Here is a 57,479-nt window from a genome sequence, read left to right on the forward strand (position 1 = left end):
TTTTTTTCCAGGCTCCCAAACCCCGCTCACAACCAACTAAACCCCGGAAAAACACTTCAATGAACAAACCCGATCCCTCAGAAACGGGATGCAAAAGTAAGACTCATCCGTTCAATTTGCAAACAATTGCAAGAAATATTTTCAGTGAACTTCGTTAAATCCTATAAATCAGGGACAAAATCATGTGATAAGGAAATTCTCATTTGAGACGTCCTTAAGCAACTAACCCCGGGGTTGCATTTGATGAGGTGCAGCCCGCAATAATGCTGCGAAAGCGACGTATTGAGCGCGGAAAGCGAATAAAGCGAGCCGGCTTTAAGATTTTATCTTATTTTTACGAACGTTTATTCAGACCGCATGGAACTCATTTACTATATCGACCTGTTAGGCACCATGGTGTTTGCAATTTCAGGTGCCATGGCAGCCATGCGGCATAATATTGACATTTTCGGGGCGGCGTTCACCGGTTTTGTCACGGCTATCGGAGGTGGAAGCCTGCGCGACATTTTTTTAAACCTGCGGCCAGTATGGGTAGACGACGGCAATTACCTGCTCGCTATATTGGCCGGCGTACTCATTGCTGTCCTGTTCAAAAGCGTACTTGGTCGATTAGCCCGGACACTTTTTTTGTTTGACGCGCTTGGAATCGGCTTTTTCACGGTAGTGGGTGTTCAGAAATCGTTGGCCTTCGACAGCAGTGGTATCGCCGCGGTCGTACTGGGCATGTTTTCTGCGGTAATGGGCGGTGTAATCCGTGACACCCTGTTGAATGAAACACCCCTGATCTTCCGTAAAGAAATCTACGCTACTGCGTGCCTTTCAGGCGCCATCCTGTTTGTTACGCTCAATAGCATGGGGATAAACTATAATCTCAATGCCTTTTTAAGTACGAGCGTTGTATCTATCATACGGATCATTGCGGTCAGGTACAAACTTGCACTGCCCATCGTAGGCGGATAACGTCGCATTCAGCGCCTTTTCTTGAGCGCCGGGAACTTCATCTTATAATCCACATCCACCTGCCCGCGTGAAATCGCATCCAGCTTACTTTTTATCATGGCTTTGCGCAGCGGACTTAGCTTCTCGGTAAACAATTTACCTTCAATATGATCATATTCATGTTGAATAATCCTCGCTGCCAAACCGGTAAAGGTCTTTTCGTGATCAACCCAATTTTCATCGACGTACCGGATCCGGATATCCGGATACCTGCCCACATCCTCTCGGATCTCAGGAATACTCAGACACCCCTCATTGAACAACCACTTTTCGCCACTTTCATCCAGCATCTCCGCATTGATAAAGACGCGCTTGAAATCCTTCAAGCTGGGTTCGTCATCTGCAAACGGGCTTGCATCTATTACAAACAGCCGGATGGAGCGGCCGATTTGTGGAGCAGCCAAACCGACGCCATGTGCGGCATACATCGTTTCGTACATATTGGCTATCAAATCCTGCAAATCCGGATAATCCTTATCGATTTCGATCCCTTTCCTTTTCAAAACCGGGTCGCCGTAGGCGATAATGGGTAACTTCATGGCACAAAGGTAGGGATTTTGCGGAAAAAGCCTATCTTTGGCTATGCCGGAAAAGTTAGCGGACAAAACGATTTTTTCCTTAGCGGAAGTTGCCAGAAGCATCCAGAAAACCGTCGCTGAACGCTATAAGAGCGCCTACTGGATAAAGGCAGAGATGAACAAGCTGAACTACTATTCCCACTCTGGGCACTGCTATCCCGAGCTGGTGGAAAAAAAAGACGGCAAGGTTATCGCAGAGATGCGTTCAGTGCTTTGGAGCGGCGACTATCAGCGTATCAACCAACGGTTTACAGCACTGATCAAGGAGCCGCTGAAAAACGGGATTACCATCCTTTTCCAAGCGACGATCTCCTATGATGCGTTGTATGGCCTTAGCCTGCGCATTCTGGATATAGACCCTGCATACTCACTCGGCGAACTGGAGCGCGAGAAACTGGAGAGCATCAGCCGGCTCAAACAGGAAGGGCTTTTTTACCGCAATAAGCAGCTTCCTTTTCCGCTTATCCCCAAGCGGCTAGCTATCATTTCGGTTGATACAAGTAAGGGCTATTCCGATTTCCTTAAAATTATCAACGGAAATCCCTGGGGTTACCGGTTTGAGCAGATGCTGTATCCGGCCTTGCTACAAGGCGACCGATCTGTCCGGTCCATTATCGAACAGCTTGCACGCATCGCGGAGCGTCGTGAAGCTTATGACGTGGTCGCGATCATCCGCGGCGGCGGCGGGGATGTCGGGTTGTCCAGCTACAACAACTATTTACTAGCCTCGGCCATTGCCCAATTTCCTATACCAGTACTTACCGGTATCGGCCATTCTACGAATGAAACGGTGAGCGAAATGGTAGCGCACCACAACGCAATTACACCCAGCGAGTTAGCCGACTTTCTCATCCAACGCTTCCATGCCGTTGCCGTTCCGCTAGCGCAGGCACAGCAAATGTTGCTACAAAAAACCACGCAGTTTGTCTCATTGCAGAAAGGGATGTTGGGCGACCGCGCCCAATACTTCCGTTTGCACAGCATCCACCTGCTAAATCAGCAACAAAAGGTACTTGAACTAACAACGATGCGGCTTAATATGGTAAGTAATACGCGTCTGCGGCAAGACCGGCAAGCCCTGCACCACCCTCACCAAGCGCTGAAAACAGCCAGTCTCACCTCGCTTAAACAAGCCCTTTCCGATGTGGCCGCAACCGAAAAATCCGTGAGGCTGCTGGACCCGCAGCAGGTACTCAACCGTGGCTATAGCATTACGCGGATCAATGGACGTGCGTTGAAGCAGGCGGATGGCACAACTGCCGGGGACGTAATTGAAACCTTTCTAGCATCGGGCCGCATCAAAAGCACCGTAACGGAAATAGATTCACACCACGATGAATAAAAATTACACATATACCGAAGCGTTTCAAGAGCTACAAACCATTGTGTCTGAAATCGAGCAAGGAGAAGTCTCCGTCGACGAACTTTCTGAAAAGGTAAAGCGGGCCGCATTACTTATCAACGTATGCAAAGCAAAGCTCTCCGCCACGGAAGAAGAAGTAAACCATATATTAGCGACCATGACAGATGAAGCCGAAATTTCAGCGGCGTCAGACGAAGACGAATAATAATCAATATGGCCGTAGTTCTTTATGGGGACGTCCGCTTAGAAAGACCTGTTTTATTGCATAGTGGTGGTCAAAAACAACCAGGTTAGCGGTAGTACCCGCGTGCACCCGTCCAAGGGCTTGAGCGCCGATAAGCGAAGCAGGATACAAAGACGCCATGCGCAACGCCTCCGCTAAGGGAATACCAGCATGGCGAACACAATTGGCGACTGCCTGCATCATGGTGAGCGCCGATCCGGACAGCGTACCATCCGGCAGTGTATATCGGTCGCCTTGGAATACGTGCGTATAGGTCCCTACCTGAACCGCGGTCACTGCGTCGGTAATCAAAAACATCCGCTCGCCCAATAACTTCTTGCTTATCGATAAAACCTGATAATCCACGTGGATACCATCTGCAATAATGCTTGCACAGGCTTGATCCGTTTGAAAAGCAGCTCCCGGCAAACCCGGATTGCGGTGATGGAAAGGGGACATCGCATTGAAAAGATGGGTCACCGCCCTGATACCGTTGCTAAACCCGGCCATCGCTTCGTCATAGGAGGCATTGCTATGTCCTGCCGATAGCAGCACGCCCGCATCCAGCAGCAAAGTGAGGGTCTCGGCGTCAAATCGTTCGGGGGCAATAGTCATCATCTTCAGGCACCCTTTCGCTGCGGCCAGCAGCGAGGCAATTTCCACTTTGTCCGGGTTACGAATGTATTCGGCCGGATGCGCCCCCCGCTTAGACGGATTGAGGTAGGGTCCCTCCAGGTGGAGGCCGAGCAACGCTTCATGTTGATAGAACGTCAGCACTTCCAACGCCTTGTCAACTACTTCCATGCTATTCGTGGCCATGGTAATCATAAAGCCCGTAGTCCCGGACTCAACCAGGGCGCTGGCGATTTCATCCATCGCACCTGCCGTAGGATCTGCAGAAAAAAGCTGGCCTCCTCCCCCGTATACCTGAAGATCAATGAAGCCCGGAGCCACATAACACCCTGCTGCATCGAAAACGTCGGCGTCGCCCGGGACCTCCGCCGGTCGGACGAGGTCTACAATCCGCCCATCCTTTATCAAAACCGTTTTGTCGTTGACCATGCTGTCACCGGTAAAAACGGTCCCGTTGGCAATTGCAATAAATGATTCCTTCAAAATAGTTTTATATTTACACCTGATTTTTGCTTCGATACCACAAATAAAGCGATTTTATCTAAGTTTGTCTATCTTTACCCAGTTAAATAACCGTTTATGCCATGTTAAAAGAAGAACGGCAAGCCTTTATCATCCATCAAATAAACTTGCACAACAAGGTCTTATCTTCCGACCTGAGTGTACAGCTCAATGTCTCTGAAGACACCATCAGGCGTGATCTCAACGAGTTAGCCGAAAATGGCAAAGTACTGAAAGTGTATGGTGGCGCGCTTTCCAAGTCATTCCAGTATCCATTTCAGGAAAACAATGTATATGCGCGGGACTCCAAGAAACAAATCGCAGGCAAGGCATTCAACCTGATCCAGAACGGGATGACGGTGCTCGCCGGGGGAGGCACAACCATGCTCGAACTGGCACGCATAGTGCCGGAGAGCCTCCAGTGCACATTTTTTACGATCAGCCCGTTGGTTGCTTTGGAGCTCGCTGAACGTACAAATGCCGATGTTATCCTTATCGGCGGCAAACTGTCGAGAAACACCAACATCAGCATCGGCTCGCAAGTGATCAACCAACTATCCGAAATAAGGGTAGATCTATGCCTGTTGGGCACCAACAGCCTTTCCGTAGAAGACGGCGTTACCGACTCTGACTGGGAGGTGGTACAGATCAAAAAAGCCATGATACGGTGTTCGAGCAAGACGGCTATTTTAAGTATTGCGGAGAAACTGAACTCAGTGCAAAAAATGAAAGTGTGTAGTTTGAACGCCATTTCATACCTTGTCACAGATCTGGACCCGAAGCATGCGCTCCTCGCAGGATTCAGTAAGGTCGTCGAGGTTGTATAGCAGCCGTTGTGCCGATGAATATTCCGTCACTACCCGGTTTCGACCCCGAAGCTTTCAATAGGTATTTAAAAAACGCTGGATGGCTGATGGTTGCCCGGGTGGGCACCATCTTCCTCAGGATGGTCGTCACCGCTATTGCAATTCCCAACTACCTGGGCAGCACCCAATACGGGGTGATGAACTACCCTTTTGTGTTTGTGTCCTTCTTTGCCGCGGCCTGTGCCTTAGGTATGGACAGCTTTGTCACCCGCCAGTTGTTGCAGCAACCGGACAAGCGAGACACGATATTGGGCACTGCGTTCAGGCTCCGGTTGGCGGCAGGCATTTTCGTACTCCCCGTTATTTACGCTGCTTACCTACTGATCGCCCGCTTCAGCGCCGAGCCGCTTACTGCTCCCTTCCATTATATTGTGATCGTATCGCTTACCTGCCTCTTTCAGTCGGTCAATATAATCGACTGTTTTTTTCAGGCCAGGGCCCAGGGCAGGTACATCATGTATGTGCAGGTCGGGGCGAATCTCCTTTCGGCCTTATTGAAGCTTGCGCTTATCGTATGGGAAGCAAGCATAGGCTGGTTTATATGGGCACTGTTATTGGATGCCGTTTTTCTTGCCATCGGCTACGTTTACCTGTACCAACGCAAGGGCAACCGTTTAACTGACTGGAAATTCGAGACTGCTTCCGCTAAGCATCTGCTCCGTTATTCCTGGCCACTGGCATTTTCTTCCGTAGCCATCATTCTCTATATGAAAATCGATCAGCTCATGCTCGACGCATACCTGGGTGAAGCAGCCTTGGGTGTCTATTCGACGGTCGTGCAACTTAGCGAGGGCTGGTATTTTGTGCCCATGGCCATCGTGACCGCACTCTTCCCTGCCATCATGAATGCCCGGCGGGATGATCCTGCCCGCTATCAACGGCGGTTGCAGCACCTATACGAACTTATGACGGTCATCAGCGTCGCTATTGCCGTATTGATGACGGTGGCATCGCCGTTCATTTACCGGTATCTCCTTTATAGACCCGAATATGCTGCAGGCGCACAAGTACTTTCCGTACACGTATGGGCAGGTGTGTTCATGTTTCTGTATGTGGCGAGCGGCCAATATCTTTTGGCCGAGGGGTATACTTCCCTTTCACTGGCGCGCGCACTCACCGGGGCAGCGGTCAATATCCTTCTCAACGTTTGGTGGATCCCTGAATATGGCATGATTGGTGCGGCATATGCCACACTGGTAACATATGCCAGCACCGCGCTATTTGTTATCTTTGTGCCCAAAACGCGGGCTCAGGGATGGATGATATTGAAAGCGCTCTTTTTTATCCCGACAATTCGGCGTTTAACAAGACGATAAGTTTGCAAATAACCACATGCCAAAGATAATTTTTGACACATCAATCGGCACGACCAATCTCGGCGACCACATCATCATGGATTCGGTATACCGGATAGCGGACGAGCTCTTCATTGATGACTTTGTTATCAACGTACCGACCCACTTTTCGATACACCCCAAAGACCTCCCCAAACTCCGTAAATACGACATGGGCATCGTTGGTGGAACCAACCTACTGAAGAACGACACGCTGAGAAGCAGCCAATGGAAGGTAGGTGTCAAAGATCTGATGGTGCTGCATCATAAAGCGGTCCTTTTAGGAGTCGGATGGTGGCAATACCAAGAGAAACCCGTCTCCGTCTATTCAAGAATGATGTATAAGGGGCTATTGTCGCAAAAATATCTCCACGCCGTTCGGGACAACTATACCCTGCAGAAACTCAACGAGATGGGTATCAGAAATGTGATCAATACCGGATGCCCCACGGTATGGGAGTTGGATGAACCCCATTGTTCACAAATCAACCCTGCAAAACGCGATATCGTCGTCACAACAATCACCGACTATATGCGCGATGCCGACAACGACCGCCGCATGCTCGAGATCCTAAAGAAAAACTATCGTGAGGTTCACGTGTGGATACAAGGTTTAAAAGACCGAACCTATATTGAGAGCCTGGCACCTGATATCCATTACATAGCACCGAAGCTGTCCGCCTTTGATGCATTTCTTGAAAAACACCCTTGCGAATACGTGGGGACACGCCTGCACGCCGGCATAAGGGCACTGCAGAAGAAGCGTAGGGCCATCATCATCGGCATCGACAACCGGGCGCTGGAAATGCGCAATGACATCGGCCTGAACGTCCTCGAACGCCAGCGGATAGAGCTACTTGAGGAAAAAATTCACGAAGAAATGAGCGTCAGGCTGTACCTCAACGACGAAGCGATACAGCGATGGAAAGGACAATTCAAACCATAAGCTGAACACGTTGATTACCAAATTCAAGAAGCTATATAACCGATCCCTGTTCCAACCCCGCTTTTTCGGGTTGCTGTTCAACCTTTTTTTTATCAACAGGAGTGGCCTCTACAAGGGTGTTTTCCTGTTGCTGTTGCCGACAAACATGAACCATAACAGCGTAATAGTTGTAAAAAGACCGCTAAGCTAACCTGTAACCTCATGAACGCCGATTCGCCCACGCTTACCGTTATTACCGTTGTATACAACAACGTACGCGATATTGAGCGCACTATTGCGTCCGTTGTCCAGCAAACCTATCCAGCAATTGAATACCTCATTATCGACGGCGGTTCGACCGACGGCACGGTTGATGTTATCAGACGCTATGAGGACCGCGTTGCGGCTTGGGTCAGCGAGCCAGACAAGGGAATATACGATGCCATGAACAAAGGATTGGCCATGGCCAACGGCGAATACGTCTTGTTCATGAATTCAGGAGACGAGATTTACTCACCCAATACCGTGGCTGAAGTATTCGGTTCGGCCCCTGGTGCTGACATCTACTATGGCGAAACCGAGATGTACGACGAACATTGGGAGTCACTCGGCCTGCGCAGGCATGCCATCCCCGAGCGGTTTACCTGGCGGAGCTTCCGTTACGGCATGAACATCAGCCATCAGGCGATATACATCCGCCGGGCCATCACAGGTCCGTATGATCTGCAATACCAATTGAGCGCAGATATCGATTGGATCATCCGGGCGGCCAAACAGGCCAAAACGATCGTCAATACCCGTCGCATCGTAGCAAAATACCTCGTGGGCGGAATGTCCAAAAAGCGGCACTGGCGAAGTCTCAGGGAACGTTTTCGTATCTTCAGCAAGTACTATGGCCTGCTGCCGAATATTGTCAATCACGTTGTCATTGCGGCCAATCTGATCGACTATTACATCCGTCATGGCAAAACAAACGACTAAACTATGGGACAGCTGACACCGGAAGAAACAATGCAGGCACTCATGACCACCAGAATGCCATTCGGTAAATACAAAGACTCGTTGATCTGCAACCTTCCGGAAGCTTATCTCGTGTGGTTTCACCAAAATGGTTTCCCGAAAGGCAAACTGGGCATGTTACTGGCCACCATGTATGAGATCAGGCTCAACGGCCTGGAATATCTGCTTGCGCCGCTGCGAAACAAATTCAAGGGGCATTAATGGCCTCCCAACAGCTTAAACACTCCTTCGTTTTCCAAAATCCAGAGACCGATGCGATCGTCGGTCACACCGGCACGCAGTCGGTAGTCGAAGACAGGCCGGCCGGCCTCCATGCGCGTAGGCAGGTAGCTAAATACGACCTGCCGATTGGCGTCCAGCGCCTGCGCCACTTCGACGATATGGGTGGAAATGATAAAAAATCCCTTATTAAGCGCCGTAAAAGCCTGCACAACGCGCAGGGAACTGTCGTGTGCGTCTTTGACGTTAGTACCGCGGAATAGCTCATCAAAAATAACCAGCAGCCGATCCGACTGAACGATTTGCTCCGCTACCAGCTTGACGCGCTTCACTTCATGGTAGAAATGGCTATAGCCGGCATGAATACTATCTGCGAGGTTGATGGTGGTGATCAGTCCACTAAGCACACAAGTTTTCATCTGACGTGCGGGAACCGGAAACCCCAGATGAGCAAGGTAAACGGCCACGCCGATGGCTTTCATCAGGGTGGATTTGCCCGACATATTGGCGCCTGTGATGAAACTCACGCGCCGGTGGGTATCCAGTGCCAGATCATTGGGCACCGGCTCGCTCAGCAAGGGATGGTAGACACCTTCAAAGGTAATCGACTCGTCCTCCCGAAACTCGGGAAACGTGAGTTCCATGGTCCGGGAAGCCCGCGCCACAGCGTAGTACGCATCCAGCAGGTAAAGGGTCTCCAGCAGGGCAAGGGACGTCTTGTATAGTTGTTTCCGGAAAACGAAGTCGATGCGCTCAACCGAATAACGACCTACAGTGCTTCCTGACGAATTGAGATAGCCGCTTACCAATGGATGTTCGGTAAACTCGTCCAGCAATTCGTTAAGCCGGGCAACCAGCGGTATGCTGCTGCCATCTTCATAAGTTTCACATAGTTGCTTGATAAATAAAAGGACGTCAAATGCCTCGGTTACGCCGCGGCGCTTGGCATAATACGCCTCGGTGGGCGAAAAGAAATGCTTGACGACACTGCAGACACCATTGAACACGGAAAAGGACTTGGGGCGATCCGGCCTTTTCAGGTAATAGTCTACAAAATCTACCGTGGTTTTGTCAAACCTGAGTTCTTCCACATTGTCCATCAGGAACCGGATGGTGCCAGCACGCTCCTCCAGCTGCGCCCGATCGGTCAACGGCGATTGAAACATGTCGCGCAGCACATCCTCGCCACCATAGGTTATGGTTTGGTTGAAACAGGAAAACACGCCACGCTGCCCCTCGTCAAGCAATTGCAAGTCAACAAGGGTTTGCCGGTCAACGAAAAAATCGCCCATGGAACAAACTTAGTCAACTTGTCATCGATTTACAAACCCGAACCGTTAACTTTGGCGATATGAACATTCTGCTGGTTGAAGATGACAGCCGCATCAGCGATTTCGTCATCAAAGGATTGGAAGAAGAAGGGCACGCCGCGGCGTTGGCCACGACGGCCGAATCTGCGCGAGACCGGATACAGGACGAAACATGGGACCTCATCCTGATGGACATCATGCTGCCCGGCATCGACGGCGTGCAGCTTACCAAGGTGATTCGCCGCCGCCACAACCAGACGCCCATCTTGGTGTTGAGCGCACTGGATGGTCCAGACGACAAGGTACACGCATTGGACAGTGGTGCAGACGACTACTTGGTAAAGCCTTTTCATTTCAAGGAGCTGCTCTCCCGCATCAATGCGCTGGTGCGCCGCGCCAATCTGGCGCATGGCAACGAAAGCCAGCAATACGTCAGCGGCCCGTTGCAGGTCAATACCGCTGAACATAGGGTGATTGTACACGGGGAACTGGTCGAACTCTCCCCTAAGGAATACAAACTGCTGCGCTATTTGCTGGAACACCGTGACCGCGTGGTGTCGCGCACACAGCTGCTAAACGCTGTTTGGGGCATCAACTATGACAACAGCACCAATGTGGTCGACGTCTACATCTCCTACCTGCGGGCCAAAATCGAAAAGAAAGGAGCAAAATTTATCCACACGGTAAAAGGCGCCGGTTACCTGTGGAAAACACCCCAATAACCTGCTGACACATGTCTATCCGCAACCGACTCATGCTGATTGCTTCCCTCACATTCGGGGTGGTCTTTACCGTGGCCGCTTTGGTCGTCTATTACAGCTTTCACGTCACTTCGGAACGCATCATCTTCAGCGAGCTCCAAAAGACCGTCCTGCTTTCGGCCATGTTTTATCTTGAAGAAGACGAATTGTCGGCACGCGAGCACCGCCGCATCAGTATTGACTTCGAGAGTGAAATGCAGCAGACAGATGTAAAAGTATACGACGAAGACAACCGCCTCCGCTACGGCAATGGGCAGCTGGCAGAGCAGGCGACGCCCGCCATGCTACAACGTATCCGCGAAGAAAGGCGTGTGCAATTTAAAGCTTCTGACTATTACTGCACAGGCATTTACTACCCGGACAATCAAGGAGACTTCGTGGTTGTGGTAACAACCAGCAACGCTTTTTTCACCTCGCAGAGCAATCGGTTGCTATTGATGATGGGTGCCGCATTAGCCATTGGTTTGGCCATCATCTTCCTCCTCAGTTACTGGCTCTCGCGAATTGCTTACCGCCCGATCTCATCGGTTATTCATCAGGTAAATCACCTTCAGGCAGACAATCTGGATACCGCTCTCCTACTACCGAAAGCGAAAGATGAATTATATGATCTGATCAGTACATTCAATAAATTGCTTTCCCGGCTATCCGAGACCTTTACGATCCAGAAGAACTTTGTCAATTACGTTTCCCACGAATTCAAAACGCCGTTGGCTGCCATTACCGGCAATTTGGAGGTGTTCGCTCAAAAAGACCGGACAGCCGGTGAATACCGGGCAGTCAGCCAAACCGTCTTGCACCGGGTCGCCGAGCTGGAGCGCATCCTGAATAACCTGATGATGCTTGCAGGGCTCCGCGATTCGTCGGATGAGCGCGGCACATTCCGCCTCGACGAACAGCTATGGGAAGTGCTGGATGCCATCTTCGACCGTTGGCCGAATGCCAAATCGCTGATCAACGTGACTGTCTCCGTAGAGCAGCCCGAGCTGTTGCTGGTTAAGGGGAACGGCAATCAGCTGAAGATGGCCTTGTACAACCTGATCGACAATGCGGTGAAATATGCCGACAGCCAACCCATTGCAGTTGCACTTGTCAATGAAAATGGCGCGTTGCGGCTGACCATACAGGACAAAGGATATGGCATATCGCCCGATGAACTGCAACGCGTGCACCAGCCGTTCTACCGGGGCAGCAATGTTGGTGATACCAAGGGCAGCGGCATCGGCCTCTCACTGGCCGTGCTGATCTGCAAGCAGAATGACGTGTCATTTTCACTCACCTCGGTACCGGGCCAGGGGACCAAGGCAACACTCCATTTTAGGCAACTTTAACCCCACTCTAAGCCCACTCTAATGTTGCGGCGTTACCTTTGCCGCCATCATGAGCGGGAATCATCACTTTACTTATATTATCATCATTATGCTATGCATGATGGTATCGTCGGGTTATGCCCAGCCCATCCCCGATACCCTGATGATGAGCCGTACTGAAGCTGAGGCCACTTTCCTGCAGCGAAACCTACGGCTGCTGGCGGGCAGGCTGAACATCGACGAAGCGAAAGCACAGGTGATACAGGCTAAGCTCTGGCCCAACCCATCGCTTTCTGTCAGCGAGGTAAACCTGTGGTCGAACCATGGCGCTGAAGCACTTGGCCGCATATCCGCCAACTGGGGAAATCATGCGCAAGTGGCTGTAGATATCGAGCAGCTCATCCTTACAGCCGGTAAGCGCAAGAAGCTCATCGCCGTTGAGGAGACCGGTGTAGCCATCGCCGAACAGGAGTTCGAAGACTTGTTGCGCAGCCTGAAAGTGGAATTCAGGGAGCAGCTTGCCGAACTGCACCGCACCCAGCAGGCAATCGCCATTCACCGGCAAGCCCTTGGCCAGTTGCAGCAACTGCTAAGTGGATATCAACGGCAAGTGCAGGCAGGCCACGTAAGCCGCAGCGAATACATGCGGCTTAAAGTCTCAGAGGTGGAATTGATGAAAACCATCGACGACATCCGCCGGGAAAACGGCGAGGCCCAGCGGGCGCTCAAAGCCCTTATGGGTATTGCCCCGCAACATGCGCTGATGCTGGCCGATGCGCACGTGCCGGACATTCCTGTCAATGCCATCAAAGCGCTTGACGTCTCCACGGTGGCCGAATGGGTACAATCTCACAACGCAGCGCTCAAAGCCATGCAGCTGGGCACCACCCAGGCCGAACATAACTTAAGCTACGAACGTGCCCAACGTGTGCCTGACCTCACCCTCAGCGCGGGCTATGACCGTGGCGGCAACATCATGCGCGATTTCGTTGGTATCGGTCTTTCTATCGACCTTCCCTTCTTTCACCGCAACCAGGGGCAAATCAAAGCAGCGCAGCTCCAGGTGGAGCAACACCGCCTGTTAGCCGAAAACACAAAAAACGAGATAACCGCCGCCGCCGTTCAGGCGTGGAAAGATTTGCTGAACACCATCGACCGCAAGGAACACATCGGCACCGGATATGACACCGACATGGCCAAGCTGCTGGAAGGTTACCACAACAGCTTTGCCCAGCGCCATATCAGCCTGCTGGAATACCTCGATTTCCTGGACGCTTACCTGACCACCAAAGCGAACCTGCTGGAAACCGATAAAGAACTGCTGATGCAATATGAAACGTTAAGGTACCACGTCGGCGACCAGCTTCCCTAATGGCATGCAGAAACAAACAATGACGATATGACCCATACAATAAAACATTTCAGCTGGACCATGCTGTTATTCATCGCTGCCTGCGGCCAGCGAGAGCAGCTGGTAGAAAACAAACCGGAAGGCTTCTGCCTGAGTGAAAACCTACGTCACCAACTGGTGGTTGACACCTTGCATGAGCGGGACATTACCCAGCACGTCACCCTTACGGGTGAGGTTTCGTACAACCCAGACCATGTCGTGCAATTCGTCAGTTGGGTGGAAGGCGTGACCGTGCAGACCCATTTTTCTTTGGGAGATTATGTGAAACAGGGACAAGTGCTGGCTACCATTAAGAGTCCAGCGCTTAATACCCTGCTGACAGAAAAAAGGAGCTTACAATCCCGGCGGCAACTGTCCGAGCGCGAGTTCGCTGCCGCCCAAAGCCTATACCAAGACAACATTGCGTCGGAGCGCGACCTGGTTGAAGCGCGGTCAACACTCGAAATGCTGGATGCCGAGCTGGCCAATATTGAAGACAACTTAGCACTCTTCCGCCCCAACCCTGCTCAGGGCGTCTTTGAAATACGTTCCCCATCGAGCGGCTACATCGTGGAAAAAAACATCAATCCCGGCATGCCCATCAACGACGGCGACAATCTCTTTACCGTTTCGGGCCTTGGAGAGGTGTGGGTAATGGCAAACGTATACGCCTCGGATATCCAGTTCGTTCAGCAAGGAATGGAGGTCGCGATCCGGACACTGGCCTATCCCGGGGATGTATTTTACGGGCGCATTTCGGCGTTACCCCAGGTATTTGACAGCGAAGAGCGGGTACTCAAAGCGCGTATCGTCATTCCCAACGACGGCTTGAAGCTGAAGCCCGGCATGTCTGCTGACATCTCAGTGGAACGCCGCAGCGGGGGTACGGCGGTAGCCCTGCCTGCCCGCGCGGTCATCTTCGATGACAACCAGTATTTCGCCGTGGTATATCGCGGCGACTGCGATGTGCAGCTCCGGCGGATCTCGTTCCAGACACGCGACGACCAATGGTATTTCGTGCAGGAGGGACTGGAAGCGGGTGAGCGTGTCGTTTCCCAAAATCATTTACTGATCTACGAAAGAATTAAAAGATGAACCTGCTACGTCATCCGCGAAAAGGTGATGAACGTGCAGACTCCAGCCAGCCGACAGGTAGGTATAAGCATAAAAACCACTACTACGCATGAAGAAGTTTGTCCAGGGCCTTGTTTCGTTTTCACTGAAAAACACGTTTATCGTTTTCTTCTTCACGGCCTTGCTGTTGGGTGTCGGCCTGTACTGCCTGGTCCACACCCCGATTGAGGCCTACCCTGACGTCACCAACACCCGTGCGCGCATCATCACGCAGTGGCCTGGGCGGAGTGCAGAAGAAGTGGAAAAGTTTGTCACCCTGCCCATATCCAAAGAAGTAAACACCATACCGCGGAAAGCCGAAGTGCGCTCCATCTCGCTGTTCGGCCTATCTGTAGTAACCATTATTTTTGACGACGGTGTAGACGATTTCTATGCCCAGCAATATGCATCCAACCGCTTACAGGGCGTAGACCTTCCGGAAGGAACATCGGCAGAGATCGAACCCCCTTCAGGAGCCACCGGCGAAATCTTCCGCTATGTGGTGAAAAGTGATCTGCCCATCAAGGAAATCACGGCCATACACGATTGGGTTATCGAACGGGAGCTGGTAGCCGTGCCTGGTGTGGCCGATGTGGTAAGCTTTGGCGGTGAGGAAAAAATCTACGAAATCAAGATCAACCCCACGGAACTGGTTAACTATGATCTTTCGCCCCTTGATGTTTACGAAGCGGTGAGCAACAGCAACATCAACGTCGGGGGCGACGTCATCCAACGGGGAGACCAGGCTTATGTCGTGCGTGGCATCGGCCTGCTCGACAAGCTGGAGGACATCGAAAACATTTTGATCACCGTGAAGGGAAGTACCCCCATCTTGGTAAAACATGTGGCCAACGTGCAGGTATCCGCCAAGCCCCGGCTTGGTCAAGTGGGCCTGCAGGACGACGATGACCTTGTGCAGGGCATCGTAATTATGCTAAGGGGCGAAAACCCCGGTGATGTCATTGGCCGGTTGAAAAATAAGATAGCCGAACTCAACGACCGCATTCTGCCGGTCAACGTCAAAATCGAGCCATTCATTGACCGTACCGAATTAGTCGATGCCACCGTGAGCACCGTGAGCAAAAACCTCATCGAAGGCATCGTGCTCGTGTCGGTCATCGTGTTTATCTTTCTCTTCAATTGGCGCACAACACTGATTGTCGCGTCGGTCATCCCCTTGTCGTTCCTGTTTGCCATCATCATGCTGCGCATCCAGGGGCTGCCGGCCAACCTGATCTCCATGGGCGCACTGGACTTCGGGCTACTTCTAGAGGGCACCCTGGTTATTGTGGAGAGTGTATTCGTAGGCCTACGCAAACGCGCCGAATTGGTGGGCATGCAAAAGTTTAACAACTCGATTAAGCTGGGGGTGATCAAGAAAAGCGTAGCAAGCGTGGCCACCTACGTCTTTTTCGCACAGTTGATTCTCATCGTGGCCCTGCTGCCTATCTTTTCGTTTCAGAAAGTGGAAGGCAAGATGTTCTCTCCCCTGGCTTTTACGCTGGGGTATGCGCTGTTGGGCTCACTGATTCTCAGCCTCACTTACGTGCCGGCTATGTGCAAGTTATTGCTCCGGAAAAACATCCGAGAAAAGGAAAATTTCATCTCCAAGGCGTTCCACCACGGTGCGGCGCGTCTGTTCGGTTGGAGCCAACGTTACCGAAGAGCTACGCTCTGGGGGTTTTTTCTGCTGCTGCTGCTCTGTGCGGTACGGTTTGTTTTCTACGGTTCCGAATTTATCCCCAGCCTCAATGAAGGCGCCATCTACGTTCGCGCCACGCTGCCCAATAGCGTCAACCTGGATGAGTCTGTTCGGCTGGCAAAAGAGATGCGGCAGAAGCTGCGGAACTTTGATGAGGTGGAATTCGTGATGAGCCAGACCGGTCGGCCAAATGACGGCACCGACCCGACGGGATTTTTCAACATCGAATTCCATATCCAACTTTTCCCCGAAAAGGAGTGGAAGCGGAAGGTCAGCAAAGAAGCCCTGCTCGCGGAGATGCGTGCCCAGTTGGAGACCTATCCGGGCATCAACTTCGGGTTCAGCCAGCCGATCCAGGATAATGTTGAGGAGTATGTGGCCGGCGTAAAGAGTTCACTGGTCGTCAAAATCTTTGGCGACGACCTGTACCAGCTGGAAGACTACGCTGGCCAGGTGGAACGTGTGCTGGCAACCGTACCGGGGATTACCGACCTGAAAGTCTATGAAAATATCGGACTACCAGAGCTTCGCATCCAGCTCCATGACCATAAAATGGCCCGCTATGCCGTCGCCACTGCCGATGCACAGGCCGTGGTGGCCATGGCCATCGGCGGACAGGCCGCCACACAATTCTACGAAAATGAGCGGATATTTGACGTGCGCCTGCGTTTCCAGCAGGCCTACCGTAACGATGACATCAAAATCGGCAACATTCAGATCCCAACGATGGATGGCAAATCCGTCCCCCTGCGTGAGATTTCGACCATCGGATTCCATACCGGGCCAGCGTTTATTTACCGCGAGGGCAGCAGCCGCTACATCGGCGTGGGCTTTAGCATCGAAGGCCGCGATCTGGGAAGCACCATCGCCGAAGCGCAGCAGCGCGTTGCTGAAGAGGTAAATATTCCCAGAGTCAATAAAATTGAATGGGCCGGTGAGTTTGAAAGCAAAGAGCGGGCCTCCCGCCAGCTTGCCGTGGTCGTCCCGGTGGTGCTTATCCTAATCCTGTTTCTGCTGTATTTCAATTTCGGAAATTACCGGGACACCCTGGTTGCCGTGGGCGCAATCCCATTTGCATTTATCGGCGGCTTTCTATCGCTGTGGGCCACCGGTACCGTATTCGGCATTTCGGCAGGCATCGGCTTTATCATCCTCTTTGGTGTAAATACCATTAACGCCATTATATTGATTGCCGTGATGAAAGATAACCTGCGAAGAAAACTGCCATTGCCGGAAGCCATCAGGCAGGGTGTTGAAAGCCGCATCCGCCCCATCGTGATGATTGCGCTGATGGGATCGATGGGACTGCTGCCGGCTGCGCTATCTACCGGCATGGGCTCAGAAATACAGAAACCCCTCGCCATCATGATCGTCGGGGGATTGCTGGTCTGCATGCTGCTTTCCTTTACCGTGTTGCCGCAGTTATTTCATTGGATGTACCGAAAAGAAGAAAAGGCGTCAGCCTCACAGTAGCGAAGCAAGAAGAACGCAGACGTTTTTTATCTTTGGGTGAACACATCGGCCATTGATGTGTTGACTGAACGATATGAGACAATTGTTACACTTAATGGCTTTCATGCTTACTGCGCTGTTTTTTTTCTCATGCAAAGAAAAGACCGCCGACCCACATGGTGACGCCGTGAAACGCAGGGCAGATTCACTTCAGCAGGTAAGGAAAGCCGAGGAAGCAGCGCAGAAACGATTAAGAACCGCAGCAGACATAACGCTTACCAAAAACCTTGCTTTTGATAACTATACCTTGGAAGACGAGTATCCATATAAAGATACCATCCGTATATTCCAATGGGACACCATCAAGGAAAAATTAGCGTACGTAGCGAACTTCCAACGGGAAAAAAAGCGTTATGCGATATTACAGAATTACAAAAACTGGAACGGCGAAGCCCCGGTTGTTGCCAATTTCGTACGGAATGCCTACAAGCGAGTGTCCGATACGTTAGGCAATGAGCGCTACCAGTCTGCCCCCCTGTATCGCGAGGGCGACCACGACACGCCAGCGATATATGGCCGCGACGGGTCGCTGGTGGAGCTGCTGAGCAGCGATACGATTCCCATGGTCAAGATCGCTGGTATATCGTTCGATGGGATCTGGGAAGTGCCCAGACGGTACGTGAAGACCCTGGGAGATACCGTAAGTTTTGACCAGGTGGTCGTCATCGATGTAACCAACCAAAACATCTGCACGATTGAACGTTCAGGTGCGGACTCCTGGCAGGTATTGAGCATGAATCCCGCCACAACCGGGGTACATAAGCCCCCGTATTCGATGGAAACGCCGCTGGGAATATTTGTGCTTCAAGAAAAAAAAGCCAAGATGTTTTACGTAAAAGACGGCACCAGCATCATCAAGGGCTATGCACCTTATGCCAGCCGTTTCAACAACGGCGGATATATCCATGGCGTACCTACCAATCATCCTGAAGCACCGATCATCGAATACAGCGCTACCCTAGGCACCGTACCACGGTCGCACATGTGCGTACGCAACGCGTCATCGCATTCAAAATTCATTTATGATTGGGCCAAAACCCTGCAAACGTTAATTGTTGTAATTGATTGAGTTGGCTTAGGAATGCCGTTTGACATTATTTAACACATTGTTACCCATATTATCCTTACCTTTGTAACCGAAGCAAAGGAATGTGTGTATGAATAAGTTATTGACGGTGGTGTTGGTCGCGGTCCTGGCGGGCTTGGGCTTTCATCAATATCCGGCCCGGCCAGAAGTGGAAAACAACATCGGAAAAGCGGAGCAACTGGACTCCATCCGCCCGCAGCCTGAACAATCCGAAACCCAGAAACTCTACGATAGTCTACAACTCCAATCGGTGCTCAACTACGAGGCATTCGAACAGGCGATGGCCGGATATACGTCCATCCCAGCCAAAAATAAAGACATCCTGACGGTAATTGATTTTACGTTGCCTTCTACCGAAAAGAGGATGTATGTGCTGGATATGAAACGCAAAAAGCTGCTGTTCCATACCATCGTGTCACATGGGCGGAATAGCGGAGAAAAGTATGCTACCAAGTTTTCCAACAGGCATGGTTCACATCAAAGCTCGCTGGGATTTTACCTGACGGACGCCACATACCAGGGAGGCAATGGCTATTCCCTTCGGCTGGCTGGTTTGGAGCGGGGCATCAATGATCAAGCCATGGCACGCGCCGTCGTTATCCACGGTGCGGATTATTGCAGCGAACGCGTGATCCGTGCTACGGGGAGGTTGGGGAGAAGCTATGGTTGCCCGGCATTACCGCGGGAGCTCAACAAACCAATTATCAATACCATCAAAAACGGATCGTTGCTTTATATTTACGCCGGCAGCGAAGAATACATGGCCAGCAGCAACATCTTAAAGAACAGTGCCACCAAACCGACCAATACGGTGCTCGCGCATCATGAACGGACAGCACCGGTACGTTCGCAGGTATCCGGACAAGCGGTAAATTAGACGGAGGTGGGTAGCGCTATTCCTTATCCCTTGTATTGCGGACCAGGGAAATACCCGATAAAAAGAATATAAAACCAATGACGCCCACCACGATCATCTCGCGCAACCGGTCGCTCTCCTGCACGGCCATTACGCCGGTATAGATCAGCCCACCTATTCCCAGAATGGTGAGGAGGGTACCAAAAATTCGCTTTACGTTCATATCGATCGTTTTTTTATGTAAACCTGTTCAACATCACTGCAATATCTGTGCCTGAGCGTCGACTCGGGTCGGGATCGCATCCCGGGTAAAAGACAAAACAAAAACGCTTTATTACGAAATTTTCGTAAAAATTTGCTTTGATAATTAATTTACTATAATTTCGTAGAATTATTAAAAAATCGGAACTATGAAAATAAAATGTTTGGGTTTTCTACTGTTCAGCGCCTCCCTGGGTATAACCGCTGCTAACGCGCAGCAGCAAGGTGAACCGGCTTTAGCCCGGGTACTTTATGAGTTTACGCACATCAATGACACCCTGCAACCTGATAAACCTCACAAAGAAGAAATGGTCCTTTACATCGGGCAGCATGCTTCATTATATGGCTCCTTTGCAGGCGAGCGGATAAACCAGCAACTCAAAAAGCAGTTTGAAGATCCGGCGTTCGATGGCAACCTTACCATCACAGGCAGCGGCCGCACCACTCCGGAGTCGTTTTACCGCCATCCGGTTGACCGCCCGTTCAAGCTGCTGCACCGCGTGGCCGGCCAACTGTACCTTGTTACGGAAGACTACCCCTCCATCGATTGGCAGATCGCCGATGAGAGCAAAGACATTGGTGGCTATACGGCTCAAAAGGCCACAGGTTGGTTCGGGGGCCGCCACTATACGGCTTGGTTTACCACGGATGTACCGTTCCAGGCCGGGCCGTGGAAGCTTCATGGACTGCCTGGGTTGGTGCTCGAAGCAGCTGACAGCCGCGGCCACGTAGCCTTCCGATATGCCGGCTTTGAAACACTGGAAGACGGCATAGCTATGGTTGCCATACCTGAGCACGCGATTCCCTCCAATAAAACGGCGCTGAACAAATTGGTAGAAGCGTATAAGAAAAATCCCCAGGCCGCGCACCATGCGCGGTCCGGGGCCGGAGCACCGAGCGGCGGGGGCGGCGCTGCCTTTTCGATCGCGGGCAGCCAGGGCAATACGCTTTCCTCCATCGATCCTTCGCGCATTAAAAGCATTAACGTAAAGAAGGATGATACGCAGGTATCTCACGAAACAAACAATCCTTTAGAACTGGAACCGGAAACACGATGATGAAACGACTGGCTATTCCGGCATCGGGTGCCTGTCTGGGTTCGCAGGCCGATGCCCAAGCAAAGCACAAGTCATGCTTGGAAAAAGCCGCGAGGACCGGCGCCTTAGAAACAGCAACCCACCGGAACTGACGGACAACACCAAAGCCGGCATCGGCAACAATCGGCTTTTCACATGATGCGCTTCTTCTGCTTCCTTTGCTGCCTCTTGAGCGTAGCAGCAGCCTGGGCCCAACAGCGGGTGGAGGGCTCGCTGAAAACGGAATCCGGCAAGCCGGTGCCTCATGCCAGCGTGACCCTCCGCAACCCACAGGGCCGTATCGTAGCTTTCAGGGCCAGCGACGCTGCGGGCCGGTTTTACTTTATGCTGCCTGCGAATGCCATTTCGGACAGCCTCCGCCTGTCGGTCAACCATCTGGGCTATGCCAAGGTAGATATACCGCTGACGGCTGGCCGCAACGGCTATGACATTACCATGAAAGAAAAGCCGATCGACCTGTCCGAAGTTGAGGTCAAAAGCCGTCCCCGCATCGATGCGCGGGGTGATACGCTCAGCTATGACGTCGGCTCCTTTGCCAAGGCCGAAGACCGCAGCATCGGGGATGTGCTGCGCCGCATGCCGGGCATGGAGGTGAGCGAAAGTGGACAGATCAAGTACAACGGCCAAAACATCTCCAACTTATACATCGACGGCGACGACCTCCTCAACGACAAATACAGCATAGGCACGAAAACCATTCCCCATGCCATGGTGCAAAAGCTGGAGGTGCTCCAAAACCACCAACCACTGAAGGTCCTCCAAAACAAGGCGCTGAGCGACCGCGTGGCACTCAACCTTGTCATCAAGGATGAAGCCCGTCTTAAGCTCACCGGCCAGGCGAAGCTGGGGGCGGGCCTGCCGCACCAGTACGACGGCGAGTTGAACACGATCCTCTTCAACAAGAAGTATAAGATGCTAAACGTAGCCAAGGGCAATAACATAGGCGATGATCTGGCAGCGGATTTCACAGGGTTCAACGTTGCCGATATGCGTTCGGCAGCCGGCAATTCGCGCCCCGGGGGCCTGCTTTCGTCCGGCACGGCAGGCAGCCCGCCACTACCCAAACAGCGCTACTACCTCAACAATTCCGGATCGCTCAACCTAAACAACCTGGTAAACCTTAAAAATGGCCTCCAACTCAAAACGAACATCAATGGTATGATCGACGGAAACGACCTCGCTTACAACAGTTTTACCGAGCTGTACCTCGCCGACGACACCATAAGTTACACCGAGCGGCAAGACATCGGCCGCGATCCCTTCCTCACCGATGTGAGCTTCGCGGCCATGGCCAATGAAGAACGGTACCACTTCAACAATGTGCTCAACGTGGGCTATTCAGGCGAAATGGGCACGTCCGCCCTGATGAGTAACGAGATAAACATCTCGCAGCGCCTGCGCAGCCGCGTCCGCAATTTCTCCAATACGCTGGAATATACGCCCGCGTTGAAGAACAGCAATGTCATCAACCTGTATTGGCACCTCAATCACTACAACCAGCCACAGCAGCTGGCCATCGCCCCGGGCATCAACGAGGACATCCTGAACCAGGGCATGCCCTTTACCGGCATCCATCAAGCCACAGAAATACCCACCTGGTTCAACCGGGTTACGACTTCGTACCGCCTGGCCAACACGGCCGTCAAACAACGGTATCGCGTAGGCATGGTCAACGAATGGCAGCACCTCCGTTCGGCACTCCGCCTCACACAACAGGACGGCACAGCGCTTCCATACACCGGCAGCAGCGACAACGACCTGCGCTGGCAACGGCACCAGCTATTTGCCGACGGCACCTTTGAATATAAAAAAGGACGATGGGAATCGGCTGTCACCCTTCCCCTTACCGGTCAGCGCATTGCATACCGCGACCAGCGCTTCAGCCTCGATGAACAACAGGCCCACCTGCTCTTCAATCCCCTGCTGCGGGTAAAATTGATGACCACCGTAGAGGACTACCTCTCCCTCAACTATGCGTTTGCTAACCAGATGGGCAACATCAATGGGGTATTCCGTGGCGCCATACTGGCCAACTACCGGAGCCTACTGGCTAATGACGCGGCCCTTCAGGGACGTCATGGCCATACCGTGGGTCTCCGCTACAATTTCCAGCGGGCTATCAGCCTGCTTTTCATAAACGGCGGCATCAGTTATAACAGATCGGGTGCCAACACCATTGCCGCCAGTATCGCCACTGACAACATTGAACGCACCGTACTGCTCCCCTTTGAGAATGACATAAGCAGCTTCAGTGCCAACGGCGGCATCAGCAAGTTTATTTTTGCGCTCGGCGCCACGGCCAGTCTCAAAGCCTCTTGGAGTACCTCGCGCTTTAACCAGTTGCTCAATGATGAGCTGCTGCCGTTCAATAATATCGCCTTCATGGTCGAGCCCGGCGTAGAGGCAAGGCTTTTTGGCAAAGTCAGCATCACCTATAGCGGTGCGGGTACCTGGACCACCAGCAAGCTCGTCATCGGCGAGGCCACCGGGCTGGTAAATGACCAGCGCCTGCGCATGGTTGATCAGTCAGTCGGAATCAGCTATTCCCCCCTCCGCAATACATTTCTGCGCGTCAACGGCAGGCACCAATATACCCGCCAACCTACCCTCCGAGACATCAGCTACCTCTTTGCCGATGCCAACCTGCGTCACCGGGTTCAACAATGGCGTACCGACCTGGAGCTCAACATCACCAACCTGGCCAACATCACCGCTTATGAGACTTACTCCCTATCGGCCAACCGATTCGGTTACCGCCGCTATCAGTTGCGCGGCAGGATGGCCGTTCTGAAGTGTGTGTTCAACCTGTAGCGTTGCAGAAGAACCAAACTTTTTCCATTATCCCCTGTTGGCATAGCGGAGGGCAACCTGTTATGACGAGCAACAAGAAACAACACCCATCTGACGGAGAAAAACAAAACGGGAGAGGGATGTCCGAAAACGATCGCGCTGCGCACACCGCCTTCGACAAGCTTCAGCAGTATGACGACGCTGAGGAGCAAGCAGACACTCCTGAAAAAAACGATCCGGAAGACGACGAACGCGCCGAATGAAAAAACCACCGCCGATTCACATCGACGGTGGCGAACCACAAATTTATATGCCCAAACACACTAAGGCATATTGATGCGACTTTTTTCCTCACTCTGGGTGTCTATACGGCGGGAGCCGTTTTTCATATTCCCAAAGTTGTAGGTGAAGGTAAGCCGCGCAACCCTTGTTTCATTTTTCTGATTAATGACGGCATGCAGGCCGCCAAAGCGTGTCCGCACGTCTTGCATGCGGGTATCAAATATATCACTCACCGATAGCTTGAGATTTGCTTTTTTGTTATAGAGTGATTTATTCAGCCCGGCGTCTATCGACCACTGTGCTCCGATACGATAGACACTATAAATCAACGAAGATTGGTAGTTGACCGAAGCCTCAGCAGTCAACGTAGCCAAAATGTTGACGGTATGGTTGTTCCGGACGCGCCATGCAAACTGACCTTGCTTAAGAAGCTGTCCGTTCAGCGGTCCCTCAAACCCCATGTAAAAGCTATTTAGATTGGTGTTGGTATTCCAGAATTTCGCAATTTTCACCGGTACGTTCAGGTTGGCAAACCAGATTTCCTGTTTGGCAAGGTTATCGCGCGTCACCCACGTCTGCTTCGTTTCCGCATCTTGATTCATGGATTCAGCGATAACATCGTTTGTACGGCTATAACCCGTGCTCAGGTGGTAGCGCTGCATCAACGTGTACGAAAAATCAACAGCATGGGTATATTCCGGTTTCAGGTATGGATTGCCCTGTTCCGACGTGTATTGGTCAAGGAAATACTGGAACGGGTTAAGGTTGCCATAATTCGGCCTGTTGATGCGCTTGCTATAGGAAATCCCCGTTTGATGCTTGTCTGAAATGTTGTAGTTGACGAACACACTTGGGAAGAAATCGATATAATCACGTTGTATGCGGTTGGCCATCGTTACCGAGTTGCCATCAGAAACGGTATATTCACTGCGCAGGCCGGCTTGAACGCCCCACTTGCCCAGCTGCGTGCTGTAATTGACATAGGCAGCGGCCACCTGCTCTTCGTACAGAAAATGGTTGGTGCGCCCCGCGTCGTTGAGCCAAGCGCCATTTTGTTGGTTTTCGAACCGCATGTCGTTGTCTGAGGCCACATTGCTATATTTCAAGCCTGTTTCCAGTTTGTGCCCTTTTCCGAAGGGGTGGGTATAATCCACTTTAGCCACGCGGATATCGATGATGGTGGGCATGTCGCTCCGTGAAAGCAGCGGCTCACCTTTCAGTGCGCCGGAAGGCAGGTAAAAGGTGTTGTTGTAGTTAGCGGTATTATGGTTCGAAAACCGGGATACGTCTACGTCGGCCACCAGTTTTCTCCCGTTGCTGTCGATGGTAAACTGATTGCTGAGGTTGACGGCGAAGCTCCCATGGTTGCCATCGAAAATGGACGAGGTGGTCAGGCTCGAGTCGGGCGAAGCGATAGCCCGTCCAATCAGTGTATTGCTTGAATTGTCGTTGTCGTTGCCGCTGGCGTATCCGCTCAGCATCACACCCAGCACATTCCGGTCGGACGTGCTGTAATCCACGCCGGCCCGGTAATTATGGCTGCGGTTTCTCCTATCGAAATTCGTATGTTGCTGGAAGTCCGTATGGTCGGCGCCCTGCACAATGGACCGGAAAATATCGATGTCATTTCCGCCGCGGTTGTCCATGTAACTGTAGTTTCCGAACGCATTGATGCGCCCGACCTTATGGTTGAGGTTTACGGAAGTATTGGCCTTATGGCCCACGCCATAACCGGTGCCCATTGTTAACGTACCGTTGGTGCCGGCCATCCGGTTTTTCTTGAGTACGATATTGATCATACCGGCCGTGCCAGCGGCATCGTATTTGGAAGAGGGGGTGGTGATCAGCTCGATTGATTTGATGGAATTTCCGTCTGTGCTGCGCAGCAAGTTGGCCAGTTGTTCGGCTGACAGGTAGGTTTGTTTGCCGTCTATCATTACCGTGACCCCCTGTTTGCCCATGAGGCTGATGTTATCGTCCTTATCCACGGTGACACCCGGCGAACGCTCCAGGATATCCATGGCCGTGTTGCCAGCAGCCAGGGTAGAATTTTCGACATTTACGACCAGCATGTCCGGCTTACGTTCTACCAGCGGGCGCTGCGGCGCTGTCACTGCCACTTCAGCCAGTACGGTATTCGCATTCCGCAGCATCAGGGTGCCCAGGTCTTTCGGTGTGCTTTCTGACGCTGTGATCCGCACCACGGCGCTCGTCGCATCCTGATGGCCAACCAGCACAGCTGACACGAAGTAGCTACCCTGCGGTACATTGGCAAACGTAAACCTGCCTTCGCCGTCGGCGAAGGCCGTCTTCGCCACGGATGAGTCCCGTGCGTCCAAGAGGTGCACGGTAGCTAAATCGAGCGGCTTGTTCTGTTCATCCACCACCTTACCGGTAATCGCGCCCTCCTGCGCATACGCCGTAGCGCCCCACAGCGTGCCCAGCGCAATTAATAAAGATGTATAAAGAGATTTCATATTTGGCATGGGAATTACATGATCAAAAAGCCTTCACTTTTTAACCCATTGTTAACCTATCCGTTATGTGTTCGTTTGTTTTAGCGCCTGCGGAGTTACCGCATGCCCACTGCGTTGCTTTTATATGTTGTCTGAGATATGACGCTTACCGCGTTCAAAAGTTGCACGTACCGTAAAAAAATTTACTCACGCCCAACCACTAATTCCCCCTGGGCGGCATGGCGGCCGTGTCGGCAACCGTAGCGATGGTATCCACCTGGCCGTCCTCCGGCATGGTATCATCAGCTTCGGGGTTATCCTGCACCGGCGGGGCAATGGCACATTTCAAACCGGCCACCGTCATGATCCACGCTGTTTTATCCGGCCTGTGCCCGTCCGCATGCTCGAAGTTCTCTTCGCATTGGTTAAATGGCAGGTCCGATATATGGCGCTGCAGATCCCGGTCAATGAGCAGCCTTGCACCCACGGGAATATTGAGCGTAAGGTATAACCGCTGGTTGCGCATTAAATCCTGCTCGGCGATACCGAAGTGGCTGTCAAAAATCAGCCGGCCACCCTGCTGTTCGAATTGGTAGTCGATTTTGCCAGCGCGCTCCGCAGCACGTTCGTAGGTAGCACCATGAGCCGAATATGCAGCCACCAACGACGGACCCTGCGTTGAATCTACCCGGACAATGCGCATGCGCATGCGGCTCTGTGATTCCAGGATATTCCGATTTCGGATTACGGCGCGTCGCTTGATGCGCGACAAGCGCTCCGTCGAGTCGCTTTGAAGCCGGATGACCGTCAGATCATTTTTTGACAGGTGATAAACGGGTTGCATTTCCAGTGGTATCTCTTCCACCACCGTGCTTTCCTCCCTGAAATCGCTGGCCGTACGCGCACCGTATACCGTGGTGAAGCCCACCGCAATCAACCAGACTGCCAATAATGTGAATCCCGTATAGCGGCCCATCGCACTGCGGTTGAACAAGATGCGGATGATCAATGCGACCAACGCTATGAACGGAATGATGGCGACAACCAACGCGCTCACCAGCATCGGCGTCCGGAGCTGTGGCTCGATCACGTTGAGGGGGAACATGGCCAGTTCCGGGTCCGGCCCCAAGAAGCCAAAGGAGGCCACGATGCTGATGACCAATACGATCAGGCCGCCACATAATCCGACGATGAAAAATACGCCGATGACTTTCGCAAGCAAGACGAACGCCTTTACCAGAAAGTTTCCTGCCGAGTTGAAGCCTCTTTTAAGCCCCTCCTCGGCGCCGGTAAAATTTGACCGGAGGCCCTCCATCTCCTCCTGAAAGCTGCGCTTGAAATTATGAAGGTTAGGCGTCTCTCCCCGCATAGCCATGCGGTCGGCGCGAGTGCGCGCAATTGGCATGACGATCCAGAGGATGATGTACAGCAGAAGGCCCGTGCCGCCAAAGATGAGTAGGAGCACAAGGATGAGCCGTATCCACCGGGCTTCAATACCAAAGTAGTGGCCCAAACCGCTGCACACACCTCCGAACACCTTGTCGTCCGGATCGCGCATGAGCTTACGCTGCCCACTTACCGGTGGCATTTCGTACGCCGCATCGTCGTAGGCCTCCTGTTGTTCGCCGGTCTCAAAGTCGCTCACCCTGCCCATCTGTGCAATGACGTCGTTGACGTCCTGCATGGTGATCACTTCCTTTTTGCCCTGTACAATCCGTTCGTTGAACATTTCCGCGATCCGGTTTTCAATATCACCCACGATCTCATGGCTGTCAGCGGTATGCCCGAAGTGTTTCTTCACATCGATCATGTATGAGCGGAGCACTTCATAGGCATCCTCTTCGATGTGAAACACGATGCCGTTTATGTTAATGATGATTGTCCTGTTCATGTCTTGTGGTTTTTTTTATTCGTTTGTCTGATGTCTATTGTCTATTGTCTGTTGTCCCCCGTCTGCCGTCTATTGTCTATTGTCTGTCATGTCTGGTCTGGTGGTTGATGCGTCCGGCCTCGCGCGCCCTTCCATAGACGTCTGCACTGCAAAAACCAGCTCCTCCCATGTGCTGTCCAACCGATTAAGCACTTCCAAGCCGGCCGGCGTTATCTGGTAATACTTACGTGGTGGACCCGACGTCGATTCCTTCCAACTATAACTCAACAGTCCATTGTTCTTGAGCCGGGTAAGTAAAGGATATAAAGTACCCTCTACCACCAACAGACGTGCTTTTTTCAGCTCGCCGATGATGTCTGAGGCATATATCTCGCCCCGCGAGATGATAGAAAGGATACAGTATTCCAATATCCCCTTCCTCATTTGGGTTTGCGTGTTATCTACTATCATAATACAAAGATATATGTTTTGGTTTGTACTATGCAATACATAGTAGTGTATAAAATCATAATGCACTGGTTTTCAGCAATAAAAAATTTAATAGATCGGTTAGCTACATCAAAAAAGCCGCCTCAGCAGGGTGAGGCGGCTTGTATGTCGGCCTTGTTGCGTGCTCGTTAACGCCGTATTCAGTAGCCCGGATTTTGGGTGAGGTTGGGGTTCACCGCTATTTGCTGGCTTGGAATCGGGTACACCAATGTATGCGGCCCGGGGTCGGCAGGCTTTTCCTGCCAGGGGTCAAGAAACTTTCCGAAACGTATCAGGTCTTGCCTTCTCCAGCCCTCCCAGTACAGCTCGCGTCCGCGCTCATCGATCAGGTCGTCCAAGGTCAGCTCAGCCAGGGATGATGCGCCGCGGTTGAATCGTATGCTGTTTACGAGTGCCAGCGCTTGTGCCGGAGTGCCTGTTCCGCCGCGCAAGATTGCTTCCGCTTGCATCAACAGCACATCGGCGTACCGGAATACCACCCAATCGTTGTTGCGCTGCCCCGACGGCACACTGTAATCAAATGCATATTTCATCACGCGGATCCCGGCAGTTTCCAGGGTACTGCCCGAAGTGCGGAGGGTTACCCCTGGCGTAAACACCAGTGGTTGGCTAGACGGGTTTCTGGCCATCAGCGGCTGGTCGGTTTCCAAGTTATACTGCTGTCCAACCAGGAAGCCGACGTTTCTCCGGCGGCCGGGGTTGTCCATGGTATCGGCAGGGTATTCATAGTAGATTCCCAGCCGTTCGTCGCCCTCATCGTACAAGTCATAAAAATCGGAAAGCGTGCACCAGCCATTCCACCCGCCCGGCACCATGTTGTAGTGGGCCACGGTGTTCCATGTCCGATCTACCGGACCGCCCCTCACGCCGAATTCGTTATACAGCGTAAAGATATTTTCTGTGGAGATCGCATCGTTATTGGGCGCGAAATTGTCGAAATATCTGCCTGATGGGGAAATTTGATAGCGATTGCTTGCCGTGATTTCGCCCGCCAACGAGATTACCCGGTTCATGTCGGCTGCGTCAAACACCGGGTTTTCGCGGTTCAGGAACACGCCTTTATTCAGATGAAGCTTCATGAGCAGTACCTTCGCCGCATGCTGGTTGGCCACATAGGCCGCGCCGCTATCGGGCAGGTCGTTCATGATCGCCTCCAATTCACTGACGATAAATTCAATGGCCTCCTGCGCTTGCAGGGTAACCGGCGGCTCGCGGAAGTCATTCAGGTTCTCTCGGAAGGGCACTATGCCCCAAAGGTTCAGCACATCGTACATACTCAGTGCGCGGAGAAAGCGTGCTTCGGCGGCCTGACGCGCCGAGGGGTTGCTCCGCAGCACGTTGGATGCCTGGAACTGGGCCGTCAGCAAGTCTCTGAACGTATTATTCATGAATGAGTTATCGGGATTCCACGTATGCTGGTGGATAGCCCTGTAAATTCCATTGTCGTCCCAGTCGCCGCCCCGGGTAGGAGCCATGGCCGCGTCGGATGAAATCTCTTCAAGTACCCAACGCTGATCCTGGTGGTATGGCGTATTAAGTGCGGTATACGCACCGATCAACAAATCAGCAGCATTCACGTTTGTCACCCCTTGCTCCAGTTCACTCCGGAGCTGTTCATCCAGATCGGTACAAGAAAATGACAGTCCCATCACTACCATTAACACCACACGATATATTCTTAATGTCTTCATGATTCCTGCATTTTATAATGAAAAGTTAAGGCCCAAAAGAAACGTCCTCGCCGGCGGATACGGGAGGTATTCGATGCCGAGTGAAGGTATATCGTCGGTCGATCCGTCGGTATTCACTTCAGGGTCAAATCCATTATACCCCTTAAAAACCAGCAGGTTCTGACCAGTGAGCGATACGTTCAGGTTCCGGATACCTCTGCCGATGTTGCCTACGTTGTAGCTTAGCGTCAGGTTGGACAACTTCAGGAAATCGCCTTTTTCCAGGTATCGGGTAGACGGCGCCGCCGAGTTGGACGTCGATTCGCCTGCCTCCCTGTCAAAGACGGTTTTTGCGATGTTCCGGTTGGACATGTTATTCACTCCAAGAACGGTCGCCATCGTGTTATTGAACAGGTAGTGACCAAACGCGCCATGCGTGTTGATGGTGGCCGTAAACCGCTTATACGTCACATCCGTGGAAATCCCCAGCAGGTATTTCGGATTGGGGCTACCGACATAAAACTTGTTCAGCGCAGGATCTATCGACGTACTTACCGTGCCGTCGAGCCCCCGGTACATACTCATGCCTGTTGTGGGGTCGATGCCTTCAAACTGCGCCAGGTACCACACATTGAGCGGCTGACCACTTACCATCCGTTGGCCCAACACTCCTGAAAAACCTTGCCCGCGCAGGGCAGCCGTTTCATAATAGCCCAGAAGACCGCTTACCCTGTTCTCCAGGTAAGTGGCATTGGCAGACAGGTTCCAATTCCAATTTTCGTTCCCGACGATGTTGCCTGTCAGGGCCAGTTCCACGCCTTCATTGATGATCTCGCCATCGAGGTTCACCCAGATCCGGCCAGCTGGTGCCGGCTGGGCGAGTGTCTGCTCAAACAGTGCGTCGGTGGTCATCTTACGGAAGTAATCCACGGAGCCAGAGAGTCTGTTTTGGAAGAAAGCGAAGTCGATACCCGCATTGATGGTAGCCGAGCTCTCCCACCTCAAATCAGGATTGCCGAAGTTGGCCTGCCTGATGGCTTGTGCTTCAAAGACATAGCGATTCCTCGAAGCTCCCGACGGGAACTCCTGATTCCCGGTCTTGCCCCATCCCAGCCGCAGCTTGAGGAGGTCGAACAACTCATTATCTCCATAAACGCTTCATTGGAGATGTTCCATGCAAACGCCAGCGAAGGGAAGTTGGCGTACTTGTTGTTTTCGCCGAATTTTGTGGACCCATCGCGCCGGACGGTACCGGTAAAGATATACCGGTCTGCATAATTAAGGGATGCGCGGGCAAAGAACGATTGCAGTTCATTGGTCGGGCTCCGGTACGAATCAATCATCCGGTTACTGGCTATGGAATAGTCGAGGTAGTCGTAATAGTCCAGATCGCCCAGTTCGGAAAAGCCACTGCCGCTTTGTGAGTTCCACCGTGTGTCAAAGCTCAAATATTCATAGCCTACCACCGTATTGAGGTTTAATGATGTGGCGATCTCCCTATTGAATGACAACGTATGCGTCAACTGATGATTAGTTTCCGAATCGTTCCCGATGAACGCGGAGCCGTTGTTGGCGTTACTCGGATTAATCATTCCGGCGATAAACCGGCCTGTCCTCCGGCCCGTCTGACGTGTCAGGCTGTACATCAGCCTGTATTCGAGGTAATCCGTTATTTCATAGGAAGGTGAAATGCTGGTCAGGATGGTGTTGACCACCGCCCGATCCTTGTAAGCGGTCAGGGAAGTCACCGGATTGATGAGTGAAGGCGACTGGTAAGCCCGCTCGCCTTCTTCATTCCACAACGGCAAGGTGGGGTTCCATTGCAGCGCCTGCGAAATCACATTTCCTTCAAATCCCACGCCCACGTTAATAGGTGCGATGTTCTCATCGGTCTGCGTGGCCAAAATATTGAAGTCCAGACCCAGCTTTTTGCTTTCCAAAAAACGGAAATTGCTGCTCAAACTGACCGTGTACTTCTTCAGGCGGGAGGTTTCGACGATTCCGTTCTGATCAAGGTAGCCACCGGAAATCCGGTACCGAGCATCTTCGGAGCCACCGGAAATGTCCATGGCATAATTCTGCGTAGCCGCTGTCCGGGTAATGGCATCAAATGCATCGACGCTGCCGCCAAAATCCGCATTGACATCATCGGGTGCATAAAATTGAACTGCCTGCCTGAATTCATCTGCGGTCAGCACTTCCGGCTTTTTCAGCAAGCTGGAAATGCCCGTGGAAGCCATCACATTCAGTGTCGGCGCGCCCGATTGGCCACGCTTGGTGGTGATGAGTACCACGCCATTGGCACCCCGGGAGCCGTATATCGCCGTAGCAGACGCATCTTTGAGGATGTCCATACTGGCAATATCATTGGGGTTAAGGTAGTTGAGCGGATTTCCGCTATCCGAACCATACCCTCCCTGGCCGCCGGGGCGGGCCGATGTGCCCGAGAGGGGGACACCGTCTACCACAAATAATGGATTATTACCAGCTCGGATAGAGGAGTTGCCACGGATCCGCACAGTGGTCGACCCACCCGGCTGCCCTGTATTGTTGATCATCATTACGCCCGCGGTCCGGCCCTGTATCAGCTGGTCCGGGGCCACGATAACACCTCTGTTGAAGTCCTTTGCCTGCACGGACGCGACTGACCCGGTCAGGTCCCGTTTCCGTGCCGTACCATAGCCGATGACCACCACCTCATCCAGGCTTTCACCGCCTGATACCAAATTGAACTCAACCAGCTGCTCAGCGCTTGCTAACGTCACCTGGCGCTCAGCGGTCTGGTATCCAATGAACGATACGGACAGGGTGTATGTTCCGTAAGAAACGTTCGTAAACGAATAGAGACCCTCCGCATTGGTACCCGCCTGCCTGTTAAGCTCTTTGATTACCACGGAAGCCCCGCCAAGGGGATCGCCGTTTTCGTCTACAACTCTCCCTTGAATACCGCCCGTTTGGGCGTGTGCAATAGCCGGACACAAAAACGCCAGCCATAGCAGGGTCATGCCGACACCCGATTGTCGAATAATTAATGGAAATCTGCTCATAATTTATTGTGTGTTTTGTTTAACTAATTGGCTCATTTAACTAAGTGGCTTATTTAACTAATTGGCCTAGCACACTGGTATTGTTTATCATTCATAATTGGAATAGGCTACGTGAGCACGTGGCGCTCCCATAGCATATACACGAAACAACTGAAGTGAAGTATTGTTTTGGAAAGGTAAATTTCAAAGGTGGGTCATTTCCGCTTTCTGAGCAAGTAACGCCGGTACCGATGCAGTACAAACATTGCCAACCCCATCGAAACCGCACAAGTAATTAGCGGATGTCCTTGAGGCAATACCAGTAGACAGATGATACCGAACACCACGACAAAAAGATATAAATAGCTGAAAAAAGGATGGAGTATGATCTGTTGCAACTTATTCATGGCATATGCGTTTGTTATTACTCTGCGGGGGCTATGCGTATCCCTGCATCGGTAATTTCACCGAGTGGGTTTTCACGCATGTTTTGTTCAATCGCGAATACATAGTTACCCGTGTCGGGAAATCTGACAGATTCCTTGATCAACTGTTGGTGGGCATAAACGCTTCCCGAGCCCCTGCCGAGCCAGCGGCCGTCGGGCGCCGCCAGCTGCAATTCAAACCGCTCCGTGGTATCCGTTCCATCGGGATAGCCCTGGTGCAATAATATGAAGATATTAGCATACCTATAATCAGGTGTATGCCTCAAGTTGAGGTAGATATCATAATACACTGTTGTATCGGTGATGTGTGCTGTTATTAATGGCTGATTGTCATAGGACCACTTGTGATCGGGTATCGCTACATTCTGATCCACAACGGCCGTGTCCGTGCAGGATGCGACAAACATCACAAAGCCCAAAAAACACATCGATATGGTTAAATAGGGGCGCATCGATCGTCTAATCAGCTTGGCCGGTTTGCTGTTGTTGCTGACCTCCCGGTTTCCCTTTCCTTCTGTTATTGCGTGAGCGTTTCTTGGGCGATGCACTCGCTTCAGCGGGCTTGTTACCCTTCGGCTGCGCGGGCCGCCCGGTATTTTCCTGGGCCGGAGACTTGTCCGGAGATTGCCTTGGCGATGTTTTCTTTGCTTCAGGCTTTTTCTTGTTTTTGCTTGGGCGTTTTTTCTTTTTGTTCCGGTCGTCCAAACGGGTAAGGCTATCCTGTCCCACCACGTTTTCGTAGTCGTAGTTCACCGGCTTTTCTTCTACGGTTTCTATCATTACGGCGCCAATCTCCTCCGGTTTTACCCCTTCTTTGTTCAGCTGGTGGATCTCTTTTACCCTTTCCGTAGTGAGCGGTATCCAATTTTCCTCTCCGGGATAGGTAAACCACATCAATTTCTTGAAAATGTCGGTTTTTTGCAAGAATGCCACCCCGCGTTGGGTCTCTATCCGTTCAATGTTATTGGGGATATCTTTCAGCGCATCCATATAGCTATCCAGCTCATAGTTGAGGCAGCATTTCAGTTTACCGCATTGCCCGGCCAGCTTCAGCGTGTTCAGTGACAGATTTTGGTAGCGCGCTGCCGAAGTCGACACGGTCTTGAAATCGGTCAGCCAGGTAGAGCAGCAGAGTTCCCTGCCGCAGGATCCGATGCCGCCGAGCCTGCTCGCTTCCTGGCGCATGCCGATTTGACGCATCTCAATCCGGATCCGGAATGCCTCGGCCATGCGCTTGATGAGTTCCCTGAAATCTACCCTCCCCTCTGCCGTGTAATAAAAGGTCGCCTTGGATTTGTCGCCCTGATAATCCACATCGCTGATTTTCATAGACAGGCCCAGGTCGAGCGCCAATTTGCGCGCACGGTGCATGGTCTCCCATTCCAGGTCTTTGGCTGCCTGCCATTTTTTGATATCGGCATCCGTTACCTTGCGGTATATCTTTTTCGTGACGGTGGCCGGGTCTACGTTGTTTTTCTTCAGCTGCAGCCGTACCAGCTCGCCCGTAATGGACACGTGGCCAATGTCATAACCTCCTGTGTTCGGTTCTACGACAACCATTTCGCCCATTTCAAGGTACAGGTTGTCGTGGTTGACATAAAATTCCTTCCGCGATCCCTTAAACCTCACCTCCACGATATTGAAGGGTTTATAATTTGTTGGCATGTCCATTTCGGCCAGCCAATCGTATACATCCAATTTATTACATCCGCTCGTCATACAGGCGCCATTATTTTGGCAACCTGCCGGTGTGCTGCCACACCCGCCGCCGGATGAGCAAGTGCTACATCCCATAGTGATCGATATATGTTGAGTCCGCCAATTGGCGGAACGTTTGATATTTATATAGTAAAACTAATTGCAAAGATAAGTCTAAAAATAATATTTTGGGGTTTGCATTACGCTCAATGTGGTAGTGTGCCTCCTCAAACAACCCAATGGCGCGTTCGATCTGCCCCAGCGGGTAGTGATTGCTGAACTTTTTTGCAAAATCCAATTCCGTACCGGGCAGGTGGACCAATGCAGCCATCCCGGCCTTCAACAGCAAAATCTGCCTCATCATATTCAAGGCATAAAGCAGGAAGCTTTTCTGGTTTTCGCGGCCCATCTTGGCCAGTTCCTCTTCGCAAACCTTGATCAACGAGGCTCCGGCGTCCGTCACGCAGAAGCGCAGCCAGCGGATCATCAGGTCGAAATGTCCCTTGGTATCATCGCCCAGCAGGTTGATAGCTTGCTGAATATTACCATTACTGATAAACGCGATTTCGGCCGCTTGATTTGCGCCCAGCTGATGAGCATCCATCAGGTATTTAGACACGTCGGCATCGCTCATGCGATTGATCTTCACCAGCTGGGTGCGCGAGATGATGGTATTCAGTATCTTGTCCTGATTCTCGGCCACAAGCAAAAACAATGTCTTTTCAGGCGGTTCCTCAATGAGCTTCAGCAACGCGTTTCCCTGGGTATCGAGGTACTCCGGCAGCCACATGATCAGCACCTTGTACTCGGCTTCAAAGGCCTTCAGGCTAAGCTTTTTGATGATGTGATGCGCCTCGGCAATATTGATGTTGGCTTGCTTATTTTCAGCATCCAACTGGCTGCGCCAGTGTTCAAGGCCAAGATACGGATTGGTCAAAAAGGCTTTGCGCCATTCTTCTGCGTAAGTGGCAGCGGTATCCTCCTTGTGTTTGGCAAAAAACGGATAAGAAAAATGCAGATCGGGATGAATCAGCTTGCTGTATTTCCGGCAGGCCGCGCATTGACCGCAGCTATCTTCGGGCTGCTTGTTCTCGCAATTGACGTACTGGGCATACGCCAGCGCCAACGCCAGGCTCCCGCTCCCCTCCGGCCCGAGAAACAGCTGCGCATGGCTTACGCGGTTTTCAGCTACGGTGTTGATGAGCTGCTGCTTGACTTCCTGCTGCCCGATAATCTCGTTAAATAACATATTCCGGTTAAGATTCCTTCCGATTAATTCTGTATTTATCCGCTGGACGCTTTAACGATTAACGCAGTCCAATTTCCAAAGGTACTAAAAAGCACCCAAAAGCACGTCATCGATCCGTTGTTTGGGCGTATACACACCCATACCATCATTAAAGCCGGTTTTATCCGTTTAAAAACGTTTATAAACGGATATATCCGTATATCATCCGGTTATTTTTCCCGGGCAGCGCCACTTTTGCCCTGTCGATGGTTCGGAAACGCCATCGTTCGTTAACTACTTGTTTTACTTTTTTAAATTTTAAGTATCATGAACACCTTAAAAAACAGCGTACGGTTGACCGGCTTTCTCGGCAGCGACCCCGAAGTGAAAACATTCAACAACAACAAGAGCCTCGCCCGGGTATCCATAGCGACCAATGAACGGTACCGCAACGGGCAGGGGGAGTGGGTCACTGACACGCAGTGGCATAATCTGGTATTCTGGGGGAGGCAAGCAGCCTTTGCACAAAAAAGCCTTACCAAAGGCTCAGAGATTGCCATTGAGGGCAAACTGGTGAACCGCCAGTACGTCGATAAGGACGGTGTGACCCGCCACATCACCGAAATCACTGTAAGCGAGGTGCTTCAACTCAACCGTAAACCGGAGTAACACCGCGGGCCGCGGATGTCTTGACGCCAGATTGTGTTCAGCCTCCCGGTGCGTTAAGACATCCGCATTTTTCATCCGCATCAGTTGTCCCGCGCGGTGATGAGCCGTGTGACCGATTCATGTATCTTTTTGATTGGCAATTCATGCGGGTTTCATTAGCTTTGTCCCGAAATTAAATGCCGGTACCCAATGGTAAAAAACACAGCGCTCACAGACACCCACATCGCTTTAGGAGCCAAGATGGTCCCTTTCGCGGGGTTCAATATGCCCGTCCAATATTCGGGAATTAACGACGAACACGAAACGGTCCGGAAAGGCGTGGGCGTATTTGATGTCAGCCACATGGGCGAGTTCATCCTGAAGGGAGACCGCGCACTTGACCTCGTGCAGAAAATAAGTTCGAACGATGCATCCAGGTTGTACGATGGCAAAGTGCAGTACGCCTATATTCCCAACGAAACGGGAGGCATCGTGGACGACTTTCTTGTATACCGCATTGATGAGAAGACCTACTTCCTGGTGGTCAATGCTTCCAACATCCAAAAAGACTGGGACTGGATTTCCAGGCACAATACATACGGTGTAACGATGAAAAACATTTCGGATGAAACCTCGCTGTTTGCCGTCCAGGGCCCCAAGGCAGCCGATGCGCTAGCCGCGCTCACCGACATCGATCTGGCTACCATGGAATACTACACGTTCAACAAAGGTGTTTTTGCGGGGGTGGACAACGTTTTGGTTTCCGCGACAGGTTACACCGGGGCCGGCGGTTTTGAAGTATATGTCTCCAACAAAGACGCTAAAAAAGTGTGGGAAGCCATCTTTGAAGCCGGCGCACCCTACGGGATCAAACCCATCGGGTTGGGTGCCCGCGATACGTTACGCCTCGAAATGGGGTTCTGTCTTTACGGCAATGACATTGATGACACCACGTCACCCCTGGAGGCGGGGCTGGGCTGGGTAACCAAGTTTACCAAGGACTTTGTAAATGCCGAAGGCCTGAAAAAGCAAAAAGAAGCTGGTTTGCAAAATAAACTGGTTGGATTCGAAATGGTAGAACGGGGCATCCCGCGCCACGGATATGAGATTCTGGACGAACACGGCAATCCGATCGGGCGGGTCACATCGGGCACACAGTCGCCTACGCTCCGGAAATCCATCGGGTTGGGCTATGTCGCCATTGAGCACGCCAAAGAAGGCAATGAAATCTATATTGGCATACGCGACAGCAAGGTAAAAGCAGTGGTGGTAAAACCCCCTTTCGTCAAATAATCCGGTCTATGGACATGAAATCGGTTCAAGTCTGCCTTAGCCCTGCGTTACTGCCCTTCTACGAGCTGGATGACGCCGTAGCCGTGGTCATCGACATTTTCAGGGCATCCTCATCCATTTGCTATGGGCTGGCCAACGGCGCCAAAGCCATTATCCCCGTTGCAGACCTCGATGAGTGCCTGCCTTACCGGGGAAACGGCTGCCTGGTGGCCGCCGAACGAAATGGAGAAGTGGTCGAAGGATTTGATTTCGGCAACTCGCCATTTTCATACACCAAGGAAAACATAGCCGAGAAGACCGTCGTGCTAACCACGACAAACGGCACGCAGGCTATACGGCGCTGTTTAGCGGCTAAAAGAGTGGTCATTGGTTCATTTCTGAATATCACAACGCTTTCAGACTGGCTGAGAAAGCAGGATCACCCGATCCTGCTGGTCTGTTCCGGCTGGAAGAATCACTTCAGCTTAGAGGATACAGTCTTTGCCGGTGCCGTGGTAAACCGGCTCAAAACCGATGGTACGGTGATTGATGATGCGGCTCAAGCGGCCGAAAGCCTCTACCTCGAAGCGCGCGGAGACCTCGCCACCTATCTCCGTAAAAGCTCCCATCATCAACGTATGCAGCGCTTGCATATCGAGCAGGACATCGCTTTTTGCCTCCGGGAGGATCTGGTGTCAGTGATACCTGTCCTGGAAGGCAAGGAACTGGTCTGCTTGAACGAACCCGCAGCGCCCGTCGGCCGACCATAACGCTTATTGCTTATTATTATTTTTTGGTCAGGTGCCTGATTTGCTTTAGCAGCCGGTATTTTAGGTACCCCAACACCAGCGTAATCGCCACCGCAATGGCCAATATCGGATAGTCGCTGCTGTTGTATGCGGCAACAGCGCTGAGCAACATCAATATCAACCCCACATTCAACAGGATGTTGTAAAAAAAATACCGCTTCATCAATACCCGTCCGTTAATACACCTGCATATCGGGATCGAATGCATCGCGCCATGCGAGAATTCCTCCTTTGAGGTTGTAAAGGTTATCATAGCCTTCGCGCTCAAGCAGCATGATCGCCTGCGCACTTCGCTTGCCGCTGCGGCAGTGCACCACCACCGGCTTATCGCGGGCGATTTTATTCTGCTCAAGGACAATGTCTGCCAACGGAATGTTTTCGCCACTCAGGTTAGACGTGTCGTATTCAAATTCCTCCCTTACGTCGATCAACTGGAAATCTTCCTTGCCGTCGATTTTGTCCTTAAGCTCTTCAACCGTTATCTCTTTCATGTTCGATCGTGTTTTACCATTCAAACTTAGGAAAGTTTGTCGTGTTAAACAAACTTTTTCGATTGCGCATGGTCCCTGAAACCACGTGAGCCGAAAAATACAAGGATATGCGACAAGATGAATGAGATACTTCGGAAAATTGCATACTTTTGGCATACATAAACGTCGGAACATGTCAAAGACAATACGCTTTTATACCGGGATACTGTGCTGTTGGTTGTTCGCTGGATGCGCAGTCCGCCAATCAGCCGATCGCATTGCGGACACGAAAGAAGTAACGAGACTGCTCAACACATTGGCGGCAGACGATATGGAGGGCAGGGCATCCTTTTCACCCGGTATCGAACGGGCCGCTGAATTCATTGAGTCTGAGTTCAGGAAGATCGGGTTGGCGCCCTATTCGGAAGGCGGCTATCGTCAGACGTTCGAGGTGACGCGCATAACCCCTGCCACATGGGAGGTAACACTGGATGGCTCAGCGGTTCCCCAGGAGCGTATTATTATCTCAAGCAACAATTCGGGCCTCAATTGGAATACGGATCCCACGGTATCTGTTGCCCAGATCAAGGCCGGGGACGACTTTGCCCAACGTTTCCGGGAAATATCTAGCGGGAAAAAGGACGCTTTGGTGATTGTGGACAACAGCTTTGCAAGTCTATTCGAGCGATACAGCGGGATGCTGATGCGCGGCAGGATCAGCCAGCAGACCGCATCGGTCTCGGCAACCCCTTCCGTTGTCTTTGTGTTGGCGGATCAGGTGCCCCAGTCGTTCCGTGTCAGCTTCACGAATACTGTCGAAAAGTTGCCGCTTTCCAATATGATCGGCGTATTGCCCGGCAAATCACGGCCGGATGAATATGTAATTTTTTCCGCGCATTACGACCACATTGGCATCATTGAACCCGTTGGGCAAGATTCAATTGCCAACGGAGCAGATGATGACGCCTCAGGTGTGTCCGCGGTGCTCGCGTTAGCGAACTATTATAAAAAGCGGGGCGACAATGCCCGGACGCTATTATTCGTTGCATTTACGGCTGAAGAAATAGGCCTAGTGGGATCGAAATACTTTTCGCAGCAGATCAACCCGGACGAGGTGGTCGCCATGATCAATATCGAAATGATCGGTAAGGATTCACGGTTCGGCCCAAACGCGCTGTACGTGACCGGTTACAATCAGTCTGATCTGGCTGAAATCATGCAGGCAAACGTAAAAGGGACGGAATTTACGTTCCATCCCGATCCCTATCCTACACAAAATCTATTTTACCGCAGCGACAATGCGTCGCTAGCGGCGGCCGGTGTACCGGCACATACCTTCTCGACGGTACAGATTGAAAAGGACATGTACTATCACACGGTGGATGATGAGTTGGAAACATTGAATATCAGCAACATCGTTTCCGCCATAAGGGCTATCGCCTTGGGAGCGCAAAGCATTGTGTCTGGAGACGACACACCGCGCCGCGTGCCTAAGCTCAGCCAATAGCCTTTATTCAGGCTTATAACCAGCTGACCACCACTAACGCCAAAGTCCAGGTCCATATCATACCGTCGCACGACGGCCTCAGGAGTCCGTTGTACCATTTTGGAATCCGTCCTTCCACGGCCCCACTTTCGTTACGGTCCTCCGCCCCGCGCCTCCTTGCACGCGTATCATGCTTCGTTGCCGTTTTGCTTACCACCGCGGCATCCTTTACTTCTGCTTCAAACTGCCCATCTACTTTGTCGTTCTCTACTAACATGGTCATATCTTCCTATCTATTTGGGGTGCTAACAGATCCAAGCCTCATTTGTTTATTTTTTTTACCAGAAAAAAGCACCAAAACAAAAATAAGCAAGCCGTGTTGCCTTTCATGAAGATGAATTGATTACGTACCAACACAATCGGCTATGGGAACTGACAAGCATGAAAACGACATCCGGCGGAAAGGCCGGCCTGCAGGGCGCGGCAAAAGCGGCACCAACCTGCGCGATGCCTTCGCCGTGAATACTGCCGATGAAGACCGGCAGGTAAGCGACCGTTATCTGGAAAACGATAAAATACCGGCTCCAAACGTGCCGGTAAAAAACCCCAACCGGAACCCGGATAAAGACACACAAGACTGAGATTGTAAGGATTATAATTTTATAGCCATGAGTACATCCAAACAGACCCACGATCATGAGGAGATCAAGAAATGGGCAGCGGAACGCGGTGGGGTCCCTGCCAAAGTCAGGAGCACCGGGGGCAGCTCGGACAATGAGGGCATACTGCGCATCCATTTCCCGGAAAACAGCGAGCACCGGCAGGAGCTAAAAGAAATCCCGTGGGAAGATTTTTTCCAGGAGTTTGACGAAGAAAAGCTGGATTTCCTGTACCAGAATCGGAAAGCGGATGGGGAGCTGAGTACGTTTCATAAGTTTGTTAATCGCCAATGAACCCAACAGTGCTACTACCTCACGGCTGCCATATCGGAACAGACAAGGCCTGCCATTTCAGTGTATGGGCGCCACTGAAAAAAGAAGTGATCCTGCATATCGTTTCACCGGAGGAGCGACTTATCCCCATGGAACGCTCCAACGAGGGGTATTTCCAGGTCACGGTGGAGGATTGCCCGCCAGCTGCCCGTTATTATTTCAATCCGGACCGTGCCGGCGATCTTCCGGATCCGGCTTCGCATTTCCAGCCCGAGGGCGTACACGGGCCTTCTGCAGTGGTAGACCACACCACGTTCGAGTGGTCCGACAGCGGGTGGGAAAACCCAGGCCTCCAGGACCTGATATTGTACGAGCTGCATGTAGGCACCTTTACCGAAGCGGGTACGTTTGACGCAATCATCCCGCGGCTGGAAGACCTGCTGGCTACGGGCATCAATGCCATTGAAATCATGCCCGTGGCCCAATTCTCCGGAAACCGCAACTGGGGATATGACGGGGTCTTCCCTTATGCCGTGCAAGATTCCTATGGTGGCCCCGAGGGGCTGAAACGACTGGTGAATGCCTGCCACCGGCTTGGGATAGCCGTCATCCTTGACGTTGTATACAACCATCTGGGGCCCGAAGGCAACCGGCTTCCGCAATTCGGTCCCTATTTTACAGATGCCTATAAAACACCCTGGGGTGACGCCATCAACTTTGACGGACCCTGGTCTGACGGCGTACGCGATTACTTCGCATCGAATGCAATCCATTGGTTTCACCACTATCATATCGATGGCCTTCGTCTGGATGCCATCCACGCGATCTTTGACAACGGGGCGGTACATATCCTGCAGCGCATCAACGAAGCAGCAGACCAGTACGCACAGCAAACGGAAAAGTCTGTGCACATGATTGCCGAAAGCGACCTCAACGCGCCAAGGGTCATCCAAAATTTCAAGGCCGGTGGTTACGGCTTCGATGCCCAGTGGTTAGACGATTTCCACCACGCCCTGTTTGTGGCACTGTACCCCGAGGGGAAGGATCGCTATGAAGACTTTGGCACGGTGGAGCAGCTGGCCAAAGCCTACACCGATGGATTCGTGTACAGCGGAGAATACACGAAGGCTCGCAAGCGGAAGTACGGCGCATCGTCAGCGGGCATTCCCGGATTTAAATTCGTGGCCTTTATCCAAAACCATGACCAGGTAGGCAACCACAAAAACGGCGAGCGGTTATCGGTACAGCTGCCGGATTCCCACCTGCGCATCGCCGCAGCGGCCCTGCTGCTCGCGCCTTATATCCCCATGCTGTTCATGGGAGAGGAATACGGCGAGGAAAGGCCTTTTCTCTACTTCACCAGCCACAGCGACGAGCAGCTGGTAGAACTGGTGAGGGAAGGACGCAAGGAAGAATTCGGGCATTGGCTGGGCGAAGAAGATCCTCCAGATCCCCAAGCCGAATCAACCTTCCGTGCTTGTGTGCTCGACTGGTCGAAGCGTACGCAGGGAAAACACCGGCACCTGCTGGCGTGGCACAGGCGGCTGATCCACCTGCGCCGAAGCCATGTGGCGTTGCAGAACTTCAATAAAACCGGTACCCAGGTCGATGTGCTGAGTGAGCATGCCTGGGCGTTGCTTCGCCAGGACGAAACGGAGAAGTCGCAGCTTTTGGCGTTGTTCAACCTGTCTGATCAGCCGCTTCCGCACACGCTTCCGCAAAACACAACATGGATCTGTTTGTTAGATTCAACAGTGCCGGACCCCGAAGGGGGGCATACGGTCAATCCGGACAGCCTCACCCTGCCGCCGGCGAGCGTACTTGTTTTTGCTTCAACAACATGAAAAACGATATGAAAAAGATATTTTTTGCATTGATGGGCGCCTTTATCGTTTCGTGTACGCATACCCCACCACGTGGAGACGATCCGGTAAGAAGGGACAGTACCGGCGACCCTATTGATCCTATGGATACCACATTGAACCGATTGGATCCGGATTCTGTCACAGACACGCCCGAGGTTGAATTTTAATAGCAACACAGGATAGGTATGAGCACTGACACCCCAAACCTCACGTGGTGGAAGACTGGTGTTATTTACCAGATCTACCCGCGTTCATTCCGCGATTCGAACGGCGATGGGATCGGTGACCTGCAAGGCATCACCGATCAGTTGGACTATTTCCAGTGGCTTGGTATCCGTGCGATTTGGATATCCCCCATTTTCCGGTCACCAATGGCTGATTTCGGCTACGATGTATCCGATTACACGGACATCGATCCGATGTTCGGCACCATGGCAGATTTTGACAGGTTGCTGAACGAAGCCCACCGGCGGGATCTCAAAGTGATCCTCGATTTCGTGCCGAACCACACGTCGGACCTCCACCCATGGTTTGTTGAATCCAAAAGCTCAAAAACATCTGCTAAGCGCGATTGGTACATCTGGCAGGATGGCAAACCGGACGGCAGCCCGCCCAACAATTGGAAAAGCGTGTTTGGCGGAGACGCGTGGGAGTGGGATGCCCACACGCACCAATATTACTATCACGGTTTTCTTAAGGAGCAGCCCGACCTCAATTGGCGGAACCGGGAGGTGCAGGAGGCCATGTACGATGTGATGCGCTTCTGGCTCGATAAAGGCGTAGACGGCTTTCGGGTAGACGTGATCTGGCACCTCATCAAAGACGATCAGTTGCGCGACAACCCGCCCAACCCCGACTATTCAGAGACGCAGCCGACCTATGACCAGCTACTGCCGGTCTATTCGACTGACCAACCGGAGGTCCACGACATCGTAGCGCAGATGCGGAAAGTTACGGACGCATATGACGAGCGGGTGATCATCGGCGAAGTTTATCTGCCCATACAACAGCTGATGACGTATTACGGCGCACAGAATGACGGTGCACATATGCCATTCAATTTTCTCCTGGTGAAACTGCCCTGGCAAGCGCAGGAGATTGCGGCAGCCATCGATCAGTACGAAGGCGCCCTGCCCGATGGAGGCTGGCCGAACTGGGTATTGGGCAACCATGACAATACCCGTATTGCCAGCCGTATCGGCGAGCCCCAGGCGCGCGTAGCCGCCCTGTTGCTGCTCACCCTCCGCGGCACCCCCACGTTATATTATGGCGACGAAATCGGGATGCGGGATGTGCCCATTTCAGCGGAACAGATGCGCGACCCGCAGGGCATCAACATGCCTGACAAAGACCTCAGCCGTGATCCCTGCCGCACTCCTATGCAATGGTCAAACAAACCATACGCCGGGTTTTCGGAGACAGCACCCTGGCTCCCCGTGGACAAGAAATATGCACGTGTCAACGTCGAGACACAGCGCAACGATCCGTACTCCATGCTGTCGCTGTACCACAAGCTGATCCGCTTACGGAACAGCGAGCCCGCGCTAAACCAGGGCAGCTATACGCCCCTGTTGGCAAATGATCAGTTGATTGCATACCGACGCGACTCGCCCCACGGTGATAGCTTTCTGGTGGTGCTGAACCTGACGTCGCGGCCATGCCGCTATCGGCAAACCGAGCAGCCTCTGCTAACGGGCGAGGTAGTTGCCGCCACCTCGCCCGAACTGGAAGGAGCAACGATCGAGGAAAACATTTACCTCGCGGGCGACGAAGGTATCGTCGTACGGTTAGCATAATCATGGACGAACTCATGGGATACACTAAATAACTAACATCATGCGATTTATTAGCAGACCGATACACGCCGTACTCGACTACCTCTCCGGTATTGCCATGCTGGTGAGCCCCTGGGTACTTAACTTTGCGGACGTCACATTTGCCAGAAACGTTATCGTGGTTTCAGGCGTCGTTGTGATCATCATGTCGTTGATTACAAACTATGAAGGCGGGATTTCCAAAAAGATAGCCATGTCTACCCACCTTTGGGGCGATCTTTTTTTAGGCATCTTCCTGGCGGCGTCGCCGTGGCTGTTCTTATTCAACGAGGAAACGTACATCCCGCATCTCGCGTTCGGACTGCTCTCCATTGTCGCGAGTTTACTCACGGTCAATACTTCGCTGGTCAAGCGGCACATACCCGTCGATTTCGTTTACAAACGCTAGGCGCTAAGCTCCGCTCTATGACCTTGACTGCGTCGAGTTAAGTTGACGGTAAACCTGAATTGCGCGGCCCGCGATTTGGACCGCCTCGCCTGCCGTGTGGCTTTCCTGCACGGTCTCATCACCATCATCGTTCGTGTCGATCACCTTTTCCCATACATTCCCGTACTTTCTGTCTTTCGGCAACACAAACTCGAGTGGTTCATGATGCGCATTGAAAATCAGGTAGAAGCTATCATCGATTATCCGCTCGCCCTTCTCCCCCAGGGAATGGATGCCGTGGCCGCTCAGGAATACCGCAAGTGAGCGCGCGAAGTCGTGGTCCCAGTTCTCATCCGGCATTTCGCGCCCGTCTGGCAAAAACCAGGCAATATCCTCCACACCCAGGCCCTTTATCGGTTGCCCCGTAAACCATTTTCTGCGGCAAAATACCGGATGTTTGCGGCGCAGCGCAATGAGTTTGCGGGTGAAACGAAGCAACGTTTCATCCAACTGATCCCAATGCACCCACGAGATTTCGTTGTCCTGGCAGTACGCGTTGTTGTTTCCCCCCTGTGTCCTTCCGATTTCATCCCCGGCCAGCAACATCGGTACGCCCTGGGAGAGCATCAACGTAGCGATGAAATTACGCTTCTGCCGTGCCCGCAGGGCATTGACCTCAGCATCGTCGGTAGGCCCCTCCGCGCCGCAGTTCCACGAACGGTTGTGACTCTCCCCGTCCTGGTTATCTTCCCCGTTTGCCTCGTTGTGTTTCTCGTTATAAGACACCAGGTCGTGCAGCGTAAAGCCGTCGTGGGCCGTTACGAAGTTGATACTCGCCGTGGGCCGCCGATAATCGTCCTGGTAGAGGTCAGAGCTTCCCGTAAAACGCTCAGCAAACTCAGATAGGGTGCTTTCTGCGCCGCGCCAGTAGTCGCGGACGCAATCGCGGTACTTGCCGTTCCATTCGGCCCATCCCGGCGGGAAATTGCCGACCTGATAACCTCCCTCACCCAGATCCCACGGCTCGGCTATGAGTTTGACCTGCGAGATCACGGGGTCTTGGTGGATGATATCAAAGAAGGCGCTCAGCCGGTCCACTTCATGCAGCTCCCGCGCCAGTGTCGCAGCAAGGTCAAAACGGAAGCCATCGACGTGCATTTCGGTGATCCAGTACCGCAGGCTGTCCATGATGAGCCTCAGGACGATCGGCAGGTTGGCATTCAATGTATTGCCGGTTCCGGTATAGTCCATGTAATACCTGGGATCCTCCGTCAGCCGGTAGTAATTGGCGTTGTCTATGCCTTTGAAGCACAGTGTAGGCCCGAGGTGGTTTCCTTCAGCGGTGTGGTTGTACACCACGTCCATGATCACCTCAATGCCTGCGGCGTGCAGTGCTTTCACCATGCTCTTAAATTCCTGCACCTGCTGCCCCATTGTACCGGAAGAAGCGTAACGCGCCTCCGGCGCGAAAAAGCCGATGGAGTTGTATCCCCAGTAGTTGGATAGCCCTTCGCTCTGCCTGTCGTTGACAAATTGGTGTACCGGCATCAGTTCAATGGCCGTGATCCCCAGTTTTTTCAGGTAGTCTACCGTGGCCGGATGGCCGAGCCCGGCGTATGTACCGCGCAGCGGTTCCGGAACTTCCGGATTAAGCATGGTAAACCCTTTTACGTGTGCCTCATAGAAAATGGTTTTGTGAAAGGGGATATTCAGCTGCTTGTCGCCCTCCCAGTCAAATGCCGGGTCCACAACGATTGACTTGGGCACATAGGGCGCACTGTCCACGTTGCTGAGGCTCAGATCACCGTCGGGGTGGCCAACTTCATACCCTAGCTGGGCTTCATGCGTATAAACAATACCGGATATTGCCTTAGCATAGGGGTCGAGCAGCAGCTTATGAGCGTTGTACCGGTGGCCGGCCGTAGGCTCATACGGTCCATCCACCCGGTAGCCGTACCGCTGGCCCGGCCTCAGGCCGGGGATGTAGCAATGCCATACCTGGTGAGTGCGCTCAGTGAGGGTAAACCTTTCCTCACGGGCATCCGTGTCATCGCCATCAAACAGGCACAATTGAACCTTAACAGCATTTTCGGCATAAAGGGAGAAGTTTACTCCCTCTCCGTCCCACGTAGCGCCCAGCGGATACGGTTTTCCTGGATAGATCGGATATTTCATAATCAAACAACCGCCATTGATTCCTTTTGTTTTAAATTCCTTACCGGCCATACAGCCGCACCAAATCGCTCAGTTGCCGTTGCAGCCGGGGGGTCAGCTGTCCCGACTCCAGCCGCCACTGCCAGTTGGCCTGTGGCGCTGCAGGGATATTCATCCGCGCGTCGCTGCCCAGCTTCAGGACGTCTTGCACCGGCAAGATGGCCAGCCACGCGGGAGAGGCGTATGCCATGCGGCAAAGCGCATCGACCGCGTGTTGCGGAGTGAGCCGGCCAGCCCCGATATAGGCACCGAGTTGTGCTTTGCCTTCGGGTTTCAGTTCATCGCGGTACCACCCGAGCGCTGTATTGTTATCATGCGTCCCGGTAAACACGACATCCGTCGGGGCATGGTTGTGCGGCGCATGAAGATTCGTCCCTACATCGTCGCCGAAGGCAAACTGCAGTACCTTCATGCCGGGCATGCCCAGCTCGTCGCGCAGCTGGTAGATCCCTTCATGGATATCACCAAGATCTTCCGCAATAAAAGGGAAGGATTCGATGGCCTCCCTGATCGCATCGAACAAGGCAATGCCCGGCCCTTTCTTCCATTCGCCATGCTTGGCACTTTCGGCCCCTTTGGGTATTTCCCAGTAATCGTGGAACGCTCGGAAATGATCGAGACGCAGCAGATCGTAGAACTCCAGGTTTTTGCGGATACGATCTGCCCACCATCGATAGCCCTGCTCCGCATGCTTTTCCCATCGGTATACCGGCATCCCCCACGCCTGTCCTTCGGTATTGAAATAATCAGGTGGCACACCCGCCATGCCGGCCATGCGGCCGCGGCTATCCAGGCTAAACAGCTCCGGATGAGCCCACACATCTGCCGCATCGTGGTTAATATAGAAGGGCAGGTCGCCTATCAATTTGATCCCGGCGTTATGACAATACGTTTTGAGGCGCTGCCACTGCAGATGAAACTGGTACTGTAGCCACTTTATTTTCCGGAGTTCATAAGCATGCTCATTCCTGAACGCCGCCATTGCCTGGGTTTCCCGCTTGCGGTAGGCATCCGGCCAGGCGTACCAAGGCTTTCCCTGATGAAGTTCGCGCAACGTTGCGAAGTCTGCATAATCATCCAGCCAATGTGCCTCCCGGGTACAGAAATCGGCAAATCCCGGCTCCTCCTTACCGTTCCATTGCTGGAGGTAATTGCGGAACGCTTTGGCGAAGAAAAACTGCTTCACCGCTTCTGCTTTCTCGTAGTCTACGCGATCCGACGGTTGGAGGCGGTGCTTTTCCAATTCGCTATCGGCAATCCAGCCATGCTGCCTGAATTCGTCGAGGCTGAGCAGCAGCGTATTGCCTGCCATCGATGACCGTGTGCTGTATGGCGAATACGCTACACCTTCGTCCGTGGGATTGTGGGGGAGCATCAGCCAATACCGTTGCTTGGCCTTACGCATGTAGTCGGCAAAGCGGAGCGCTTCCGGACCAAGGTCGCCCACACCATACGGCCCGGGAAGCGAGAACAAGGGCAGCAAGAGCCCAGCGGCGCGCTTGCTCTCTTTCGGTGCCTCCGATGCGGTCCAAACCCCTATGGGCAGCCGCCCTAGCGCATCGTTGAGCCGCAGTCCATGTGCTGTCTCGCATTCCTCTCCCGTGAGCGCGTTGCGCCAACGGGTTGGGGCCCCTGCCGGCAGCTTTATCCGCGTAGTACCCCAATCAATCCGATCGACCGCGCTGCCGCGGCTTGTCATTGCAGGCGGCAGATGGAGCGGCACAACGACCAGCAACCAATTTCCGCCCTGCCTTCGCATGAAGGAGAGCACATGACGTTTTCTTCGTCCCTTTGCAGCTACCGGCTCATAGTCGCCGGTCTGAAAAAGCGCGGCGTGAGACCGCCGCAGTTGTGCCAGCCGCTCGACGACGGCATATTTCAACATTCCGCTGTGCCGCTCCTTCCACCACGCTTTCACGGCGTCCGCACCACGGCCTTCCGAACCTTCCAACTTCTGCTGCCACTTGCGCCGTAGGCGGAAATCCACTGGCCGGCGGTTGTCCGGATCGACAAACGAAAGGTCCCACCCTTCTCCACCCTGGTAGATGTCGGGGACACCCGGGCAGGTAAACTTCAGCACCACCTGCGCCAGCGAGTTTACGATGGCTGCGTCCGTGAGTTCGGCATGCAGCGCGCGGAACTGCTGAATGAACGGCGTATCCGAGCGCAATATCCTGCGGACGAACCGGAGGGTTGCGGCTTCATATTCCTCATCGGGAGCTGTCCAATTGGTATGCCGCTTCGCTTCGCGCAGTGCCTTTACCAGGTAAGCCTCCAACCGGCTCCGGTACCCCTTGACGGGCTGTCCGGGCATGGGATAAGTACCCCATAGCGTCTGGTAAATAAAATATTCGTCATTTGCGTCCGGAATCCCGTTGGTTTTATAGGGCGCGTTCAGCCTCATCCATTCCTTTACCGCCGATGTCCAGACCCGGGGGGCCGCCGTGATGGTCTGCAGGCGCGCCCTGACATCTTCGCCACGTTTCGTATCATGTGTAGCACTGGCGTTCATGGCATGAGGATACCGCATTGCCCGCTGCTGCATGAACCGGTGAAAATCAGCCGGATCGATGCTGAAAACCATCGGAGAGCCGCCCACCTCGTTAGCGCCGATATCGCGGTGGTAGGTATACATAAGCGTATCTTCCAATCCTTTTGCCATAAGCGCGCCCGTGAGCTGCATGCACCGCTGGTAGAACACCACCATGTCCTTCACCCGCTGCTTGGTGTCCGTCAAAAAGGCGGGCACCAGGCGGCTTTCCAGGAGGCTCAGCTCCTCACGCAAATCGGGCTCATTTAGGGCCGCCCGTTGCAGCGTTTGCCGCACTTCGGCTGCTTCCTGTTCGGTAAGCGGAAAGGTACGCCCGTACCAACGGTATATGGGGCAATGGACGATAAAAGAAGCCAGTGCCGATTTAAGTGCTGCTTCGTTTATATTTGCCGGCAGCCCGTCTCCGTCCAATACATGATCGCGCAAAAAAAGGAACAGGTTATTCAGTTCGCCCTGCATATCGTTAGCCAGCAGGCTGCGTTTTGCCTGCAGCAGCAGCGACGGGAGATCAGCCTGCCCGGCAAGCTTTTCGTAGAACCGGGAAAAGCGGCGTTCGTTGCTGCCGTCGGTCAGCACCCCGTTTACCATGGCCAGAAATTCGTAGCCCGTAGCGCCCTGCACAGGCCAGTAGCTGGGAAGGGGCTCATCCTGCTGAAGGATTTTCTCAACCACGACATAGGTCTCTTCACCGACCAGTTGCCGCAGCCACGTCAGGTAACCCGCCGGGTCGGCGAGACCGTCCACATGATCTATGCGCAACCCGGTGAATACACCCTCCCGCAGCAGCTTGCTGATCATGCGATGGGTCGCGCGGAATACCCGGTAGTCGTGAACGTTGACGGCGATCAGCCCATTCACCGTGAAAAAGCGCCGGTAATTTATCCGGTGCCCGGTTTCCTGCCAATGGCAGGGCTCGTAGTATTGGCAGGCGATCACCTCCCGGACAAACGCCTCCTCGCAATTTAACTGTTCAAGGGCCGTCTGCCAGGCATCCGGATCCACCTTGCCATGCGCACCCATCCGTTGGCGGGTAAGTTCAAGGCCTGCTGCATTAATGGGCCAATGCTGCCCGTTGTGTTCCATCACCAGCTTTCCGTCTGCCATCTGCACCGTTAACCGGCCTGCGGCGATCACCTCATCCAGGGGTGCATCAAGAAAAGGCAGCATAGGCCGGCCCGAAAAATACCGCGGAGCGGCAAAGGAGGTATCGAAATATCGGCTAAACTCCGAGTCCGGGCCGTTTTCAAGCATATCCCACAGCCAGCGGTTCTCCGGATGGAAAGCCATATGATTGGGCACAATATCCTGAATCCATCCGATACCGGCGTCGGCCAGCTCCGCGGTCACGGCCCGTAGCTGTTCGAGGGTACCTATTTCGGGGTTAACCTGCAGAAGATCGGTTTGGTCATAGCCGTGCGTGCTGCCCGGTACGGCCCCGAAAATCGGCGATGCATATATGGCCCCTACCCCCATGCGCCGCAGATAGGGAATTAGCGGCACTAAATCCGACAAGGTAAAATCCTTGTTAAACTGAATCCGATATGTCGTTGCTGGTACATTCATAGTAATTGATTTAACCCACTAAGCGGCCGATTGTTCGGCATGCCGGTGCTTAAAAAAAACAGTACGCACAAAACAAAAATCACTGCCGGCTGTTAGCACAAAAAAGAGGTGTTGACATGAAAACGCTTGACAGAAACCAGCTTGAACTCATGGGCTTTAATCCGCCTGAAGGCCCCTATGTTGCTAACGGGCGGCTTTACCGTTTCTTTATCCTGCGCAACAAGCCCTGGATCGGCGTGGAGGAATACCTGCCGACAGAAACCGGCCAGCAAGGAGACAGTGAGGTGTATGCGGTAAATTACGGTACGCACCGCGTTGAGCCCATCCATACACTTGAGGATCTGCAATACTTTTTGTACAATCATTATTGACCGCAGGCAAAGCCTGCTCCTACTAATTGGCGGCATGCGGCATGATCACTGCCCGGATACAGCCATCCTTCCGGCCATTGAACAGCTCATATGCTTCGGGCGCCTTATCCAATGGCACGGGGTGGGTGAGCATAAATGCAGGGTCGATCTTCCCCTCGCGGATCAGTTCGAAGAGTCTCGGGACGTAGCGCTGCCCATGCATCTGTCCACCCCGCATGGTAAGCGCTTTATTGAGGAAAAGTCCCATGGGTATCTTATCGGCAAATCCGGCGTACACCCCCACCACGGATACGGTACCGCCTTTCCTGCACGCGGCGATCGCCTGGCGGAGTACCGCAGGGCGGTCTGTCTCCAGCTTGGACAGTTGTTTGACACGGTCGTAGTAGTGTTCCAAACCGGTACTGTTCGCTTCCATTCCCACGGCATCGATACAGCAATCGGGCCCACGCCCACCGGTTGATTCCTTGAGCACCTCCAGCACATCAGCATCTTTGAAGTTGATCACTTCGGCGCGGCTGTGCGTAGCTGCGGCGGCCAACCTGTAATCCACGCTGTCAATCGCGATGACCCGCTCGGCGCCCATCTGATAAGCGCACTGTATGGCCATCTGGCCCACACCGCCCGCGCCCCACACGGCTACCACATCACCGGGTTTCACTCCAGCCATCTCCGCTGCCATATATCCGGTGGGTACGCCGTCAGACACAAACACCGCCTTCTCGTCCGGAATGTCCTCAGGTATTTTGAACGCCCCATGATCTGCAAAGGGCACCCTGATGTACTCGGCATGGCTGCCGGCGTAACCGCCGAAGAGGTGCGAATAGCCGAAAATGCCTGCCGTCGGATACTGAAAAACTTTTTTCTGCATCACCCCGTTGGGATTTGAATTGTCACACAGCGACCATAGCTCGTCCTTGCAGTAGCTGCATTCCCCGCAGCCGATGATCGACACCACCACTACCCGGTCGCCGACGGCCAATTGGTGCACCTCCTTACCGATTTCGACTACTTCCCCTACAAACTCATGGCCCAGGATGTCGCCGGCTTGCATCGACGGGATAAATCCGTTTATCAGGTGGAGATCCGAACCACACGCCGAGCTCATCGTCACCTTGACGATCGCATCGCGCGGATTCAGAATTCTCGGGTCATCTACCCGTTCTACGTTCAGGTCTCTAACCCCATTCCAACATAATGCTTTCATCCGTAATACATCAATTAAATCAGTTTCAGCTTACCTTTTCGTTTTCCGGAGGGCTGGCCATCTGTGGTCGGTACTTCACCTGCTTCCATTACCCGCTTAAAATTGAAGATTTCATTTTCAACGACGCCCTTAAAAAACGGATTCAGCAGTTTTGCGGTTACCGTGCCGGGGCCGCCGGCTGGCGGATGGTAACTGAAGACCACCCGTACCTCCGTCCCTTGCCTCGGTGCGTCAAAAAACTCCACTTTACCGGCGTTTCTCAGATCAGCGCCGTTGATCGATTGCCACCCGATCAGTTCGTTGGGCACATCCTTCACGATCTCGGCGTCCCACTCGATGCTGCCGCCCGTCCCGGGTATTTCCGCGATCCAGTGCGATTTTTTGGCGTCCATCACTCGTACCTCCCGCAGGTGGGACATAAATGAAGGCAGCTTATCGAGTGCCCGCCAAAATTGGTACACCGCTTCCCTTGGCCTGTTTACGGTCATTACGGCCTTGATATTGATCGCCGGATTATGGATGTCCTTTTTGCCGATTGACCGGCTGATCGGGCAGTACCCGATGCCGCCACGGACAAGCAGGTAACCACTTGCAACCAGCGCCGGCACGGACTGGTAGCTTAAGTGCTTCATGCCCCGGGATAGCAAATATGCACCCAGTGCCACAGAAGCAACCCGCTCAGCCGTGCCGACGTTTTTAGTGATTTTCTCGCTCATGTTTATCCATTTTTACGGATTGATCTGTGCGTCCAGTGCGCGGGCATCCCGCAGGTGGTCACGCAACGCAGGCAATTTCCCTGCTGCCCACTCCCTCAGGTCGGCATCCAGCACACCGTTGGGTCCTGATGCACGCTCAAACAGCGACACCGCTTCCTCATGTGAGATCACCATCATCCGAGCGAACTCCCGGTCAAACGGCGCGCCTTCGAGCACCATCAGCTCATCCAGACGTTCTTGTTCCTTTGCCATCAGGTTATCCGGCACGTTCCATCCCTTGGTTGTAGCCAGGGCGGCCAGTTCGATACCTGCCTGTCCATGGTCCATCACCATATGATTTCCGTAATCGATTACCCGATCATCAGCTCCCTGATCCTGGGCAAGCTCGCCGGCTTCAATCTCGAAGCGGTTACTACTCGCCGCCATGGTTACGAACTCCTGGTTCTGCATCCGTTCCATGTCGTCATCGTCATCCTTACAGGCGCCCGCTACTACGATGCAGGGCAGCACTAACCATAATAAATTCGTCTTTTTCATGATAATCCTATATTTGTTCTCGTTTACAGGCTACATCATACTAAGTCTATTCCAAACCCGAATTTCCCGCTCTTTACCGCAAATGTTGCGCTCGTCGGCCCCATTACCGCAATGCAGTGTAAACCGTTGCGGAGTCAGCATCGTTAAAACCGAACAACTGGTTGGCGATTTAGGACACTACCGTTTCTGGCAGGCCCGTTTAGGCCCTTTCACGGTTTGGCCTGAATTTTTCGATACAGTCAGCGTGTTAGAAACGAATTAGGTAACCAAAAATTAAAACTTATGAGATTTATTAGTCGAAAATTCCATGCTGTATTGGATTATATAGTAGGGATACTACTTATCGCAGCCCCCTGGCTGCTCGGGTTTGCAGATGTCGAGCCAGCCATGTGGGTTCCGGTCATCATCGGTATCGCCATTATCGGGATGTCGATCTTTACAGACTATGAAGGCGGAGCCGTAAAAGCCATTCCGATGGGCGCCCACCTGACGATGGACGTCATTGCCGGTTTGATACTGGCCGCGTCGCCCTGGCTGTTCGGATTTGCTGACCAAGTGTTCTGGCCGCACCTGATCGTGGGGATTCTGGAGGTCGGTGCCGGATTGTTTACCGTTTCTGCCTCGCAGCATTCGCGGACAAACAACCACCGGAGCGAACTGCGCGGTGCCCACTAATTTATCCCACGCCACCGCCGCTTACGCCTAAAAGCACATCAGTGTGCTTTTAGGTGTTTTTTTCATCCCGTCCAATAAATTATGTCGAAGATGACCAACTTAGGCAATGACATCATAACCATCCTGAACAAGCGCTATGCACCAAATACCATGGTCGAAACAAGCTATAAGAACCTCGATCTCGCCTTCAAAACCGACGATCAGGGCGTTCCGATATTGCTGTTTATTGGAAAAAAAGACGAACAGGGGCATATCAAAGGCGAGCGGTACGCCAGGCGTCTGAAAAAATCAGGAGACGGCACACTACTGAAAGACCATTGGGACCATAAGGGGAAAGCAACGTGATAACGATTAAAAAAATAAAGACATGAAAGCACAGACATCAGGAAGAGCCTTATCAGTTATAGTTTTATGCATGCTGATAGTTGCCTGCGGCACAACCACCCGCATCACCGGATCATGGAAAGATCCAGCTGTCGATGCCAGTACAGGCGAAAGCAAGCGTGTGTTGGTGACGGCGTTGAGCCGCAACATTGAAGTACGCACGAAGCTGGAAGACGCCCTCGCCGCAAAAGCTGCCGAGCTAGGTATCAGCGCAGTAAAGAGTTCGGATATTTTTTCACCCGACTTCTTCCATGAAATCCCGCCGCGGGACGAACTGTTTGACAGAATACGGCAAACCGGCGTGGATGCCATCCTGACGGTTTCTCTCATTGATACCGAAAGCGAAACCCGGCACGTCCGTGGCACGGCCCGATACGCGCCGTTCCCCATGTACAATTGGTACGGCGGCTTTTATTCGTACTTCAACTATTGGCACCCCATCATGTTCGATCCGGGGTATTATGTCACAGATAAAACTTATTTTCTGGAAACCAACCTTTATGATGCAGATACTGACCGGCTGATCTGGTCAGCGCAGTCCGAA

The 57,479-nt window shown here is 52.7% G+C and carries 54 protein-coding genes (1 of these 54 running past the window's edge); 32 read left to right on the top strand and 22 right to left on the bottom strand.

Annotation, left to right across the window (positions count from 1 at the left end; translation table 11 throughout):
• The first annotated feature begins 357 nt into the window (after positions 1-357).
• The gene (locus ACFOET_RS18595; protein ID WP_379025477.1) at positions 358-960 is read left to right on the top strand and encodes a trimeric intracellular cation channel family protein; all 603 of its coding nucleotides are present in this window, start codon (positions 358-360) and stop codon (positions 958-960) included.
• A gap of 8 nt (positions 961-968) precedes the next feature.
• Here the strand turns inward: ACFOET_RS18595 and def are convergent, their stop codons facing one another.
• The gene (gene def, locus ACFOET_RS18600) at positions 969-1,538 is read right to left on the bottom strand and encodes a peptide deformylase (protein WP_379025479.1); all 570 of its coding nucleotides are present in this window, start codon (positions 1,536-1,538) and stop codon (positions 969-971) included.
• Between the two features lie 43 nt (positions 1,539-1,581).
• Here def and xseA point away from each other — a divergent pair, with 43 nt between their 5' ends.
• Together xseA and xseB are read left to right on the top strand one after the other, a co-directional pair.
• Entirely contained in the window at positions 1,582-2,919 is a 1,338-nt protein-coding gene (gene xseA / locus ACFOET_RS18605) for an exodeoxyribonuclease VII large subunit (protein ID WP_379025481.1), read from the top strand.
• A complete protein-coding gene (gene xseB / locus ACFOET_RS18610) occupies positions 2,912-3,145 on the top strand; it encodes an exodeoxyribonuclease VII small subunit (protein WP_379025483.1) in 234 nt (77 codons plus the stop codon). Before xseA ends, xseB begins: the two co-directional genes overlap by 8 nt.
• A 3-nt stretch (positions 3,146-3,148) precedes the next feature.
• Here xseB and nagA read toward each other — a convergent pair whose 3' ends face one another.
• The gene (gene nagA, locus ACFOET_RS18615; RefSeq protein ID WP_379025485.1) at positions 3,149-4,279 is read right to left on the bottom strand and encodes an N-acetylglucosamine-6-phosphate deacetylase; all 1,131 of its coding nucleotides are present in this window, start codon (positions 4,277-4,279) and stop codon (positions 3,149-3,151) included.
• Positions 4,280-4,380: 101 nt separating this feature from the next.
• Between nagA and ACFOET_RS18620 the strand changes: the two genes are divergently transcribed.
• The 5 genes from ACFOET_RS18620 (at position 4,381) to ACFOET_RS18640 (ending at position 8,643) form a co-directional block, all read left to right on the top strand.
• A complete protein-coding gene (locus tag ACFOET_RS18620; protein ID WP_379025487.1) occupies positions 4,381-5,124 on the top strand; it encodes a DeoR/GlpR family DNA-binding transcription regulator in 744 nt (247 codons plus the stop codon).
• Positions 5,125-5,138: 14 nt separating this feature from the next.
• On the top strand, positions 5,139-6,479 hold the full coding sequence (locus ACFOET_RS18625) for a flippase (RefSeq protein WP_379025489.1): 1,341 nt from the start codon (positions 5,139-5,141) through the stop codon (positions 6,477-6,479).
• 16 nt (positions 6,480-6,495) lie between these two features.
• Positions 6,496-7,443 carry a polysaccharide pyruvyl transferase family protein gene (locus ACFOET_RS18630; RefSeq protein ID WP_379025491.1) on the top strand — a complete coding sequence of 316 codons (948 nt, stop codon included), beginning with the start codon at positions 6,496-6,498 and terminating at the stop codon, positions 7,441-7,443.
• Between the two features lie 201 nt (positions 7,444-7,644).
• The gene (locus tag ACFOET_RS18635) at positions 7,645-8,403 is read left to right on the top strand and encodes a glycosyltransferase family 2 protein (protein WP_379025493.1); all 759 of its coding nucleotides are present in this window, start codon (positions 7,645-7,647) and stop codon (positions 8,401-8,403) included.
• Between the two features lie 3 nt (positions 8,404-8,406).
• Positions 8,407-8,643 (top strand): DUF3820 family protein, encoded by a 237-nt coding sequence (locus ACFOET_RS18640; RefSeq protein ID WP_379025495.1) that lies wholly within the window; start codon positions 8,407-8,409, stop codon positions 8,641-8,643.
• Here ACFOET_RS18640 and ACFOET_RS18645 read toward each other — a convergent pair.
• Entirely contained in the window at positions 8,640-9,953 is a 1,314-nt protein-coding gene (locus tag ACFOET_RS18645) for a MutS-related protein (protein ID WP_379025497.1), read from the bottom strand. The two genes, ACFOET_RS18640 and ACFOET_RS18645, sit on opposite strands and share 4 nt — an antisense overlap.
• A gap of 59 nt (positions 9,954-10,012) precedes the next feature.
• Here ACFOET_RS18645 and ACFOET_RS18650 point away from each other — a divergent pair, with 59 nt between their 5' ends.
• The 7 genes from ACFOET_RS18650 to ACFOET_RS18680 all read left to right on the top strand — a co-directional run bounded on the left by ACFOET_RS18650 (position 10,013) and on the right by ACFOET_RS18680 (position 19,723).
• On the top strand, positions 10,013-10,693 hold the full coding sequence (locus ACFOET_RS18650) for a response regulator transcription factor (protein WP_379025499.1): 681 nt from the start codon (positions 10,013-10,015) through the stop codon (positions 10,691-10,693).
• An 11-nt stretch (positions 10,694-10,704) separates the two neighbouring features.
• A complete protein-coding gene (locus tag ACFOET_RS18655) occupies positions 10,705-12,063 on the top strand; it encodes a sensor histidine kinase (protein ID WP_379025501.1) in 1,359 nt (452 codons plus the stop codon).
• Between the two features lie 49 nt (positions 12,064-12,112).
• The gene (locus ACFOET_RS18660) at positions 12,113-13,414 is read left to right on the top strand and encodes a TolC family protein (protein ID WP_379025503.1); all 1,302 of its coding nucleotides are present in this window, start codon (positions 12,113-12,115) and stop codon (positions 13,412-13,414) included.
• Between the two features lie 27 nt (positions 13,415-13,441).
• Positions 13,442-14,527, top strand: coding sequence for an efflux RND transporter periplasmic adaptor subunit (locus ACFOET_RS18665; RefSeq protein ID WP_379025505.1), 1,086 nt, complete (start codon positions 13,442-13,444; stop codon positions 14,525-14,527).
• A gap of 88 nt (positions 14,528-14,615) precedes the next feature.
• Positions 14,616-17,720, top strand: coding sequence for an efflux RND transporter permease subunit (locus tag ACFOET_RS18670; protein WP_379025507.1), 3,105 nt, complete (start codon positions 14,616-14,618; stop codon positions 17,718-17,720).
• 73 nt (positions 17,721-17,793) lie between these two features.
• Complete coding sequence (locus tag ACFOET_RS18675; protein ID WP_379025509.1) at positions 17,794-18,828, top strand: L,D-transpeptidase; 1,035 nt, start codon at positions 17,794-17,796, stop codon at positions 18,826-18,828.
• 88 nt (positions 18,829-18,916) lie between these two features.
• A complete protein-coding gene (locus ACFOET_RS18680) occupies positions 18,917-19,723 on the top strand; it encodes a murein L,D-transpeptidase catalytic domain family protein (protein ID WP_379025511.1) in 807 nt (268 codons plus the stop codon).
• Between the two features lie 16 nt (positions 19,724-19,739).
• Here the strand turns inward: ACFOET_RS18680 and ACFOET_RS18685 are convergent, their stop codons facing one another.
• The gene (locus ACFOET_RS18685; RefSeq protein ID WP_379025513.1) at positions 19,740-19,925 is read right to left on the bottom strand and encodes a hypothetical protein; all 186 of its coding nucleotides are present in this window, start codon (positions 19,923-19,925) and stop codon (positions 19,740-19,742) included.
• 187 nt (positions 19,926-20,112) lie between these two features.
• Here ACFOET_RS18685 and ACFOET_RS18690 point away from each other — a divergent pair, with 187 nt between their 5' ends.
• The 3 genes from ACFOET_RS18690 (at position 20,113) to ACFOET_RS18700 (ending at position 24,113) form a co-directional block, all read left to right on the top strand.
• The gene (locus tag ACFOET_RS18690) at positions 20,113-21,021 is read left to right on the top strand and encodes a GLPGLI family protein (RefSeq protein WP_379025515.1); all 909 of its coding nucleotides are present in this window, start codon (positions 20,113-20,115) and stop codon (positions 21,019-21,021) included.
• A 174-nt stretch (positions 21,022-21,195) separates the two neighbouring features.
• Positions 21,196-23,871 (top strand): carboxypeptidase-like regulatory domain-containing protein, encoded by a 2,676-nt coding sequence (locus ACFOET_RS18695; RefSeq protein ID WP_379025517.1) that lies wholly within the window; start codon positions 21,196-21,198, stop codon positions 23,869-23,871.
• Positions 23,872-23,933: 62 nt separating this feature from the next.
• Entirely contained in the window at positions 23,934-24,113 is a 180-nt protein-coding gene (locus tag ACFOET_RS18700) for a hypothetical protein (protein WP_379025519.1), read from the top strand.
• Between the two features lie 60 nt (positions 24,114-24,173).
• On the opposite strand, the gene ACFOET_RS18705 is transcribed toward ACFOET_RS18700, so the two are convergent.
• From ACFOET_RS18705 to ACFOET_RS18750, 10 genes are all read right to left on the bottom strand, one after another.
• A complete protein-coding gene (locus tag ACFOET_RS18705) occupies positions 24,174-26,609 on the bottom strand; it encodes a TonB-dependent receptor domain-containing protein (protein WP_379025521.1) in 2,436 nt (811 codons plus the stop codon).
• A 199-nt stretch (positions 26,610-26,808) separates the two neighbouring features.
• The gene (locus ACFOET_RS18710) at positions 26,809-28,479 is read right to left on the bottom strand and encodes a PspC domain-containing protein (protein WP_379025523.1); all 1,671 of its coding nucleotides are present in this window, start codon (positions 28,477-28,479) and stop codon (positions 26,809-26,811) included.
• 69 nt (positions 28,480-28,548) lie between these two features.
• Complete coding sequence (locus ACFOET_RS18715) at positions 28,549-28,929, bottom strand: PadR family transcriptional regulator (protein WP_379025525.1); 381 nt, start codon at positions 28,927-28,929, stop codon at positions 28,549-28,551.
• A 179-nt stretch (positions 28,930-29,108) separates the two neighbouring features.
• A complete protein-coding gene (locus ACFOET_RS18720) occupies positions 29,109-30,659 on the bottom strand; it encodes a RagB/SusD family nutrient uptake outer membrane protein (RefSeq protein WP_379025527.1) in 1,551 nt (516 codons plus the stop codon).
• 12 nt (positions 30,660-30,671) lie between these two features.
• Positions 30,672-31,757, bottom strand: coding sequence for a TonB-dependent receptor domain-containing protein (locus tag ACFOET_RS18725; protein ID WP_379025603.1), 1,086 nt, complete (start codon positions 31,755-31,757; stop codon positions 30,672-30,674).
• Entirely contained in the window at positions 31,640-33,685 is a 2,046-nt protein-coding gene (locus ACFOET_RS18730; RefSeq protein WP_379025529.1) for a SusC/RagA family TonB-linked outer membrane protein, read from the bottom strand. The genes ACFOET_RS18725 and ACFOET_RS18730 overlap by 118 nt, the downstream gene beginning before the upstream one ends.
• A gap of 194 nt (positions 33,686-33,879) precedes the next feature.
• Positions 33,880-34,071 carry a hypothetical protein gene (locus tag ACFOET_RS18735; protein WP_379025531.1) on the bottom strand — a complete coding sequence of 64 codons (192 nt, stop codon included), beginning with the start codon at positions 34,069-34,071 and terminating at the stop codon, positions 33,880-33,882.
• A 17-nt stretch (positions 34,072-34,088) separates the two neighbouring features.
• Positions 34,089-34,562, bottom strand: coding sequence for a gliding motility lipoprotein GldH (locus ACFOET_RS18740; RefSeq protein WP_379025533.1), 474 nt, complete (start codon positions 34,560-34,562; stop codon positions 34,089-34,091).
• Positions 34,563-34,569: 7 nt separating this feature from the next.
• The gene (locus ACFOET_RS18745) at positions 34,570-35,829 is read right to left on the bottom strand and encodes a PSP1 domain-containing protein (protein ID WP_379025535.1); all 1,260 of its coding nucleotides are present in this window, start codon (positions 35,827-35,829) and stop codon (positions 34,570-34,572) included.
• A gap of 64 nt (positions 35,830-35,893) precedes the next feature.
• Positions 35,894-37,057 carry a DNA polymerase III subunit gene (locus ACFOET_RS18750; RefSeq protein ID WP_379025537.1) on the bottom strand — a complete coding sequence of 388 codons (1,164 nt, stop codon included), beginning with the start codon at positions 37,055-37,057 and terminating at the stop codon, positions 35,894-35,896.
• 306 nt (positions 37,058-37,363) lie between these two features.
• On the opposite strand from ACFOET_RS18750, the gene ACFOET_RS18755 reads away from it, so the two are divergent.
• The 3 genes from ACFOET_RS18755 (at position 37,364) to ACFOET_RS18765 (ending at position 39,726) form a co-directional block, all read left to right on the top strand.
• The gene (locus ACFOET_RS18755) at positions 37,364-37,705 is read left to right on the top strand and encodes a single-stranded DNA-binding protein (protein ID WP_379025539.1); all 342 of its coding nucleotides are present in this window, start codon (positions 37,364-37,366) and stop codon (positions 37,703-37,705) included.
• A gap of 189 nt (positions 37,706-37,894) precedes the next feature.
• The gene (gcvT, locus tag ACFOET_RS18760; protein WP_379025541.1) at positions 37,895-38,977 is read left to right on the top strand and encodes a glycine cleavage system aminomethyltransferase GcvT; all 1,083 of its coding nucleotides are present in this window, start codon (positions 37,895-37,897) and stop codon (positions 38,975-38,977) included.
• Between the two features lie 14 nt (positions 38,978-38,991).
• Positions 38,992-39,726, top strand: a complete 735-nt coding sequence (locus ACFOET_RS18765; RefSeq protein WP_379025543.1) for a 2-phosphosulfolactate phosphatase — start codon at positions 38,992-38,994, stop codon at positions 39,724-39,726.
• A 16-nt stretch (positions 39,727-39,742) separates the two neighbouring features.
• On the opposite strand, the gene ACFOET_RS18770 is transcribed toward ACFOET_RS18765, so the two are convergent.
• Both ACFOET_RS18770 and ACFOET_RS18775 read right to left on the bottom strand, forming a co-directional pair.
• Positions 39,743-39,928, bottom strand: a complete 186-nt coding sequence (locus tag ACFOET_RS18770) for a DUF6358 family protein (RefSeq protein WP_379025545.1) — start codon at positions 39,926-39,928, stop codon at positions 39,743-39,745.
• A 13-nt stretch (positions 39,929-39,941) separates the two neighbouring features.
• Positions 39,942-40,256 (bottom strand): rhodanese-like domain-containing protein, encoded by a 315-nt coding sequence (locus tag ACFOET_RS18775; protein ID WP_379025547.1) that lies wholly within the window; start codon positions 40,254-40,256, stop codon positions 39,942-39,944.
• Between the two features lie 172 nt (positions 40,257-40,428).
• Here ACFOET_RS18775 and ACFOET_RS18780 point away from each other — a divergent pair, with 172 nt between their 5' ends.
• Positions 40,429-41,742, top strand: a complete 1,314-nt coding sequence (locus tag ACFOET_RS18780; RefSeq protein ID WP_379025549.1) for a M20/M25/M40 family metallo-hydrolase — start codon at positions 40,429-40,431, stop codon at positions 41,740-41,742.
• 13 nt (positions 41,743-41,755) lie between these two features.
• Here ACFOET_RS18780 and ACFOET_RS18785 read toward each other — a convergent pair whose 3' ends face one another.
• Positions 41,756-42,004 (bottom strand): hypothetical protein, encoded by a 249-nt coding sequence (locus ACFOET_RS18785; RefSeq protein WP_379025551.1) that lies wholly within the window; start codon positions 42,002-42,004, stop codon positions 41,756-41,758.
• A gap of 142 nt (positions 42,005-42,146) precedes the next feature.
• Between ACFOET_RS18785 and ACFOET_RS18790 the strand changes: the two genes are divergently transcribed.
• Genes ACFOET_RS18790 through ACFOET_RS18815 form a run of 6 tightly spaced genes read left to right on the top strand, consistent with a single transcriptional unit; the run spans position 42,147 to position 46,741 of the window.
• Positions 42,147-42,362, top strand: coding sequence for a hypothetical protein (locus ACFOET_RS18790; RefSeq protein WP_379025553.1), 216 nt, complete (start codon positions 42,147-42,149; stop codon positions 42,360-42,362).
• 27 nt (positions 42,363-42,389) lie between these two features.
• A complete protein-coding gene (locus ACFOET_RS18795) occupies positions 42,390-42,674 on the top strand; it encodes a hypothetical protein (protein WP_379025555.1) in 285 nt (94 codons plus the stop codon).
• On the top strand, positions 42,671-44,497 hold the full coding sequence (treZ, locus tag ACFOET_RS18800; RefSeq protein WP_379025557.1) for a malto-oligosyltrehalose trehalohydrolase: 1,827 nt from the start codon (positions 42,671-42,673) through the stop codon (positions 44,495-44,497). Before ACFOET_RS18795 ends, treZ begins: the two co-directional genes overlap by 4 nt.
• An 8-nt stretch (positions 44,498-44,505) precedes the next feature.
• The gene (locus tag ACFOET_RS18805) at positions 44,506-44,685 is read left to right on the top strand and encodes a hypothetical protein (protein ID WP_379025559.1); all 180 of its coding nucleotides are present in this window, start codon (positions 44,506-44,508) and stop codon (positions 44,683-44,685) included.
• An 18-nt stretch (positions 44,686-44,703) separates the two neighbouring features.
• On the top strand, positions 44,704-46,314 hold the full coding sequence (locus ACFOET_RS18810) for an alpha-amylase family glycosyl hydrolase (RefSeq protein WP_379025561.1): 1,611 nt from the start codon (positions 44,704-44,706) through the stop codon (positions 46,312-46,314).
• Between the two features lie 40 nt (positions 46,315-46,354).
• Positions 46,355-46,741: an SPW repeat domain-containing protein gene (locus tag ACFOET_RS18815; protein ID WP_379025563.1), complete on the top strand. Its 387-nt coding sequence runs from the start codon at positions 46,355-46,357 to the stop codon at positions 46,739-46,741.
• 15 nt (positions 46,742-46,756) lie between these two features.
• Here ACFOET_RS18815 and glgX read toward each other — a convergent pair whose 3' ends face one another.
• Positions 46,757-48,895, bottom strand: a complete 2,139-nt coding sequence (glgX, locus tag ACFOET_RS18820; protein WP_379025565.1) for a glycogen debranching protein GlgX — start codon at positions 48,893-48,895, stop codon at positions 46,757-46,759.
• A 40-nt stretch (positions 48,896-48,935) separates the two neighbouring features.
• Positions 48,936-53,048 (bottom strand): malto-oligosyltrehalose synthase, encoded by a 4,113-nt coding sequence (gene treY, locus ACFOET_RS18825; RefSeq protein ID WP_379025567.1) that lies wholly within the window; start codon positions 53,046-53,048, stop codon positions 48,936-48,938.
• Positions 53,049-53,164: 116 nt separating this feature from the next.
• Here treY and ACFOET_RS18830 point away from each other — a divergent pair, with 116 nt between their 5' ends.
• A complete protein-coding gene (locus ACFOET_RS18830; protein WP_379025569.1) occupies positions 53,165-53,419 on the top strand; it encodes a hypothetical protein in 255 nt (84 codons plus the stop codon).
• A gap of 22 nt (positions 53,420-53,441) precedes the next feature.
• Here ACFOET_RS18830 and ACFOET_RS18835 read toward each other — a convergent pair whose 3' ends face one another.
• Genes ACFOET_RS18835 through ACFOET_RS18845 form a run of 3 tightly spaced genes read right to left on the bottom strand, consistent with a single transcriptional unit; the run spans position 53,442 to position 55,876 of the window.
• Positions 53,442-54,623, bottom strand: a complete 1,182-nt coding sequence (locus ACFOET_RS18835; protein ID WP_379025571.1) for a zinc-dependent alcohol dehydrogenase — start codon at positions 54,621-54,623, stop codon at positions 53,442-53,444.
• A gap of 14 nt (positions 54,624-54,637) precedes the next feature.
• On the bottom strand, positions 54,638-55,339 hold the full coding sequence (locus ACFOET_RS18840; protein ID WP_379025573.1) for an SRPBCC family protein: 702 nt from the start codon (positions 55,337-55,339) through the stop codon (positions 54,638-54,640).
• A 12-nt stretch (positions 55,340-55,351) separates the two neighbouring features.
• On the bottom strand, positions 55,352-55,876 hold the full coding sequence (locus ACFOET_RS18845; protein WP_379025575.1) for a DUF4142 domain-containing protein: 525 nt from the start codon (positions 55,874-55,876) through the stop codon (positions 55,352-55,354).
• Positions 55,877-56,158: 282 nt separating this feature from the next.
• Here ACFOET_RS18845 and ACFOET_RS18850 point away from each other — a divergent pair, with 282 nt between their 5' ends.
• The 3 genes from ACFOET_RS18850 to ACFOET_RS18860 form a co-directional block, all read left to right on the top strand.
• Entirely contained in the window at positions 56,159-56,551 is a 393-nt protein-coding gene (locus tag ACFOET_RS18850) for an SPW repeat protein (RefSeq protein ID WP_379025577.1), read from the top strand.
• A gap of 81 nt (positions 56,552-56,632) precedes the next feature.
• Positions 56,633-56,896, top strand: coding sequence for a hypothetical protein (locus ACFOET_RS18855; RefSeq protein ID WP_379025579.1), 264 nt, complete (start codon positions 56,633-56,635; stop codon positions 56,894-56,896).
• 22 nt (positions 56,897-56,918) lie between these two features.
• A protein-coding gene (locus ACFOET_RS18860; RefSeq protein WP_379025581.1) for a hypothetical protein crosses the window boundary here: on the top strand, positions 56,919-57,479 show its 5' portion. The gene runs 111 nt beyond the window's last position; only the first 561 of its 672 coding nucleotides appear in the window; the start codon lies at positions 56,919-56,921; the stop codon falls past the right edge of the window.

The sequence above is a fragment of the Parapedobacter deserti genome (assembly GCF_042646065.1).
Classification (GTDB): Bacteria; Bacteroidota; Bacteroidia; order Sphingobacteriales; family Sphingobacteriaceae; genus Parapedobacter; species Parapedobacter deserti.

Excerpts from the sequence above, each read along its gene's own strand:
- ACFOET_RS18765 (WP_379025543.1), top strand. The coding sequence starts at position 38,992 with ATGAAATCGGTTCAAGTCTGCCTTAGCCCTGCGTTACTGCCCTTCTAC.
- ACFOET_RS18775 (WP_379025547.1), bottom strand. The coding sequence starts at position 40,256 with ATGAAAGAGATAACGGTTGAAGAGCTTAAGGACAAAATCGACGGCAAG.
- ACFOET_RS18835 (WP_379025571.1), bottom strand. The coding sequence starts at position 54,623 with ATGAAAGCATTATGTTGGAATGGGGTTAGAGACCTGAACGTAGAACGG.
- ACFOET_RS18690 (WP_379025515.1), top strand. The coding sequence starts at position 20,113 with ATGAAAATAAAATGTTTGGGTTTTCTACTGTTCAGCGCCTCCCTGGGT.
- ACFOET_RS18845 (WP_379025575.1), bottom strand. The coding sequence starts at position 55,876 with ATGAAAAAGACGAATTTATTATGGTTAGTGCTGCCCTGCATCGTAGTA.
- ACFOET_RS18830 (WP_379025569.1), top strand. The coding sequence starts at position 53,165 with ATGAAAACGCTTGACAGAAACCAGCTTGAACTCATGGGCTTTAATCCG.
- ACFOET_RS18770 (WP_379025545.1), bottom strand. The coding sequence starts at position 39,928 with ATGAAGCGGTATTTTTTTTACAACATCCTGTTGAATGTGGGGTTGATA.
- ACFOET_RS18630 (WP_379025491.1), top strand. The coding sequence starts at position 6,496 with ATGCCAAAGATAATTTTTGACACATCAATCGGCACGACCAATCTCGGC.
- ACFOET_RS18730 (WP_379025529.1), bottom strand. The coding sequence starts at position 33,685 with ATGAGCAGATTTCCATTAATTATTCGACAATCGGGTGTCGGCATGACC.
- ACFOET_RS18740 (WP_379025533.1), bottom strand. The coding sequence starts at position 34,562 with ATGCGCCCCTATTTAACCATATCGATGTGTTTTTTGGGCTTTGTGATG.
- ACFOET_RS18660 (WP_379025503.1), top strand. The coding sequence starts at position 12,113 with ATGAGCGGGAATCATCACTTTACTTATATTATCATCATTATGCTATGC.
- ACFOET_RS18840 (WP_379025573.1), bottom strand. The coding sequence starts at position 55,339 with ATGAGCGAGAAAATCACTAAAAACGTCGGCACGGCTGAGCGGGTTGCT.
- ACFOET_RS18650 (WP_379025499.1), top strand. The coding sequence starts at position 10,013 with ATGAACATTCTGCTGGTTGAAGATGACAGCCGCATCAGCGATTTCGTC.
- ACFOET_RS18695 (WP_379025517.1), top strand. The coding sequence starts at position 21,196 with ATGATGCGCTTCTTCTGCTTCCTTTGCTGCCTCTTGAGCGTAGCAGCA.
- ACFOET_RS18810 (WP_379025561.1), top strand. The coding sequence starts at position 44,704 with ATGAGCACTGACACCCCAAACCTCACGTGGTGGAAGACTGGTGTTATT.
- xseB (WP_379025483.1), top strand. The coding sequence starts at position 2,912 with ATGAATAAAAATTACACATATACCGAAGCGTTTCAAGAGCTACAAACC.
- ACFOET_RS18675 (WP_379025509.1), top strand. The coding sequence starts at position 17,794 with ATGAGACAATTGTTACACTTAATGGCTTTCATGCTTACTGCGCTGTTT.
- gcvT (WP_379025541.1), top strand. The coding sequence starts at position 37,895 with ATGGTAAAAAACACAGCGCTCACAGACACCCACATCGCTTTAGGAGCC.
- ACFOET_RS18645 (WP_379025497.1), bottom strand. The coding sequence starts at position 9,953 with ATGGGCGATTTTTTCGTTGACCGGCAAACCCTTGTTGACTTGCAATTG.
- ACFOET_RS18670 (WP_379025507.1), top strand. The coding sequence starts at position 14,616 with ATGAAGAAGTTTGTCCAGGGCCTTGTTTCGTTTTCACTGAAAAACACG.
- ACFOET_RS18635 (WP_379025493.1), top strand. The coding sequence starts at position 7,645 with ATGAACGCCGATTCGCCCACGCTTACCGTTATTACCGTTGTATACAAC.
- ACFOET_RS18665 (WP_379025505.1), top strand. The coding sequence starts at position 13,442 with ATGACCCATACAATAAAACATTTCAGCTGGACCATGCTGTTATTCATC.
- ACFOET_RS18790 (WP_379025553.1), top strand. The coding sequence starts at position 42,147 with ATGGGAACTGACAAGCATGAAAACGACATCCGGCGGAAAGGCCGGCCT.
- ACFOET_RS18855 (WP_379025579.1), top strand. The coding sequence starts at position 56,633 with ATGTCGAAGATGACCAACTTAGGCAATGACATCATAACCATCCTGAAC.
- ACFOET_RS18780 (WP_379025549.1), top strand. The coding sequence starts at position 40,429 with ATGTCAAAGACAATACGCTTTTATACCGGGATACTGTGCTGTTGGTTG.
- ACFOET_RS18745 (WP_379025535.1), bottom strand. The coding sequence starts at position 35,829 with ATGACGAGCGGATGTAATAAATTGGATGTATACGATTGGCTGGCCGAA.
- ACFOET_RS18805 (WP_379025559.1), top strand. The coding sequence starts at position 44,506 with ATGAAAAAGATATTTTTTGCATTGATGGGCGCCTTTATCGTTTCGTGT.
- ACFOET_RS18700 (WP_379025519.1), top strand. The coding sequence starts at position 23,934 with ATGACGAGCAACAAGAAACAACACCCATCTGACGGAGAAAAACAAAAC.
- ACFOET_RS18625 (WP_379025489.1), top strand. The coding sequence starts at position 5,139 with ATGAATATTCCGTCACTACCCGGTTTCGACCCCGAAGCTTTCAATAGG.
- ACFOET_RS18620 (WP_379025487.1), top strand. The coding sequence starts at position 4,381 with ATGTTAAAAGAAGAACGGCAAGCCTTTATCATCCATCAAATAAACTTG.
- ACFOET_RS18720 (WP_379025527.1), bottom strand. The coding sequence starts at position 30,659 with ATGAAGACATTAAGAATATATCGTGTGGTGTTAATGGTAGTGATGGGA.
- glgX (WP_379025565.1), bottom strand. The coding sequence starts at position 48,895 with ATGAAATATCCGATCTATCCAGGAAAACCGTATCCGCTGGGCGCTACG.
- ACFOET_RS18595 (WP_379025477.1), top strand. The coding sequence starts at position 358 with ATGGAACTCATTTACTATATCGACCTGTTAGGCACCATGGTGTTTGCA.
- ACFOET_RS18815 (WP_379025563.1), top strand. The coding sequence starts at position 46,355 with ATGCGATTTATTAGCAGACCGATACACGCCGTACTCGACTACCTCTCC.
- ACFOET_RS18685 (WP_379025513.1), bottom strand. The coding sequence starts at position 19,925 with ATGAACGTAAAGCGAATTTTTGGTACCCTCCTCACCATTCTGGGAATA.
- ACFOET_RS18715 (WP_379025525.1), bottom strand. The coding sequence starts at position 28,929 with ATGATAGTAGATAACACGCAAACCCAAATGAGGAAGGGGATATTGGAA.
- ACFOET_RS18710 (WP_379025523.1), bottom strand. The coding sequence starts at position 28,479 with ATGAACAGGACAATCATCATTAACATAAACGGCATCGTGTTTCACATC.
- ACFOET_RS18795 (WP_379025555.1), top strand. The coding sequence starts at position 42,390 with ATGAGTACATCCAAACAGACCCACGATCATGAGGAGATCAAGAAATGG.
- ACFOET_RS18785 (WP_379025551.1), bottom strand. The coding sequence starts at position 42,004 with ATGACCATGTTAGTAGAGAACGACAAAGTAGATGGGCAGTTTGAAGCA.
- treY (WP_379025567.1), bottom strand. The coding sequence starts at position 53,048 with ATGAATGTACCAGCAACGACATATCGGATTCAGTTTAACAAGGATTTT.
- def (WP_379025479.1), bottom strand. The coding sequence starts at position 1,538 with ATGAAGTTACCCATTATCGCCTACGGCGACCCGGTTTTGAAAAGGAAA.
- ACFOET_RS18705 (WP_379025521.1), bottom strand. The coding sequence starts at position 26,609 with ATGAAATCTCTTTATACATCTTTATTAATTGCGCTGGGCACGCTGTGG.
- ACFOET_RS18655 (WP_379025501.1), top strand. The coding sequence starts at position 10,705 with ATGTCTATCCGCAACCGACTCATGCTGATTGCTTCCCTCACATTCGGG.
- ACFOET_RS18750 (WP_379025537.1), bottom strand. The coding sequence starts at position 37,057 with ATGTTATTTAACGAGATTATCGGGCAGCAGGAAGTCAAGCAGCAGCTC.
- ACFOET_RS18640 (WP_379025495.1), top strand. The coding sequence starts at position 8,407 with ATGGGACAGCTGACACCGGAAGAAACAATGCAGGCACTCATGACCACC.
- treZ (WP_379025557.1), top strand. The coding sequence starts at position 42,671 with ATGAACCCAACAGTGCTACTACCTCACGGCTGCCATATCGGAACAGAC.
- ACFOET_RS18680 (WP_379025511.1), top strand. The coding sequence starts at position 18,917 with ATGAATAAGTTATTGACGGTGGTGTTGGTCGCGGTCCTGGCGGGCTTG.
- ACFOET_RS18735 (WP_379025531.1), bottom strand. The coding sequence starts at position 34,071 with ATGAATAAGTTGCAACAGATCATACTCCATCCTTTTTTCAGCTATTTA.
- ACFOET_RS18850 (WP_379025577.1), top strand. The coding sequence starts at position 56,159 with ATGAGATTTATTAGTCGAAAATTCCATGCTGTATTGGATTATATAGTA.
- ACFOET_RS18755 (WP_379025539.1), top strand. The coding sequence starts at position 37,364 with ATGAACACCTTAAAAAACAGCGTACGGTTGACCGGCTTTCTCGGCAGC.
- xseA (WP_379025481.1), top strand. The coding sequence starts at position 1,582 with ATGCCGGAAAAGTTAGCGGACAAAACGATTTTTTCCTTAGCGGAAGTT.